Source organism: Nocardia pseudovaccinii NBRC 100343 (assembly GCF_001613225.1).
Lineage (GTDB): Bacteria > Actinomycetota > Actinomycetes > Mycobacteriales > Mycobacteriaceae > Nocardia > Nocardia pseudovaccinii.
In genome coordinates this window covers 57,672-113,352 of the sequence record NZ_BDBY01000096.1, presented here as the reverse complement: position 1 = coordinate 113,352, position 55,681 = coordinate 57,672, and the positions used below count along the sequence as shown (strand labels likewise).

Sequence of the window (55,681 nt, the reverse complement as noted above, 5' to 3'; positions counted from 1 at the left end):
CGATCACCGAATACACATCGTTCGGTGTGGTCGGATCCGGACATTCGGACAGCCCGGGCAACTCCACGATCTCGGTGCCGAACAGTTGCAGCAGCTCTCGCACCTCTGCGACCTTGATCCGATTGGTCACCGCGCGCAGGCCGACGCCGTGTATCGCGCCGATAATGCGCAGCGCCTTGGCGGTATTGCCGCTCGATGCCTCGATGAGTGTCTGCCCGCTCGCGCGGATCTCGTCGAGATCGTCGCGGATCATGCCCCAGGCCACCCGGTCCTTGACCGAGCCGAAGGGATTGTGCGACTCCAGTTTCGCGTACAGCTCGACATTGGCCAGGCCGTGTACGGCCGGATCCAGCCGCAGCAGTGGCGTATTGCCGATCAGCTCGGTGATGTGGTCGTAGCGCATTACGGCGCTCCGGAGGGTCGGCGCGGCAGCGGACGACGCGGGCTGCGCGGGGGAGTGCGGCGCGGTGGTGGCAGACCGACGGGTATGAGCGGTTCGTAATCGGTATCGCGATAGACCTGAAAACTGCCCGCGCGATGCACGACAGCGAGCTTCGCTGGCAGTGCGTGCATCGACGCCGAGGCCGCGGACAGGTCCATGTGATAGGCGCCGGTATTCGGGAACACCACCAGATCGCCCTGACGTGGGCACTCGGGCAGCCACACCTTGTGATTGGTGATCAGGTCGCGCTCCAGGCACAGGCGTCCGGCGAAATACACACCGACCGGCCCGGATTCGACCACCGGACGCAAGGTCGGCATGGTGTCGGCGGCGCTGCGCAGCGGCGTCACGCCATCGCCAGGGATGGTGTTGCGGACAGGAGCGCTGCTCGGCATATGCGCGATACTCGGCAGGATCACCGGATCGACCATGACCTCCTGATCCGCTGGGGTCACCTGATCCCGGCTCAGATCCAGATTCACCAGCACCGTGCCATCTGCGAGTTCCTTGACGAACTCCACCCGTGACACTGTCACCCCCGCATGATCGACCAGAGCCTTACCCGGCTCCAACCAAATATCGAGCATATTGTCCCCGGCCACCTGGGCCACGGTGCGGCCACCGTGCCGCTCCAGCGGCGCGCCGAGCAGATCATTCAACATCGCCGTCGCGGGCACCGTGTTCGCGTACTTGTGGAAGACCGGAATCCCGTGCACCGCACCGTCATCCACGTGATAGCCGAACGTATTGTTCGACCAGCTCATCGATTCGCCACGACCGAGCAGCGATTCGCGCAGCGCCCGCACATACCCGTCGAAGCGGTCCGCGTCGGCGGTGAACACCTGTCGGAAGCCGCCGCCGATATTCAGCACCGATGGGCCGAGTCCGCGGTCGTAGGCGCGCTCGACCAGCTCGAGGCAAGCGTCGATGGCCCGGATGCGTTCCGCGGCGTCACCGGAGTCGATATGAAAGGCGAAGCCGAGGAACGCGATTCGCCGACGATTGGCCGACAGTAGATCCAGGGCTTGGTCCACATGGGCCAGCGGCACACCGAACCGGCTCACCGCCGTCTCGTCGAAACCGGAAACCCGCAGCAGGACCGGAACTCGCGCGCGGTCACCGGCCAATTCGGTGATCCGCCGCAGCTCCCACAAATTGTCGACATTGATGGTGACGCCGCAGTCGATCAGATCACGCAGGAACGCTTCACCTTTCGGCCCGGTCACCTCGATCCGCATCGGGCCGAATCCGGCCCCGATGGCACTGGCCAACTCCTGCGCAGAAGCGACATCGATGGCGATACCGGCATGTTCGGCGGTCCGCACCAAAGCGCGGGATTGATTCACCTTGTGCGCGTAGCAGATTCGGTAGCGTGCGCCCCTGCTGTCGAGCACGGCGCGCAACCGTTTCAGGTTCTCCGCGTAGACCTGCGGGAACACCAGGTGGGTCGGGGATCCGAAGCGAATCAGCGTCTCCTCGACGGCATCGCGGGTATCGAGATAGGCGCGCACCAGCGGATGGATCTTCGCGGGTAGCGCCGGTAGCGGTGCCGTCATACGGCGGTTTCCGTGGGCTGGGACCGCGGGGACGCCAGTGCGGTGCGCGCCGGTTTCTCGGCCACCGGGTTGTAGCCGCCGTCGCGGATCGACTCGAAGGCGCGGGCCCGATTGCGCGGACTGCGGAATTCGGCGACCACCCGTTTACTGGGCAGATCGATCTCGATCACCTTGATGCCCATCGTCTCCAGCACCCCGGTGATCGTGCGGACACAGTGCTGACAGCTCATATCCGGCACATAGAAGATCCGATCCTCGGCGCTGGCAGGCGCGTCGGCGGTCAGTTCGTCCGGCTCCGCACCGACCTCGGTGATCCGGATCCACTCGGCGAGCTGTTCGAAGATCTCGACGAATTTGTCCACCACCAGCGGCAACAGGTTGTAGTGCCCGCCGCCGAGGTGATGGGGCATGGCGGCCAGGCAAGAGGGACGGGTATTAGCGGGCAGCAGCGCGTACTGGCGGGAGATGAGATCGAGATCGTCATGATATTTCGCGATGGCCGCCTCGACGCTCAGTCCCTCGACCCGGGTCGCTCGCCGCATCACGGTGTGCGCGTCACCGATGGTGGCGTCCTTCATCGCGCGCAATGTCGCCACCGTGTCGGCGGTGTAGCGCACCGTGCCATCCGGTTGGGCGGCGAGCGTCACCGGGATCATGCCGCGCCGGTAGGTGGAGGCCTGCAGTTCCCAGAACCAGCGGGTGGCGACTGCTGAGAAGATGCCGGAATCGTGTATGCCCCTGGCGAATTCGGCCGCACTGCGATATTGCGTCTGACGCGCCAGCAGTGCGTGCTGGGCCAGTGCGCGTCCGGTGGCCTCGATGCCGACGCGGAAGATTTCGATCGGATCGTGATCGGTGGTGGTCCCGTCGAGCACTGCGTGTTCGCGCGGGCCGAGGTCGTCGACCCGTTGTGTCAGTGCGGAATTCGCGGCCAGGGCGCTCCACAGTACCAGCACGGTTTCGCGCATGGCGATGGGCACCAGCGGGCCGAGGCCGTCGGCGCGGAAGTGCCCGGTATTGGGGACGCCGTCGCTATCGGTCCAGGCGATGCGGTGCGTCGCGCTGGTGACCTGGGCGGGCTGGCACGGCCGCATGAACTGCTGCAGGTACAGCCGCTGCGAATAGGTGAGGTGACTGTCGGGCTCGGGACGCAGTGCGGCGCAGGTGTATTCGATATGTCGACTCGGCGGGATCGCGATCGCAGTGGCGAACAATCCGGGTTGGGCCAGGCCCGCCAGCACCCGGGACGCCGCCCGCCGGTCATAGCGCGGGGTGTCGTCCATTCTCATGTGACCTCCTCGGCAATCGTCTTGACGCAGGTCGCGAACCGGTCGATCTCCTCGACGGTGTTGTAGATATGCGTGCTGACCCGTACCGAGTCCGTGGCGTCGTCGCCAGCCCGGGGTGAGCAGTGTAAGCCGGTGCGGACCAGAAAACCCAACTCGCTCAATACGAATCCGAGATCGGTCGCGGAAATGCCCGCGAGCGTGAAGGACACGATGCCGTAGCCGATCGCGCACGGTGCGTGCGCCGGACCGGGCAGGAATTCCAGCCCGGGTACCGGCCGCAGATTGTCGATGAGCCGCAGCGTCAATTCGCGATTGTGCGCGGCGATCACACCGGGATCCAGCGATTCCAGCACCTCGAGTGCGCTGCCGAGAGCCAGGATGCCCGGAATGTTCTGGGTGCCGCCCTCGAGTAGTTCCGGCATGCCGGTCGAGGTCAATCCGGCGTCGGTGAGGTCGACACCGGTATTGCCACCAGGCAGGAACGGCAGCAGCTGATCGTGAACTCTGCGGTGGCAGTAGAGGATTCCGGTGCCAGGTGCGCCGAACATCTTGTGCGCGGCGAAGATCGCGAAGTCGGCGCCGAGTTCGGTCACGTCCAGCGGCATGTGCCCACCGCTCTGACTGCAGTCGAAGCACAGCAGAATCCGGGGATCGAGTTTGCCGCGCAACTCCTCGAGCGTGGTGAGTCCGCCGAAGACGTGGTGCAGATGGCTGGTGGTGATCAGCCGGGTGCGCGGCCCGACCTTGTCCAAGATGTCGGTGGTATCGGCTTCGCCGAGTTCGGTCACGCGGTAGGGAACCAGTTCGATGCGCCGCCCGAAGCGCGCGAGCACTTGGCGCAGATGGTGCCACGGATGCACATTCGAGGCGTGATCGCTTGGGTTGTAGAGGATTTCGTCACCGTCATCGAGTTCGGCCAGCCCCCAGGACAATGCGACGGCATTGAGCGCCGCGGTCGCGCCGCCGGTGAAGACCACCTCCGCGGGCGATTCGGCGCCGATGAAGGTCGCCATGCGATCCCGGACCCGGGCCAGGCGCGTGGTGAGATCGGTGGCCCACGGATAGGTTCCGCGACCGGCGTTGGCGGTACGCGAGGTGTGATAGCGGTGGATGGTCTCGATGACCGGCAGCGGCTTCTGCGTGGTGGCCGCGCTGTCGAGATAGATCTCCGTGGATTCGGCCAGCGCCGGAAAGAGTTCGCGCACGGTCGCGAGGGGCGGCGGCACCGGAATCCGCGGTGCGGACCGGGTGGTGGCCGGTCGGGCTGGGTGCGTCCCGGACGCAGGTGACCGCAAGGTGCCGCTCCCTCCGAGAACCGCGCTGGACGCCACCAACGATACGCACTTTCGGTGACGACTTCGAAGGATTCTCGTAGCCAACGGCTTTCGACAAGTCGCAGCTACCAAGGGCCCTGTCGCGGATATCCGCGGCAGTTCAGTACTGCCCCTGCACGTACTCGACCAGATGCTGACGTTCGGTGGCCAGTTCGGAGATCGCGCTCTTGACCACATCGCCGATGCTGACGATGCCGATCAGGCGGCCGTCACGGACCACGGGCAGGTGCCGGACGCGGTGCTCGGTCATGGTGCCGCGCAGTCCGTCGACCAGATCGTCGGGTGCGCAGGTTCGCACATCGACGGTCATGATCTCCGCGACGGGCGTATCGAGCAGCGCGGCGCCGCGCGCGTGCAGACTGCGCACCACATCGCGCTCGGAGACAATGCCGACGATCCGGCTGCCGTCCGGCGATACCACCACCGCCCCGATATTGTGCTCCGCGAGCGTGCCGAGCAGGGTCCGTACCGTGGTCTCGGGCGCGACGGTCGCCACGTCGCTGCCCTTCCTGTGCAAGATCTCCGCTATTCGCATAATCCACCATCCAGAGGTCGCGGCACTACTAGGATGACGCCTTTGTGATCTCGTGACCAGCACAAATCCGCATCAGGCTGCAATCTACAGCCGTCTGGCGACGCTGCGGTCCAGATCGCGCGCGAGCAGGGCGATGGCGGCCTGTGAAATGCCTGCCGAGGTGGCCAGATCGATCGAGGTCAGCTGAGCGATGCGGCGTAGCCGGTAATCGACGGTATTCGGGTGGACATAGAGCTGGCGCGCCGTGAGCTGGCGATTCATATCGTTGCCCAGGTAGGCGCGCATGGTGTCGAACAGTTCGGGATGGGCGTCGAGCGGATCGAGAATGGTCGCGATGCGTCGAGTGGCCGGGCCGCCCCGGGTGAGCTGGTACTCCACGGCGAGGTCCGCCATCTGGTACAGGCCGGGATTGCGTCCACCGACCCGCACCAGATTGAGTAGTTCATGGGCCTGATCGGCGGCGTCGGGTATCTGATCGGTCTCGCTGGTGACCAGCGTGGCGGTGAGCGCGACCTCGGCGGATTCGGCGAGCAGTCGCAATGTTTCGGCGGTCAGGACCGGTGCGTCGTCCTCGATCGGGACCAGTAGCGTGCCGCCCTTGGTGCTCAGCAGCGCGAGCACCCGGGATTTGAAGGCGGTGGCCAGTTCCGATTGCAGGCGGCGCAGTTTCCTGCGGGCGGCGACATGGCTGTCGACGCGTGGATCGCGCTCGTCCGGATGTTCGGGAATCGATAGCGCGACCACCTGGTACGAGTCGGCGATCGGGATGCCGGCCTGGCGGGCGAGCGCGGAACTGCCGCGACCGCTCAGCAGCGCCGAAGCCAGCGTCTGCGTCGCGGTCTGGTGTTCGCGCGCGACGAGATGCTGTTCCTCGACGTAGGCGTCCGAAACCGCCGCGGTGATCGCCTCCAGGAGTTCGAGCATGAGGTCGGTGGCGACCAGCAGTTCATCGATATCGTCGGCCTTGGCGCGCGCTGTCACCAACCCGAACGCGATGCGCAGCCCCTCGTGGTAGGCGCGCAGGATGGTGCCGAGCGGCACCGCCTCGCGGGCCCATTGCGCCGCCGCCTCCCTGACCTCGCCGAGCTGTTCCTCGCCGGGAACCGCGCGCTTGTCGAACATTTCGGCGGCCAATGCCAGGCAGCTGCGGGTCAGCTTGGTGACATCGCCGCGTAGCTGCTCGCCGGGCAGCGTGCGACACGGCGCCATACAGGTCGCGAAGTAACCGACCATGCGCGAGGCGACGCGGTCGGTATTGAGTAGGGGAATCGACGCGGGCTGGCCGCCGATCTCTAGGACAGGGTCCGTCGGGTCGACGGACAGATCCAGCGCGGAGAAAGTCATACGCGTCGCTCCAGTGCCACATCGGACGTGATAGATCTGCGCCCGAATCGTTGCATCACTATACGAAATGGTTATGAACCAGGGAAGACTACGCGAAATCTATTGCGGCGCGGCAACGTTGTGCATTGTCCACATGCGGGCCATGTGCCGTGGTGGGAAGCTCCAGCGCCCGGCGAGAACTATCGAAAATCCGTGACCAGCCGTCTTAACGTCGGCCTCGGGGTCGGCGACTGCGTGCGATCGGCCCGCGTCGTCGCGCCGCGCGTCCAGACGCGACAGTGCACGACGTCACCCTCCACGACGGCCGCGATCCGGACATGCCCGATCGGCTGACGACGATGTACTCGCCGCGCACGGTATCCATTGCGCTGCAAGCACTCGACCCGGCCGCACCTCCGAACCTGTTGTGCGCCTTGGACCCCCGGTTCATGGGCTGGGCAGCGGAATCTAGGCCGCGCCTTGCTGATTCCGCAGGTCGGAATCGATTACTACTGCGCCGCTGCGGATTTCGCGTTCGATCGCGATGGCGGCATAGTGCTGTCCGCTGGCGTGCAGTTCGGCGATGCGCCGCTGCAATGCTTCGGTGCCGTAGGCCGCGGCGATATCGGCGATCCCGAGTCGACCGGCAGCGCGTGGTGGATTCATGCGAATGCCCCCTGTGGCTCTGGCGCCGAGAGATCCCGGTGGCGACAGCGGCACGGGCTCTCGGGTGCGAAACTCCCTTGTCGCGCATGAGTTTAGAGCGGCGTGTCGTACAGATGCAAGTACATCTGTACGAACATCACTGCGTGCGAAGCGATTTGGGGCCGTGTCGGTGGAGCCGTTGGGGTCGAACGTTATTCGTCGTCGAGTCCGGCGGAGAGGTAGGCCGCGGCGGCAAGCCATTGGCGGCACTGCGGGCCGTGCACCTCGTGCAGGTGCAGGATCTCGCGGGCCTGCCGATAGGTGAGGCCGCGCGGTTCGACACCGCAATCGAGAGGCGCGTACTCCGGCGCCGAGCATTGCCGCAGGGTGTCGATCCCGGATCCGCCGGCGATCGTGGCCCCGCGCGGAGTTCGGAATGGCGTACTCATCTCGACCGCCCCTCGCGTCTGCGGATGGGGAGGTGGATGTGGTGACGCCGGCGCGAACTCCCTGCGTACCTCCCCGATTCTGGTTCCGAGTTTAGGCCGTCGGCACTTACAGATGCAAGTACATTTGCACGAACGACCAACAGAAATATGAACGGCGGTCGTCGACCGAGTGACCGATGACCGCCGTTGTGCCGCTTGCGCTTCAGGGCTTGCGCGCGACCGCGCCGAAGGCGGAGATCGGCCGGACCTCGCCGACCTCGGCGGCATCGGTGCGCCACTGGGTGATCGATACGAATCCGGGCTCGACAAGTTCCAAACCGTCGAATACGGCACGGATTTCGGCCTGGGGTCGGGGAACATAGGGTACGCCGCCGGTGCCGGTGTAGTTCTCACACAGCGTCACGTACTCCTTGCTGTCGTCGGTGCCGTCCCACATGACCAGGAAGCTGCCCGACGGCACCGCGGCGAGCACCGTGCGCACGATGCGCAGCAGCTCGTCGTAGGACTTGGCGTGGCCGAGGACGCCCATGAACATCACGCCGATCGGCTCATTGAAATTGAGCACGTTGCGGGCGTCGGCGATGATCTGCTCCGGATCGTGGTAATCGCAATCGACGTAAGTGGTTACGCCCTCGGGGGTCGTGCTGGTGAGCAGCGCCCGCGCCATGGTGAGGACCAGTGGATCGTTGTCGACATAGACGACCTTCGAGTCCGGCGCGACGCCCTGGGCGACTTCGTGGGTGTTCTGCATGGTCGGCAGGCCGGTGCCGATATCGAGGAACTGGCGGATGCCCTCCTCGCCCGCCAGGTAACGCACCGCGCGAAGGAGGAACTGGCGCGACTGCACGGCCATGGTGGTGATGTCCGGATCCACCTCGACCCCGGCATCACCGGCGATACGGTCGATTTCGTAATAATCCTTACCGCCCATCCAGTAGTTCCAGATGCGCGCGGAATGCGGGATGTCGGTCCGGATGAGCGGGGTTTGATCGTCGGACATGGGGGTGGACTCCTCGGCGAGCTGATAAACGGTGAACCGGACTGCTCAGGCGGCGGGTGTCGCGATTGGCTGGCACGGCCGATGTGCACTGTGACAGTACAAGATTCGCATCGACTCGACCTGCGGGATCGAGTAGTCGATCACGCATTTCGGGCGCGTCGCGCGCGGCCGCGTACAGCACTCGCGTAACGCGTTGAACAGGGGTCACGAAGGGGACCGGCAGGTCTGAATTCTTTTGTGCCGCATAGGGGAGCTTCGTGCTATCTTGCAGATGTAGGTGCAAATGCAAGAACGTTTGAGCGCACATCTGCAAAGCCGCTCGAGCGTACATCTCACACTGGAAGCAGCCGAGGAGTGGGGAAGATGTTCGACACCGGTACACCCAAGATCAAAGGCGCGTGGCGCAAGAGCTCGTTCAGCGGTCCGTCGGGCGGTAACTGCGTCGAGGTCGCCGAGGCGTCGGATGGTTCGATCGCCGTTCGCAATTCACGCGACCCGGAAGGTGGCATCCTGTTCTACACTCGACCGGAGATCGACGCGTTCGTGCGCGGCGCGAAGGCCGGGGAGTTCGACGACCTGACTAGCTGAGCGGTAACATAGGCGATCGGTGCGGTGTGTTTTCAAACGGGGTATTTGTGACACACTGTGGTCAAACCCGAGTATCGGAGATGACTTGATGATCGCAGAACCCGATGACGACGGTCGTGTGCAATCGGTTGTAGTGGAACGTGGTCCGACCGTATTGCGGATCGCGCTGGGCGGGCAGTTGCGTGACCTGCGGGTGAAGAATGGCATCACCCGTGAGGCCGCAGGTGACGCCATCCGCGGTTCACACGCCAAGATCAGTCGTCTCGAGTTGGGTCGCACCGGATTCAAGGAACGCGATATCCGCGACCTGCTGACCCTCTACGGCGTCAACGACGCCGAGGAGCGAGAGCGTTTCCTGGATCTGGCCAGGCAGGCGAACGAACCAGGCTGGTGGCACCGCTACAGCGATCTGCTGCCGTCCTGGTTCGGCACCTATCTCGGCTTGGAGCAGGCTGCGACCAAGATCCGCACCTACGAGGCGCACTTGGTGCCCGGGTTGCTGCAGACGCCCGAATATGCCAGGGCCGTAATGTCACTCGGGTACGAGGACGCCGATATGGACCGCCGCGTGCAGGTCCGTATCCGTCGGCAGGAGGTGCTGCGCCGAGCCGAACCGCCGATCATCTGGGCGATCATCGACGAGGCCGCGCTGCATCGGCCGGTCGGCGGGTCGCGGGTGCACCGCGAGCAGATGGAACACCTCATCGAACTGGCGGAACTCCCGAATGTCACGGTGCAGGTCCTGCCGTACTCGGCGGGCGAACACGCCGCTGCGGGTAGTTCGTTCAGCATCTTGCGTTTCGCCGAGACCGAGCTGCCCGACATCGTCTATCTCGAACATCTGACCAGTGCGCTGTATCTGGATCGGAAACAGGATCTGGCGCTGTACCTCTCGGTCATGGATCGCCTGAGTGTGCAAGCCGAGGCGCCAGGCGAGTCGCTGAAGATCCTCGCCGAATACGCCAAGAACGCCTGAATATCGCTATCGACCCGGCTTGTCCGGGTCGATAGTGCCTGTTTCGGCTGCGAACGCGTCCACTGCGGCGAGATCGAAATCGCCGTGGTCGCTGCCGAGTCCGCGGGCGACCAGTGCGGCGACCGCATTACCGAAGATCGCGGCGGCACGCAGATTCCGGCCCAGTGCGATCGCACGGATGAAACCGGCGGAGAAGGCATCACCGCACCCTGTGGTGTCGACGACGTCGACGGCGAACGCGGGAATGTCCTGATAGTTGTCGGGGCCGACGAGTAGGGTGCCGTCGGCGCCCCGCGTAACCGCCAGGATGCAAGCGCCCGCGTCCTTCAGCACCTCGCAACCGGCCACCAGGTCGGTGGTGCCGGTGAAGCCGAGCACCTGTTCGTCATTCGGGAGGAAGTAGTCGGTATGCGGGAGGACTTCGGCGATGGCGTCGAGGCTACCGAGTGCGCCGGGCGCGATCAGATCGACGGAGGTGCTGACGCCATTGTCCTTGGCGTGCCGCAGGATTCGCGCCGCATGTGCCGCACCGATCAGTTCCGGACCACCGAGGTGCAGATGGTCGGCGGCGGCGATCGCGGCCCAATCGACATCATCGAGGGTGTAGAACGGGTTGGCGCCCAACAGATGCAGGCTGGGACGCTCGCCATTGGGACGGACCGGCAGCACCGACGACGAGGTAGGTCGATCTTCCTTGCGCACAACCAGTTTCGTATCGATACCGGCCTTTGCGAGCAGCCCGAGCAGGATATCGCCGGAGGTGTCCGTGCCGATCGCACCCGCGGTCCGCACGCTCGCGCCGAGTTTGGCCAGTGTCAGCGCCGTACCCGCAGCCGTGCCCGCCGCGGTGACGCGGATGTCCTCGACCAGCGCGGTCTGCTGCCCGTCCGGTATGGCGGCGACGGGTCTGACGAGGATATCCAAAACATGTGCTCCCAAAGCGATTACGTTCATTCGGTGTCCTTCTTCAGCGGTTTGCGGGTGCCGTATCCGGTGCGCAGTGCCACCTCGACGACCGCGGCTTGCTGCTGTTCGGTGAGTTCGCGCGGCCTGCCGATCGTCATCGCGTCCAGATACAGCGCGCAGGCCCATTCCAGCAGCAGTGCGGATTCGACGGCCTGGTCCAGCGATGCGCCGATGGTGACCGCGCCGTGATTGGCCAGCAACGCGGACTGCTTGCCCCGCAACGCCGTTCGCACCGAATCCGCGAGTTCGACGGTGCCGAAGGGATGGAACGGGGCGACCCTAGTCGCACCGCCGAGCAGCAGCTGCTGGTAATGGATGACCGGCAGTTCGTCGAGCACACAGGCGATGGCCGTCGCCTTGGGCGCATGGGTGTGCACCACCGCCTGCGTGGCGTAGGTGCGATAGATATCGAGATGCAAACCCAATTCGGAGGTGGGCGCGTAGCGTCCCGCGACCACCTGACCCGCCAGGTCGACCACCGTGACATCGTCGGCGATGACCTCCGCCAGCACCGCGCCGGTGGCCGTGACGGCGACCAGATCACCGCAGCGCAGGCTCACATTGCCCGCGGTGCCGATCAGCAGCCCCTGTGCGGCCAAGCGCTGACAGGCCGCCGCTACCTCAGCGCGTTCGGTTGGTGCGATGGTGGTCATCCGGATACTCTACCCAAACCTGAATATGATTCACATTACGTTCGGAGGTAATCCTTGCCCATCCGTGCACTACCCGAGGCGGGCCTGCGTCGCGTGCCGATTCAGACGCGCAGCCGGGAGCGGTTGACGCGGGTGCTCGAGGTGGCCGATCGCCTGATCGCCACGGAGGGCGTCGAGGCGCTGACCATGATCAGAGTGGCTGCGGAGGCACGGATTTCGGTCGGCTCGCTGTACCAGTACCTCCCGGATCGCGAGGCCGTCATCGAAACCCTCGCCGCCGCGTATATCGAGCAATTGGAGGCCAAGGCCGCCCTGCTGCTCGAGCTCGCGCGCGCCGAGCACTGGGACGATCCGATCGGCGTCCTGGTGGACGCGTTCGCCCAGGTCTACCGGGACGAGCCCGGTTTCCGTGCGCTGTGGTTCGGCAAGGACTTCAACGAGGCCGCCCGGGCCGCCGATCGCGAGCACAAACGCCGGATGGCGGTGACGCTGCGGGAGGTCATGCTTGCCCAGGGCGCCGTCGCCGATATCGAAGGACTCGATATCGCCTGCCGCGCTGCCCATCTCATGGGCGATGCCGTCCTACAGGAGGCGTTCCGATCCGATCCCGACGGCGACCCGAATCTGTTGCGCGAGGCCAAGGTCGCACTGCGGGCCTATACGGCGCAGTGGGCATCGCCGACCGAGGCGTAACGCAATTCGGTTGCGCTGCTACATCATTGGATGCAGTGGTCGGTCCTCGCCGGTCACTGCTTGATGAAGCTGGAGGCGATGCGCCAGAAGGTCGCCGGTTGCAGGGTTTCGATGTCCCAATCGTCGGCCATCGCGTGCGCGGTGGTGACGATCCGGTCGATATCGAAATCATGTCGAGTGGCCGCACCGGTTGACTCGACGGCATCGATGACGAAAGCGACTGCGGTTTCTCGCGAGTACGCGGTACTGCGCTGTCCGCTTCGGGTCGACGGTGTGCTCATAGTTGTTATACCGTTCGCTGGCTGGTCGGCCAGTGCGGCTTCGGCGATTCCGAGCCGGCCGCCGTGAAGTGGTTGGTCCATTCGAACGCCCCTGACGTCTGGCGGCAGCAAACCCCTGGCGACATCGGCCCTTGGTTCACCCACGCGGCCTCCCCTGGTTGTCCCCTGTAATGCCTTGCGGGACTGAGTTTAGGTCGGTGTGCCTTTCATTTGCAAGCACATCTGCACGATCGATTGTGCCTTCGCAGTTGGGTTTTCGCACCTGCTAATCATCCGCGAACCGGCGCGGATGCGGGGGCTAATTCGGCGCGATCATTTCGCATTGATCACGACATCGGTGCTGTAGTGAACCTGAGTGCCCGGCTCCACATATCGGTCGGCGGCGCAGCGCCAGGCCAGGAAATGCTCGGTGAAACGATGCGCTTCGGCGGCCTCCTCATCGATATAGACCTGGTAGAGGAAAAACCGATGCGGATCAACCCGGTCGGCGCACACATCGAATCGCAGGCAACCGGGTTCCTCGCGCACCGATGCGGCGGCACTACGACTGACCACATCGAGGAATTCGCCACGGGATCCGGGTCGCAGCTTCAGGGAAGTGATACGGCTGAACACGGTTATGTTCTCCAATCTAGCGGCGAAAAATATCAATCGGTAAGTGCGGCACCGCCTTCGGCGACCGACTGGCTACCGATATCCGAGACCGCGCGTGTTACCGAAATGTCGCCTGCGACGAGCTCCAAAGTGCTGTGCGTGGTCTGTGACGCGTGCAGAATTTCGGCGAGGACGGCGGCGACGTCGGCCCGCGCGATGCTGCCGAAGGGCAGTGGCGGCGTGCTCAGCAAGACTCGGTCGGTCGCGGCGGTATCGAGCAGCCGACCGGGGCGCAGGATCGTCCAATCGAGATCGCGGGCGCGCAGATCGTCCTCGGCCTGGGTCTTGGCGTCGATATAGGCGGCCCAGACCTCATCGGTGCCCGGGGCGGGCGGCTTACCCGCACCCATCGTGGAGATCTGCACGAACCGCCGGACACCGGCCGCCTCGGCGGCATCGGCCAACAGCACCGAACCGCCCATGTCCACTGTGTACTTGCGGGCCGACCCGCTGCCCGCCCCGGCGCCCGCGGCGAAAATCACCGCATCGGAGCCCTTCACGACGGCGGCGAGCTCGGCCACCGTACTGTGCTCGAGATCGAAGACGACCGGTCGTGCGCCGGTGGCCGCGACCTCGTCCGCATGGTCGGCATTGCGGATCAGGCTCTCGACCTCGTCGCCGCGCTCGCTGAGTATTTCGCCGAGCAGTAGTGCGATCTTTCCGTGTCCGCCTGCGATGACGACTCGCATATGGGGGTCCTTTCAGGCCGTAGCGATTGCTTCCAGATCGCCCGAAATGGTCAGCGTTCGGGTCCTCCGGGATTACACGACGCCTGGACGGTGGCCTGATAGCCCACGGCCGGACGCCAGGGTTCCAGATTCCAGCTCTCCTTGTTGGGCTGCACCATGCGAGCCCAGACCCAGTGACAGACGAACTGGTCGCGCATACCGGGCGTATCGGCGTCGGGGGAGTACGTGAGCACCTCCCGCCACGCCCGTTCCTCGGTATCGGGGAAGGCTTCGCGCCGCCCGGCCTCGGTGGGGTAGACCCTCAGGCGAGCACCGTCGACGCCCTCGGTCCAGCTGGTGTGGTCGATGAGCGGCATACCGGCGTAGGGATCGACGCTGGGCAGCGCGGCAAGGGCAGTGGTGGATGCGGCCGCGGCGGTGGGGGTCGTCGTGGTCGTGGCTACGGCCGACGGTGTCTCCTCGGAGCCGCACGCCGCGACCGCCGGGACCAGCGCACCGCAGCACAGCAGCACCGCACCCCATCGTGCCCATTCGGTATTCCGCTGGGTCAACGTCGATCCTCCCGCATGATGTCCACCATCCGAGGGTAGTCATCGTGCGGCGGTGCAACAGCCATACCGAGATGTGGCCGCCCAGTGTTTACGGCAGTGACGGTTTACGGCAGTGAAGCCGCGGCCACGGTCAGTGCCACAGCGAGCGGCACGGCAGTCGGCGCAGTCCCGGTCGCACCTTGCTGTCCACTGTCACGGTGAGCCCAGCGTTGAGCGCGGCCGAAGTGAATTCGCAGGCCTCGGTCCGGGTAGCGGCGTACTCGAGCACGAGTGCGTCCTCGGCGGTCGGACCGTCGAAGTAGACGGTGACCCGGCGCGTCGGTGGATCCTGGATATCCATCGGATACACCGAGTCTCGCTCGGGGGAATCCGTTCCAGATTTCACAGTGCCGTCCATGCCACCGTCTCCTTCCGACCCGACTTGCCGCGTCGACAGTTGTGACGGTAAGTCGCCCACCATGGCGCGGAACATGGTCCGGCCGATGAGCTGGACATGTCACAGACACGACACCTCGCGATCGGAGACAGTCACGAAGGCGCCGGACCGCCGACCACGGTTCGAGCGCCCGAGAGTTGTGATTTCTCAAAACATTTCGCTTGCCCTTTGCCTTCGCGACAATCAGCGTCGACTATGTTCCCAACGTTGGACCAAACTCTCTCCCGGAGGCAATACGTCGATGAGACAGGCCCTGCGTAGACCGATTCGCGCAGTCGGCGCCGTGATTCGAGCGACCGGCAAACAGTCGCTGGCCATGACGATCGGTCTGCTGATGGTGCTGACGGCGGCGGCAGGCGCCGCCCACGCCACACCTCTGTATCCCGCCCCTGATCCCGACCCCTTTTACGCGACCCCGCCCGATTTGGCGGATAAGAAACCCGGTGATGTGATCGCGACGCGGGTGATGCCCCCGCTGGCGATCTTCCCGGATACCACCGTCACCGTCGTGCGCTTCCGTTCCACCAGCTCCGAAGGTCAGCCGATCGCGGCGACCACCACGGTGCTCACTCCGAAGGCACACGCTCCCGACGGCCCCTTGCTCTCCTATCAGCACATCATCAATGGCCTCGGCGCCGAGTGCTCGGTATCGCGGGTGCTCTACACCGGCGATCCGAACCTCATCGTCCGAGAGGCGCCGGGCTGGAATGTGCTGCTCTCGCGCGGCTGGAGTGTCGCGCTGCCGGACCACCTCGGTCCGAATTTCGCATACGGCGCGGCCAAATTGGGCGGCATGATCACCCTTGACGGCATCCGGGCGGTGAAGCAGGTCGCCGAATTGCAGGTGCGCAAGAGCCCGGTCTCGATGATCGGATACTCCGGCGGCGGCATGGCTACCGCATGGGCGGCCGCGCTGGCGCCGAAGTACGCGCCGGACGTGGAGATCGCCGGGGCCGCGATGGGCGGTGTGCCGATGAATCTGGTGACCATGCTGGAGACCCTCGGCCTCAACTCGCATCCGGTCTTCGGGCTCGCCCTGGCGGCCGGACTCGGCCTGGAGCGGGAGTATCCCGACCGCTTCCCGCTCAGTGACCAACTCAACGAGCGCGGCCTCGCCGCACGGACCGCGATCGCCAATAGCTGCACCAATGACATCCTGGCCGCGGGCGCGGGGCGCGGGGCACTGGACTTCGCGAAGTCGACCTCGATGATCAACGATGCCACCGCACGCGCGGTGGTCGAGGAGAACAGCCTCGAACTCTACGACGGCGTGCCGAAAACGCCGATCTTCGAATGGCATTCGCCGATCGACGGACTCATTCCCGTCGATGCGGTGGTGAATACCGATAAGCGCTGGTGCGCGGCCGGGGCGCGGGTGCAGTCCGAGCAGATCCCGGTACCCGACCATCTCACCGCGGCGGTCCTGGGCATTCCGGCGGCGCTGAACTGGTTGGACGCGCGATTCCGAGGGGAGGTAGCGCCGAGCAACTGTTGAGAATTCGGTGACAGAGCCGGATCCGCATTGCCGGACAAGCGGATTCGGCTCGGATTGTTGCGATTCGGCGACGTGACACACACAACTCGGGCACGGCGGGGTATCCGCGCGAGTTCCCTCGGTTAGCCTGACTTTCTGGCCTCGGCACTCAGGGGCATTTCGGGGGTCGAAGGCACCAAAAAACCCGGGCGCCAGGGAAACCCGACGTCGCACCCTGGGGCGTGTGCCAATGAAGTGCCTGCGTGTCATCGTTTTCGTGCTGTTGCTTGTGTGTCCGGTCGCGATGGGGGAGGCGTCGGCCGAACCGCCGCCCGCTGTTCCCGGCCTGCCCGCGTTGCCGATTCCGGCCGATGCCAGTTCGATACTGCCGGATCTGCAGCAGTGGATCGATAGCGTCATCCCGCCGCCACCGATCGCTGTCGGGCCACATTTCTCCGGTCCCATGCAGGAGGCAACCACCCTGTCCCCGGCGCTGGCCGCCCTGCGCCAGGCTACGGCGCCGAGCGCCATCGGTGATCCGGCCTTCGATGCGTGGCCGGTGAATCTCAGCGATTACGCGCCCGGCGAGCTGGTGGAGGTGCGCGATGTCAGCGCGACGGCCGCGCCGCTGGTGTTGGTGCCGATTCGGCAGGCGCTGCTGCTGAAATACCGCACCACCGATTCGCGTGACGCGGCCTCGTATGCCACCGCGACATTGATCATTCCGGCCACCGCATGGCCCGGTCCGGGCAGCCGACCGGTCGTGGTGAACAACCTCCCGATCGATGCGCTGGGCCGGGACTGCACCCCCGGCTACACCTTCTCGCACGGGTGGTCACGCAATACCAGTATCACCGACTTCCTGCCGCCGACAACCCAATTGGCCGCACTGCGCGGATACGCGGTGCTGATTCCGGATCACGAGGGACCGTGGATGGCCTATGCGGAGCCGTACGTCGCCGGACATGCTGTGCTCGATGCCATCCGAGCGGTGCGTGGATTGCGCCCCGGCGAATTCGGCGATAGCCGATTCGGTATGACCGGATACTCCGGCGGTGCCATCGCCACCAAGGGTGCGGTGAAGCTGATCGACAGCTACGCCCCGGAATTGGCCGGATCGATCGTCGGTGCCGCGCTCGGCGGTGTACCCGCCGACTACGAAATCCTCGGGCGCAGCATGAACGGCAACCTCGCCTCGGGGGTCTTCCTGGCCGCGACCTTCGGCGTCGGCCGGGAGCGTCCGGAGATCCTGGCCAGCATGAACAACCTGGCGCAGTGGGCGGCAACGTCACCGCTGAAAGACCTGTGCGGCAGCGTATTCGGCGCGGTCGGGTTGTTGATGCTGCCGATCGATATCGCCGCCAAGATTCCGGATCCGCTGCACTCCGAGGTCGCCACCGAGATCTATGACGTGACGCGCATGACGGGCATGAAGTCCGCGACACCGCTCTACATCTACAACGGTGAGCAGGAATTCTGGATTCCGGCCGAGGGTGCGCGCAACCTCTACCAGGAGCAGTGCGGCCTCGGTGTCTCGGCGGTGTATCGCAGTGTCCTCGGTGAACACATCATCGCAGGCGGGCTCGGCTATCCGGACGCAATGATCTGGCTGGATCAGCGCCTGCAGGGGATGCCAGCGCCCGATGAATGTTGAGAGAATTATGGCGGTCAGCTATTAGTGTTGCAACTGGTACCCGGGGTGCGATTTATGACACGTGACGGTTTTGAGTGGATCTGAACAAGCTAGCGCGATGGTGGGGCGCCACTATCGGATGTCCGACCATTACGAGGTCGGGCGGGAGAAGATCCGCGAATTCGCCCGGGCGGTTCGCGGCGTCCATCCCGCACACTATTACGAGGAGGCGGCGTGGGAACTCGGCTACGACGGGCTCGTCGCACCACCCACCTTCTCCTCGGTCATCTGGCTGCTGCTCCAGCGCAAGATGTTCGATTCGGTGCTGACCGGCTACGACATCAGCCAGGTGCTGCACACCGAGCAGAGCATCCGGGCGCACCGGCCGCTCGTCGCCGGTGATCAACTGCGCTGCGATACCTGTGTCGAATCGTTCCGGCAGTTCGGCGACATGGACTTCATGGTCATCCGGAGTCTGCTCACCAACCAGTACAAGGAATTGCTGCAGACCGCGCACACCACAGTGGTGGCCCACACCGGCGCCGACGTCGCCACCGAACTGCTCACTGCGGTCGACGGCGTCATCATGAGCGGCGAGTCGCTGAGCCAACGGCAGGGCGCGACCCGGCGACCGGAGCACGCGTTGGACGGCGGTGTCGTCGAATGCTTCGACGAAATGTTGCCGGAGGGGAGTGTGGACGAGCCACCGGTGCGGGTGCCGTGCGGCATCGAGTTCGACGAGGTTCGGGTCGGTGCCGAACTGCCCGCCCGCGTCGTACCGCTCTCGCGCGGTGATCTGGTGAATTACGCTGGGGTATCGGGTGATTCGAATCCGATCCATTTCAGCGAGCATGTCGCGGTCGCCGCGGGACTGCCCGGTGTGGTCTCGCACGGCCTGCTGACCATGGGCCTCGGCGCGAGCTATCTCACCGACTGGCTCGGCGATCCGGCCGCGATCACCGAATACGGTGTGCGCTTCGCCGGATTCGCCCCGGTCTCGGCGACCCGGCAGGGCGAGATCGAATTCCGCGGGCGGGTCAAGTCATTGGATCCGGATCGCCGTGCGGCGACCATCGCGCTCACCGCGATCTGCGACGGTCGCAAGCTGTTCGGCCGGGCCAGTGCGGAGGTGCTGCTGCGCTGAACCGAAGATATTGGGGAGTGTCCTTGCAGATGTACGAATACTTGTGGAAATAGGGCATTTTGGTTCTAGAGAGTCGCGGCTATTTCATGGCAGACTCATCGAATGCGTGCTTCGGAAGTGCGACATTCATTTTCCGGCAAGAACCCTGCTGCCGACGGTGGACCGACCGTGCTGCGGATGATGCTCGGCAGCCGGATGCGACGGTTGCGCGAGTCCTGTGACATCTCCCGCGAAGATGCGGGCGAGGCGATCCGCGGTTCGCATTCCAAGATCAGCCGACTCGAATTGGGACGCACCGGTTTCCGGGAACGCGATCTACTCGATCTGCTCACGCTCTACGGGGTCACCGACCCGGATGAGCGCGAGGAGTTCAGGGAGCTCGCGCGCCAGGCCAATGCCTCGGGCTGGTGGCATCGCGACAGCGATTGGTTGCCGAAGTGGTTCGACACCTATCTCGGACTAGAGCAGGCCGCCAAGCTGATCCGCGGCTATGAGCCGAGGGCGGTACCGGAACTGCTGCAGACCGCGGACTATGCGCGGGCATTGCTGGCCATGGCGCATCCGGCCGAATCGGCGGAGGGGATCGCACGACGGGTCGCGCTGCGGTTGCGCCGTCAAGAGATCTTGCGTCGGCCGCATCCGCCGCAGCTGTGGCTGATCGTCGAGGAGGCCGCGCTGCGCCGACCGATCGGCGGGTCGACGGTATGGCGGGCCCAGCTCGAACATTTGCTGCGCATAGCCGAGGAGCCGCACGTCACGGTGCAGGTGCTGCCCGATCATGTCGGCGGTCCGGCGTTGGCCGACGGTGCATTCACCATGTTGCGCTTCACCGAAGCCGATCTCCCCGACATCGTCTATCTGCAGCAACTCACCAGTGCGCTGTATCTGGACAAGACCGCCGACCTCGACGCGTATCGCGCGGTGGCCAATCAACTATCGGTGCATGCCGCGCCGCCCGAGTACACCCCCGGATTGCTGCGCGCCCTGTGCGAACGGCACCCGGAGACGCTCGATCACCCGGCCGCGTCCGGCGATTCGCGGTGATGCGCCGAAAACGATAAGCGGGACAATCGAACTCGGCGTGGTGCGCTGCCCTCCCGGGTTCGTCAAGTGCGTACGGTGGGATGCCGGGTCTCATACGATAGGAACCGCACAGGTCCAGTGGACGAAGGTGTTGACAATGACCGACGACGCTGCGCCCCCAACTCGGCTCGACCGGGAAATCGATCAGAGCAAACCGAGTATCGCCAGGGTCTATGACTATCTGCTCGGCGGTAAGGACAACTACCTGGTCGACCAGGAGATCGGTGATCACTTCAAGCTGAACCTGCCCGGTTCGGTGGCGATCGCCTTCACCAGCAGGCAGGCGCTGATCCGCGGGGTGCGTGATATGGCGCGTGCGGGGATGCGGCAGTTCATCGACTTCGGCAGTGGTCTGCCGACCGCCGACAATGTGCATCAGGTCGCGAAACGGCACACCGCCGACGCCCGGGTGGTCTACGTCGACAATGATCCGATCGTGCTCGCGCACGGTCGCGCGCTGCTGGCTACCGATAAGAACACCACGGTGATCCAGGCCGACGCTCGCGATCCCAAATCGATCCGCGATCATCCGGATGTCGCGCGGCTGATCGATTTCGACCAGCCCGTCGGCGTCATCTTCAGTTCGATCCTGCACCACTTCAACGACGACGAGGATCCGGCCGCCGTGGTGCGATTCTGGAACGACCAGATTCCTTCCGGCAGTCACGTATTGATCACGCACTTCCGATCCGGGCACAATCCGGAGACCACCGCGGCCGAACAGAAGCTGCAGGCCACCTTCGGCCGCGGCCGCTGGCGCGATACCGAGGAGATCCGCGATCTGTTCGGCGACCTCGAAATCCTCGAACCCGATATCGTCCCGTCGGCGCAGTGGCGACCGGACGTGGGCGCCGGTGACGCGGCGTCGGTCGGCAGTTCCGGGCGCGAGCTCACCGTCTGGGAGCAGCTCATCGTCACCGCGCTGGCACGCAAGCCCTGATACGAATCACACCGAACTAATGTCCCGATGGGACAATAGGGCGTAGACTGCGGATATGGGTATCGACGACGAGGTCGACCTCGACGGCCGTCGGCTGCGCACGCTCCGCAGTCGCGCGGCAATGTCGCGCGCCGCATTCGACCTGCTCAACGAGCGCGGGTTGGGTTCGGTGGCCGTCGAGGACATCGCGGAGCGCGCCGGGGTCACCCGGCGGACCTTCAGTCGTCATTTTTCCTCCATCGAGGATGCCGTACTCGGTGAAATCGACCAGGACGTGCACCTGTTCAACGAGGCGCTGTGCCGCCGCCCCGTGGGCGAGTCGCCGCTGGTCGCCTACCGCAATGCCCTGCACGACTGGCTGGCCACCGAACACGCCGGTGCGAAGGCGGCGCGCCTGGCGCGGCGCTGGGCGCTGTTCCAGCTCTTCGAGGCGGAACCGACACTGGCCGCGGGCTATCAGCGCATCCGACTCGACGGGCAGCGCGAATCCGTGCGGATCATCGCCGCCAGACTCGATGTCGATCCCGCAGTGGACCGGCGTCCGGAGGCGGCCGTCGCGGCCGGGACCGGACTGCTCATCGCCGCACTACAGGTCTGGGGCGCGGGCTCGGACACCGACGGACTCCCCGATCTCATCGACACATTCTTCGACACCCTTAACGGGCTGACAGCTGAATTCCAGAGCGAGGTGTCATCGTCATGACCGCAGCAACCGGGTCACCCAGTGTTGTCCGCCGCACCTGCCGCCGGGTAGGTCTGGATCGAAATCCGATGCGCCGCCGCGAGGATCGCCTGCAACTGGTGGTCGCCGCGGTGCTCACGCTGTTGTTCCTGATCATCGCCCCGCTGCTGTCGATGGCGGTCGGCGGCCGGATCTACCAGACCGAAGACCGCATCGCGCGGGCCGAAGCGGCGCAGTTACACCAGGTCGACGCGACCGTGCTCGAGGTCGGCAAAGCGCCGCTCTACGCGCCCATCACCCCGGCCCGGGTGCAGTGGCGCGACGCCGACGGTGTCACGCATACCAGCGACTACCAGGCCACCGGAGTGATGAAAGTCGGTGCCACGGTGAAGATTTGGCTCGACGGCTCGGGCAAGGTCACCGAGCCTCCGTCGGACACCCGGGCACTGAGCAAGGCATTGCTGATCACCACCGGCATGGTCTTCGGGATCGCGGTCTGCTTCGGCTGCGGTTACGCACTGCTGCGCCGCGGGCTCGATCGGCGCAGGGCCCGGTTATGGGAGACCGAATGGGCCACGGTGGAACGCATGTGGGGCAACCACGGGACGCGTCCGGATCAGGCCTAGTTTTCAAGTGCGGCGCGCCAACGCGGAGTGGGTAGGGACACTCTCGGTGGGCGCGCCGCGTACCCGGCCGTCGTGCGGCGAACACGGGTCGGGCACGGATGACGTTAGGGCACAGCGGTATCGGCCCGCGTGGCGAGCGAACGAACATCTGACATCACACGACCGATACCCGTTTGTGCTGTGACACAACACAAACGGGCCGACGACTAGACCGGGAAGAGGCTGTGCTTGCGCGGGTTGTGCTTCCTGACCGCGCCCTTCTCACGCAGCAGGCGCAGCGCCCTGCGGATCTCCAGCCGGGTCTGCGACGGTTCGACGACGGCATCGATGTAGCCGCGTTCGGCCGCGGTCCACGGAGTGGCGACGGTGGCGTTGTAGAAGTCGATCATCTGCTGGCGCACGGTGGCGCGCTGGTCGGGCGGGGTCGCCTCCAACTGCCTGCGGCCGATGATGCCGACCATGCTCTCGGCGCCCATGACCGCGATCTGTGCCGTCGGCCAGGCCAGCGCCAGATCCGCGCCCAGCGGTTTGCAGCCCATCACCGCGTAGCCGCCGCCGTAGGCCTTACGTGTCACGATCGAGACGATCGGCACCGTGGCCTCGATGACCGCGCGGAAGAACCGCCCGCCGCGCTTGATGACGCCGTTGCGTTCCTCTTCGAGACCGGGCAGCACACCCGGGGTATCGACGACGAAGATCAGCGGCAGGCCGAATGCGTCGCACAGCCGGATGAAGTATGCCGCCTTATCCGAGCACAGTCCGTCCAGCGCACCGCCGAGTACCTGCGGCTGATTGGCGACAACACCCACACTGCGACCGTCGACCCTGGCGAATCCGGTGATCAGGTTTTGGGCGGTACCAGCGCTGATCTCGTGGAAATCGCCGTCGTCGAAGATGCGCAGCAGCACCTCGTGCATGTCGTAACCGGACCGGTCGGAATCCGGAATGATCGAGTTCAGCTCGAGGTCGTGTGCCGTGGTTTCGGGTTCCAGTCCCGGATTCACCACCGGAGCCTGTTCGAGGCAACTCGACGGCAGGTAGCTCAGATAGCCGCGGACCCAGTCGAAGGCGGCCTGCTCGTCGGCGGCGACATGGTGCACCGTCCCATTGGCCTGCAGGGCGGCGGCGCCACCGAGATCATCGGCGCTGACCACCTCGCCCGTCACGCCCTTGATCACCTCAGGACCGGTGACGAACATGTACGACTTCTCGGTCGCGACCAGCACATCCATATTGACCGGGCCGTATACCGAACCGGCCGCGCATTTGCCGAGCATGACCGCGACCATCGGCACGAAGCCGGACAGATCCTCCTGGCGTCGGCACATCAGCGCGTACCAGGCCAGCGAGGTCACCGCCTCCTGGATGCGGGCGCCGCCGGAATCGTTGATCGACACCACCGGGCAGGCCTTCTCCTGCGCGAATTCCATTGCGGCGGCGACCTTTCGGCCGAACATCTCGCCGACCGAACCGCCGTGCACGGTCTGGTCGTGGGCGATGACGACGACCGGCCGGCCGTCGATGTAGCCACGGCCGGTCACCACACCGTCGCCGTACATGCCGTCGGTGCTGCCCGGCTGTCGCACCAACGCCCCCATTTCCACGAAGGAGCCCTGGTCCAGCAGCATGCGCACGCGCTCGCGCGCACTCGGTATGCCCTTGTTCTTGCGTTTCGCGATGCCGGTCTCGCCAGCGGGTTCCTCGGCGAGCTCCAGGATGTCCCGGAGTTCCTGGAGCTTTTCTCGCGTTCCGCTCATATGGGGTATGCCATCCTTCGAACTAGTCGCCTGTACTGTCCGGGTCCACCGAACGGTACAAGGCGCTCGATGCTATCGGGTGCAGGACCCGCAGCACAGGGACTCAACTTTAGTCATGGGACAGCGCGCCAGTCCGCTGGGTGTGCCGTCCTCGGTGCCGTCGGTGGATCGTCGCCGGGCGTTACAGCCGTCGCACCGAAGTGTCGCACCCGCGTCAGTGTCCCCGTGGAGCACCCGGTCTCGCCGACTATATCCGGTCATCCGAATGACCGGAAATATTGGACCGAGAATCGCTTCGCTGCTTGTGATTTCGCCCAAGGTGGTCGGCACGGTGTGATGACTTTCCTAATTACCGAACCGGGTATGCGATTTCGGTCCGAACTCAACTAGCCTTTCGGAGTCATGGCAGGCAAACAGGCTGGTTCGGGCAGCAAGAGCCTGGAATCGAAACTGGTCGAACATTTGACTTTTCAGGCCCGGCGCGCGCGGCGCGGAGATCTCGGTACTATCACGCGCACCTGTTTGGCGGAGGCCGCGCAAGTGTTGGAACCACAGTTGGCTCCGGCCCCTGAGCAGCCCGCGGTGATCACCGGATCAGCCGCGCGGTGGGCCCGCGAGGGCGTGGCGCTGGAAACTGTGCTGGACGCCTATCACGACGGTGTGCGCGTGGGGCTGGAATTCCTCGCCGAACAGGCAGCGGATGGGGATGCCGATCAGGTGGCGGCCGCGGCCGGATTGATCGTGCGCGTGCTGGAAATGGTGACGACGGCGACGTCAACGGCCTATCTGGACGAACACCGTCAGGTCGCCCGCGAACAGCAGACCGCCGCGCAGACTCTGGTATCGGCGCTGCTCAGCGGGCACGGCGTCGCACGCCTGGCCGGTCGCGCCGGTATCAGCGTCGCCGCGTCCTATCAGGTCGTCGCCCTCGCGATTCCGGCGCATCCGGACGAGCGAAGACGCGGTCTGGGTGCGCCGTCCGCGGCCCGCCGCAAGTTGCGCCGAGTCCAGGCGGCGCTGGCGATGCCGCTCGGTTCCCGGGCACTGTCGCTGCTGTCCGATGAGGGCGGCACGGTCCTGGTACCGATCGACGAGGTATCCGCCATGACACCGCTGGCGCTCACTCCGGAGGTGCTCGAGCTGGTCAGCGAGGCTGCCGAGGTACCGCTGACCGCGGTGGTGGCCTCCGGGGAGACCGCGCGGATTCCCGAATTGGCCGGTTCGGCACAGGAACGGCTCGCCAGGCTTCTCGCCGAAGGCCGGGCGCCGGGGCTCTATCGGCTGGCCGATCTGCCGGGTTGTGACGGTTTCCAGCCAGGTCGTCGGGCTGTCGTCACCTCGCCCAATGATCGACGAATCACCCGTACGGCCTGAGCGAGCCCGCTTATCGTCGATTCAGGGGTGAACAAAGGAGCACGTGTGACGACCGCGTTGACCGATCTCGACATTTTGCGCGAACTGGAGCCCGTCGCCGAACGTCATCTCGACGAGCATCTGCGCAAGGCCAAGGCGTGGCACCCACACGATTATGTGCCGTGGGACGACGGCCGGAATTTCGCCGCCATGGGCGGTATCGACTGGGAGCCGGAACAATCTCTGCTGTCGGAGGTCGCGCGGACCGCCATGGTGACCAATCTGCTCACCGAGGACAATCTGCCCTCCTATCACCGGGAGATCTCGGAGTCGTTCTCACTGGACGGTGTCTGGGGTACCTGGGTCGGGCGCTGGACCGCGGAGGAAAACCGTCACGCGATCGTCATGCGCGATTATCTGGTGGTCACTCGTGCGGTTGATCCGGTGGCCCTGGAGCAGGCCAGAATGGCGCATATGACGATCGGTGTCGCGAAACCGGAGAAGGGACCACAGTTCCTGCGTTCGGTCGCATATGTAACATTGCAGGAGCTGGCGACCAGAATAAGTCACAGAAATACCGGCGCCGCCTGTAATGAGCCCATCGCCGAGCGTATGCTGCAACGGATTGCCGCCGACGAGAACCTGCATATGATCTTCTACCGCAACCTCAGTGCCGCCGCCCTCGACCTCGCACCCGACGAGGCCATGCGTGCGGTCACCGATATCGTCACGCGGTTCCAGATGCCCGGACTCACCCAGCCCAACTTCCGCCGGAATGCGGTGGTACTGGCCAAGAACGGCATCTACGACTTGCCCCAGCATCTGGATGTCGTGCTGCGGCCGGTGTTGCGCGCCTGGAATGTCTTCGAGCGTACCGATCTGTCCGACGACGGTGAGCGCGCCCGCGACGAGCTCGGTGTCTACCTCGAAGAATTGGCCGTCAAGGCAACACGTTTCGAGGAGCAGCGCGATCGGGCCGCGGCCAGACAGGCGGAGCGGGCCGCCGTCGTCCTATGAGATTTCGAGCACCGAGCACCGCGGCGGCGATGGCCCTCATCGCCGCGCTGGCGTCCGTGCCCGCGCTCGCGGATCCGCCCGCCGGGCCGCCCGCCGTCGATCCGGCCATGACGCGGACCGGAACGATCAGCATCGAGACGGTCGGGCCGCGGCACGAACGATTCGCCATCGCCTCGGCCGCCATGCGCCGGGTCATTACAGTGGATGTGTTGCACGGCAGCGGTTCCGGACCGCGTCCACTGCTGTATCTGCTCGATGGCGTCGACGGCGAGGCGGTCTCGGGGTGGCTGACCAAGGGGCGTGCGGCGGAGTTCTTCGCGGATAAACCGGTCGATGTGGTGTTGACCAGCGGCGGCACCGGGAGCATGTACAGCGACTGGATGTGGCGGGACGCAACCCTTGGGGTCAACCGCTGGGAAACCTTTCTCACCGCCGAGCTGCCGCCGATTATCGAGTCGTATCTGAAAACCGATGGGCGGCGGGCGATCGCGGGTGTTTCCATGGGTGCGCAAGCGGCCATGATGCTGGCCCAGCGGAATCCGGGGCGTTACCGTGCCGTCGCGGGAATGAGTGGTTGTTATTCCACCGCAGACGATCTCGGCCGGGCGGTCACCACGATCACCGTCGCGTCGCGCGGTGGCAATGTCGAAAACCTCTGGGGCCCACCCGGCTCGCCGGAGTGGAGTGCGCACGACAGCCTGCTCGGCGCACCCCAGCTGCGCGGCACCTCGATCTACCTGGCCGCGGCGACCGGCCTGCCGACCGATGCCGACCTCGTCGCGGTATCGCGCGCGTCCGACCTCGGCGAAGCCTTGAAGACGGCGGGCGGGGGTCTGGCCCTCGAGGCCGGTGCGCGGTCGTGTACCGAACGCTTCGCGGCACGATTGGCCGAGCTGAATATCCCGGCCACCGTCGACTACGCCCCGGTGGGTATGCACACCTGGCCCGACTTCGAGGCCCAACTGCCGCGCGCTTGGCGCGTGCTGGCACCGGCTCTAGGCCTGCCCGACCCGCACTGATTCACACGGCACTCCTGAGTCGGTACGGCTTGCCTCGGCGTTCGCTCGGTTGTCTGCCCGGGGACCGCGGGCTGTATCCGGAGCAGGTGCTCGATCAGCTCGACTATCTCGCGCGGCTGCGCGGACACCGGCTGCCGCTCCTGATGCAAATCCGACGGCGATTGACGATATGAAGGTGCAGGCCTAACCAGGAAGCGTTGTCGTGGTGGCACAGGCACTGTCGCGCAGGAGCTTCGGTGTGGTGTCGAGTGGAATGTCGTACCAGAGATCGAGTTCCAGTCGGTTCCCGGCACCGATGGTCACCTCGGTCGGTTGACGTTTGATCGCCATGGCGTCGTTACTGACCGGATGTGCGGTGCCCGCCGCGTCGTCGAGTTGATAGTCGGTGGTGCGGGTCGTATGGAATGTGTTGTCGGCGTTGGCAATCGCTACTCGAACGCGCACGAACTGCCCCTTGGGCAGCCATTCGGCATGCGTGCCGAAGATATAGCCGTGCCCGGGCTCGACAACAAGCGCGGTGATCTCCAACTCGGTGCAATCCGCCGGTGTGCGGACGTACTCCGTGGTCGTAACCGTCGTTGCGCTCGGTGTCGGGTCGGCGCAGGCTGCGAGCGGTAGAAGCAAGAGTGGAAGCAACCGGCGCACCCGTTTCATGCTAGAACTCGACCCGCCGTGACGTGCCCGTATTGTGCACAGGAGCCGACGGGAGTACCCAGGAGTGCGGATCAGGTTCGGGGGCCGGTGATTTCGAGTTCTCGGAGGGTGGGGTGGGAAGTCGGGGTTGTGAGTTCCAGGCGGACGTAGCGGGCCGAGAGGGGGCTGGGGAGGGTGCCGGTGGTTGGGTCGGGGGCGATCGGGGTCCAGGTTCGATTGTCGAGGGAGGTGGTGAATGCGGTTGGGGTGGGGGCGGTCCAGTGCGGGAGGATTCGGGCGATGTGGGTTTCCTGGCCCAGATCGACGGTGAGGGTGGCGGTGGGAGTGTTGGGGGACCAGCTGGTGGCGGGGGTGCCGTCTACGGCGGCTTCGGCGTATTTGCCGGGTTCGTCGGAGCTGGTGGTGACCGGTTTGCAGCGGGCCAGGTTGTCGGTGGGGTTGCGGTCGGGGCGGCGGGTCGGGACGGTCAGCTCGCTGTCGAGGCGGTGGGTTTCGGTATCGGTTCGGATCTGTAGCGGTTGGCCGTCGGTGAGGGTGAGTTCGGTTTCGTCGGGGCCGATGGTGGCGTCGAAAGTTCGCCCCTGCCAGTGGATTCCACGGATGGTGAGGCCGTCGGGGAGTTCGGGCGGAAGGGTTGGGGCGATCCGGATTTCGTCGGTGTCGAAGCGCAGGCCGAGTAGGCCGCTGGTGAAGGTCTGCAGGAAGCCGCCCGCCGCGGTGACGAATGTGAAGGCGGGCGCACCGGCGAGCGGGTCCTTGGACCCGACCCTGGCGCCGCGGGCCTCAGCGAACTGGCCGAAGGGGGCGCGGACGAACGGGCGCGCGGCGCGCTCGAGGAAGGTGTCGGTGGCGCAGCCGGGGACGCCGATTGTCGCCGCGTCGATGGCGTGCACCGAATCGGTCATCGCGGGACCGTCGGGATCGGTTCGCTCCGAATAGTATTCGAGCACATTGGCTGCCACATCCGGCGGCATCGGCCAGTCGAGGGGATAGATCAATAGCACGGTGTCGGCCTGTTTGATGGGAGTGCCTGTGTAGCCGTCGAATTGGACGAAGATCCGTTGGTTGCGATCGAACGGCATGCGCAGCCCATCGGCGATCGTCGTCCACTCGGGCCGGTGTGGTTCGCCCAGAATCTGCGCCGCACGGGTGGCATTGCGCAGGGCGAGGGCGGCGACAGCATTGGTGTAGACCGAGTCGTTCACCCCGTTGCTGTACTCGTCGGGACCCGCGACCTTGCGAATCGAGTAGCTGCCGTCGTCGTTGCGCGTCACCCGCGAGGCCCAGAATTCGGCGAGCGCGCGCAGCACGGGCCAGCCGCGTTCGCGCAGATAGCCGGTATCGCCGGTGGCCGCGTAGTACTGCCAGGCCGCCAGGGACGCATCGCCTTGCAGATGGATCTGGGTCAGGCAGTGCGGCGGATCCCAGCTGTGGCATTCGTCGAGATCGCCATGGCTCGCACTGGTCCACGGATAGAAAGCGCCGCGATAGCCGAGCCGCTGGGCGTTGGCCTGGGCGGCGGGCAATGTCCGAAAGCGGTAGTCCACCACCGATCTCGCCAATTCCGGTGCGAACTGCAGCAATCCGGGGAACATCCAGATATCCGCATCCCAGAACACCGCACCGCCATAGTTGTCGCTGCTGAGCCCGACCGGCGAAATGCTGTTGTCCTGTTGTGAGTTCGTACTCGAATACAGCGAATACAGCGCACCGCGCGCCCAGGTCTGCACATCGGGTCGACCGGGCACCTCGATGTCACCGCGCCACCGCGCACGCCAGGCCGCGGATGTTTGCGCGAGCAGGTTCGCCCACCCCGTCCGCACGGCCCGCTGTGCCGACTCGAGCGCGGTCGCCGCCGGATCAGGAGAGGTACGGGTGGTGTCGATCCCGACGAACTTCGTCAACTGATACGTGCCGCCGTCGCGCACCGGAAACCGAACATCCTGGCGTGCACTGAGATCGCGGCCCGGTGGCATCGGCTGAATCGCGTTCGAAGCGATACCCGCACCCGGCCGCAGCACAGAGACGATATCGCCGCCGACATCGGTGCCGTCGGTACGGAAGCCGACCCGAATGGTGTCGTCGTCGCGCGCGCCCACCTCGGACTGGCCGACCCGGCGCGCACCGGCGCCGTCGACGAGATCGGAGACGACCATCTCGCCCGACCAATGCGGCAGCACCGTGAGGTGCACCGCGCCGACATGCTGATCCGCCTGGTCGGTGAGTACGTCGTAGACCAGATCGGTGGCCTTGCCATCGGGCGCGCTCCAGGTCAGCCGGGTCCGCACCAGTCCGCAACGCAGGTGCAGTGTTTGCGTGAAGTTCGAGATCTGAGCAGCGGGTGTGGTCGGCGAGTAGGTGTGCTCGCCGACCCCGACCAGCAATCCGGACCAGTTCGGAATGGCCGCGGCGACCTCGCGATTGTCGGCTACCCCCGGAGTGTGCGCATAAAGACCGGCGACGAAAGCGCCGTCGTATGCGGGCGTGTAGAGCGGCCAGCCCGTTGTCTCATCGGTTGCGGTGTATCCCATGCCGCGCGGTGGCACACGCAATCCGAGATAGCCGTTCCCGACGAACGGATGTGCATCGATCGGCACGTCCACCTGATCGTTCGACGGCGCCCAGCCGGGAGCCGACGCCGATGGGTCATCCGGACACGCACCGCTCGCGACTCGATCGGTGCCACGCACCGCGACCAGCACCGCTGTTGCCGCCAACATGATGACCGCCGCTAGCGCGATACCCAGCAGAATGGTGGTGCGACGGCTCACACGTCGGAAAAACTGGCCGATCCGGGACATTCGCGCCTCCACGCCGAGCTCGACGTTCGTGCCGAGCCGCGATACGCGTCGACGACCGCAGGACCGGCTACCGGGTTACGCAGGTGTGATTTCCATTGTTCCATCCACAGCGATCCGCGCGGTGGAATGCGGCGGGGCCCGGGGTGTTGACACAGATATGACTTCGGGACTCGATGAGGTGCGGTTTTCGATTCTGGATCGCTCACGCGTCCGACGCGGCCAGAGCCATCCGGAGGCACTCCAGGAGACCGTGGAGTTCGCGCGCTCGGCCGAGGATTGGGGCTATCACCGGTTCTGGGTCTCGGAGCACCACAGTGTTCCCGGCGTCGCGGGCTCGGCGCCGACCGTACTGGCCGCGGCTGCCGCAGCGGTGACTTCGCGGATCCGAATCGGGACCGGCGGGGTGATGCTGCCGAACCATCAGCCATTGGTCGTGGCCGAGCAATTCGGTGTCCTGGAATCGCTGTACCCGGGGCGGATCGATATGGGGCTCGGGCGCTCGGTGGGTTTCACCGATGGGGTGCGACGGGCGCTCGGACACGGCAAGAGCGATGCCGACGATTTCGATCAACAGCTCACCGATGTGCTCGAGTACTTCACGCGCGGCAAGTCGGGAGTGCACGCTTGGCCTGCGCAAGGGTTGCGGGTACCCGCCTTCCTACTCGCGACCGGCTCCGGTGCGGAGCGGGCCGCGCGCTTCGGCTTGCCGCTGGTCATCGCCTCGATCGCCGGAACGGACCGCATGGTCGATGCGATCGACCGTTATCGCGCGGAATTCCGTCCGACGCCCTGGGGATCCGAACCGTATGTCGTCGTATCCGGCGCGGTGGTGATCGCCGATTCGACCGAGGAAGCCCATCGACTGTTGCTGCCCGAGGCGTGGTCGAACGCGTATTCCCGGACGCGCGGTGAGTTTCCGGTGCTGATTCCACCCGAGGAGATCGAATCCATGACGATGACCCAGCGGGAACGCCGTATCTTCGACGAGGCGCTGCGCGACCATATCCACGGCACCGAGGACGAGGTCGCGGAGGCGTTGGAAGCCTTGGTCACACGCACCGGCGCGGACGAAATCCTGGTCCACACCAGCACTTACGACCGCGCCGCGCGGCTGGACTCACATCGCAGACTCGCGCGGCTGACCGGACTTCGATCCCGCTCCGGGAAAAGGACTTCCGCCGCGGCGTAGCCGAAAAGCCTGCGGCCGTGCGACCTTGCGTCCACCGCGACCGTGGCCATGCGGCGATGCGGATCGAGTGAGGTTATCCGGCCACGGAATTCGACGGCGCTGGCCTGTAGCGGCGGAATGTGCAGATAGTGCGTGTAATGCGCGAACTGGGCGCGGAATCGGGTGGCAGCCGCCGGATCGCCGAGCCAGCCACCGAGGTATCCGGCGGCCAGGCCGAGTTTGAGCATGCCGGGGGCGACGACGGTCGGCAGACCGGTCGCGTTGGCGGCCTGCTGACTGAACAGCACCGGATTGGTATCACCGGTCACCCCGGCATAATTGACCAGATCACCGCGCGACAGATGTACGACCCGGGTCGGCAACTCGGTACCGACCGAAAGGGATTCGAAATCGATCGTGGTGCGTGGTGTGCGGGGCGAGATCGGTGCCACGATACCGTCGCCGTCGCCCGGAACAACGACGCCGGGCGTACCCAGCGCATCGGGGGCGTGCATGGCGATCCGGCTGACCCGCTCTGCCAGTCCCGCTTCATCGGGCCCGGTGCGCGCCAGTAGAGCCGTCGACCCGGTCTGCACCACCTCGCCGCGCTGATCTGTCAATACGCTCTTGACCGCGAGCACGTCGTAGTCGGCGAAATGCCGGAATGATTCGAAATAGACATCACAGGTGATCCGGTCGCCGACGACCAGCGGCCTGCCGATATCGAGCACTTGGTCCGCGTGCAGAATCCGGTGCGAATCGTAGCCGGTGATGAGAGTATCGAGTATTTCGCGATGGACCCGGAGCAGGATTATCGAGGCGAATGTGGGCGGGGCGATCAAACCGTCGAAGCCGAGCTGCGCGGCCGCCTCCTCATACCAATGTGCGGGGTGGAAATCCTGTACCGCGCGGGCGAATTCACGGATCTTTTCCCGTCCGACCTCGTAGGCGGTGGCGGATCGATATCGGTGGTCGAGTAATGCGCGGGCCTGGTCGGCTGGGGCGGCAGCGGCATCGACGGCGCTCTTGTTCATTTTTGCTCCTGTGTTGCGAAATATGGTGCGTCTCAGGATCTCGGCCCGAACTCCCAAACGAGCGGCGGTACCTTTTCGGGCGTGACCGTGGCGACGACGGGGACTCCGGCATCGCCGAAGAGGGCTGCGGCCCGGTCGATATGGTCGGCGGAGGTCACCACGACGGCGTCGCGCATGCCGATATCGTGCATGATCCGAGCCGAACGTTCGGCATTCTGGGCAGTCGACACCGCCTCGGCCTCGATATGGACGCGCTCGGCCGGGATACCGTGCCCGATAAGCCAATCCGCCATCGCCTGCGCCTCGGTGACTCCGTTTCGCGGATTACCGCCGGTCACGATGATCGGTGACAGCGGAGCCAGCAGGGCCTGCACATACCCCGCGTGCAGTCGACTGATCAACTCCGGTCGCATTCCGCCGTCGGGGAGCAGTCCGTACCCGAGCACCACGATCGCGGTCTGCGGTCCGCGGAACCCGAGCATCCGCGCCGACGGTGCGGGTTCGGTTGGCGGCCAACCGAACAGCATCCCCTGCGGCTGCTCGGCCGAGCCGCCCGCATCCGCGAACGCGGGCGGGCTGTGCAGCAATGCCGTCGCCACCGTCGCGGCGCCGAGCAGGGTCCCCGCGGTCATCCGCGCGATGCCGCGGCCGAAGCGGACGGTGGATTCGATCGGATCGGACATGGCAGCTCCACTCATTAGCCGTCGGGTGGCCGTCGACGGCAGGAAAACGTGGAACCATGGTCGCCCCAAACTTTGCGAATTCCTCGTGATCAGTTGGTGATCTGGAGAATTCACCGAATTCGATCGTGCGGATTGTGCGCGTCACGGCGACACCGGAAAACCGTGATTGTGCCGCACCCCTAACGGCGGCAAAGCCAATTGGTGAGGTATCCAGTTGCCTTGCCGTCCTACGGGTTCGACCGAAATCGGGCTTTAGCGTTGGCGCAGTTTCAGTGCCGTCGACCGACATACCTCGGCGCTGCGACTCGAACGCTGTCGTTCTCCAGGAAGGCATGTCATGAAACGAAGTAGATGCGGTCGGTCGGTCAGCGCCGCGGTGATGATGGGCGTCTCGGTGCTCGCCATGAGTGTGACCGAGGTCGCGGCCAATGCGAATCCCGATCCGGCGCCCACGGAGCAGACTCTGGCCGACTACATCGCCGCGGGCCGCACGGCGGCGCCGGTCGCCGATTCCGGCAGCGCGGGCAGTTCGGGTTCGGCCTGCACCTCGGGCAGCGGTGCGGGATCGGGCAACGGCTCCGGTGATTGCTACGGCGGTTCCGGCAGCAGCTCCGGGTCGTCGGGTGGATACGCCAGTGACACACACGGTTACGGGCCGCCGATGACATCGTGGCTGGCAGCCTTCGGCTACGGCCTGCTGAATCCCGATGTCGCACCGCCCGGCACCAACGACTGGAACTGCAAGCCGACCGCCGAACATCCGCGCCCCGTGATCGCACTGCACGGCACGTGGATGAATGCCTACAACGGATTCGCCTATATGGGCCAGCCGCTGAAGGATGCGGGCTTCTGCGTCTTCACCTTCAACTACGGGCGCTCGAACCTGCTGGAAGGCGGCGGTCTCGGCTCGGTGCTACCCGGTGTGATGGGCACCGGTTACATCCAGGATTCGGCGAAACAGGTCGCAGCCTTCGTCGATCGAGTGCTGGCCGCGACCGGCGCGTCCGAGGTCGATATCGTCGCCCACTCCCAGGGCGGTTCGATGGCCAACTGGTACACCAAGTTCGAGGGTGGCGCCGCCAAGGTGAAGAATCTGATCACCTTCGGCGCCACCCACCACGGCACCAGCCTCGACGGCATCGGCGCATTGGGCCGGGCCATCAATAACTTCGGCATCGATATTCTCGGATTCATCGAGATCTTCGTCGGTCACGCGGGCATCCAGCAGACCATCGGCTCGGATTTCGTGAACCAGCTCAACGCCAACGGCGACACTGTCCCCGGCGTCGACTACACCGTGGTCGGAACTCGCTACGACGAGGTCACCAACCCTTACGACCTGACCTTCCTGAAGTCGGGGCCAGGCGTGACCGTCCACAACATCACCCTGCAGGACGGTTGCGAACAGGACCTCTCCGACCATCTGACGATCATGTACTCGCCGCGCGCCCTGTCGATCGCGCTCAACGCGCTCGACCCGTCCGGCCATCCGAATCTGGAATGCGCCTTCAACCCATGGTTGATCGGCGGTGGCGGCAAGCTGTGACACCCGAGTAGGCATGCCCGCCGAGCCGATTCCGCACGGATCGGCCCGGTGGGCATTCGGATATCCGGACCCGGTATCGGTAAACGTTCAGCGAACTCCAGGACACCCGCCGGAGATGCTGGTTCACTACTAGACGGCAGTGTGATCGGCATCACTTCTGGTGGGATCGGTAGTCCCGCCGGGACCGCAGGCAACCGACGAGTGAACGGAGATACCGATGCCTGTTCGAAGCACACCCTGGCCCGAGGGCACCCCGTGTTGGGTCGACTGCCAGGTCGACGACACGGTGAAGGCGAGCGAGTTCTACGCCGATCTGTTCGGCTGGACCATCGAGAGCGGCGGGGACGAGGCCGGTGGATACCTGATGGGAATGAAGGGCGGGCAGGCTGTTGCGGGGATCGGCCCTAAGCCGCAGGCCGGAATGCCCTCGGTATGGACGACCTATCTCGCCGCCGATAATGCCGACGCCATCGCCGAGAAGGTGGGCGCGGCGGGCGGTCAGGTGGTCATGCCACCCTTCGACGTGCTCGACGCCGGGCGCATGTTCGTCGGGGTCGATGCCGTCGGCGCGGCATTCGGCATCTGGCAGGCCCGTGCGCACAACGGCGCCGCCGTCCACAACGAACACGGCGCGTACTGCTGGAACGAACTGCACACCCGGCAACTCGACACCGCGAAGAAGTTCTACGCCGATGTCTTCGGTTTCACCTACGCCGATGTCGGCGACGGCAAGAACATGATCTACGCGATGTTCACCCCGCGCGGCGGCGAACAGTCCGCAGGCGGCATGAACGACGACACCGTGATGCCCGGCGAACCCATGCCGAGCTACTGGCTGACCTGGTTCCAGTTCGACGACGTCGACGCCGGGTTGGCGCGGGCCGGTGAACTCGGCGCGACGGTGCTGATGCCCGCCTCCGACTCGCCCGCAGGCCGGATGGCGATGGTCTCGGCGCCACAGGGCGAGGTATTCGGAATCATCGACACCAACGTGCGGGTGGGGGAGATGCCGCAGTAAACGACCGTCGCCGAACGACTAGCGAAATATTTGGGCGTCGCGCTTGGTGTATGAGGCGATCGGTGTGGTTTCCATGCGCTCGATGCCGTCCAGTGTGGTGATCCGCTCGGTGAGGTAGGCATACAGCTCTGCCGAGTTGCGGAAGACCGCGATCGCGATCAGATTGTGCTCGCCGGTGGTGGCGCCGATGAATGCTGCCTCGAAGTCGGAAGCCAAGGCTGTCGCCACAGTCTGGAGCTGATGCGGAACTACGCTCATCCAGATCACGCAGGAGACGGTGAAACCGAATGCGGCGGGGTCGATTTCGACGCTGAACCGAAGTATCCCGGCGCGTCGAAGCTCGTCGAGTCGACGCCGGATCGCTGTCTCGGACCAGCCGATGCGGCGGGCGAGGTCGGGGTAGGAGGTACGGCCGTCGAGCGATAGGGCGGCGAGTAGCCGGTGGTCGAGCTCGGTCAGCGATAGCGACTGCGTCGCGTCGGTGTCCGGTGGTCGCAGCGCCTCGATTTGCGCGGTGGTCAGCGCGGAGGTACGGCCGCGCAGCGGCGCTGCATGAAGTGGTGCAGGAGCCGGTGTGCGGAGATATCGAGGACATCGCCATGTCGGGCGAGTCCGGCCAGCGGTGCCGGGCCGTCGTCGGGAATGCGGAAGATGCACACGATTTCGGTACCGCTGTCCACCACTGTCACCCAGGCGGTGTCCGGTCGCTGGGCGAGGGCGCGCGCCAGTGTGCCGGCGGCACTGGCTCGCACCGTGATTCGGACGATCCACTCGGCGGTAGCGATCGGCCCCGGGGCCGCGACGCCGGTGACGCGAACGAGTCCGCTGGTGCGCAGACGGCCGTATCGACGGGCCACGGTGCGCGAGGAAACCTCCAGTACCTGGGCGATTGTGCTGTATGCGGCGCGTCCGTCGATCTGTAGTGCGTGCAGCAGTTGCAGGTCGAGATCGTCGAGGGTGTCCGAATCCACCCGATCAGGGTAGATAGATGTCCGAAAACGGCGTCGACCGCCCGATAAGCGGTCTTCGACGCTGTGGTCCAGCAGGCTCGTTCGCATGAACGACGACATGGGCCAGCAGTACATCGGAGCCATCCACCACACCGGTCTCAAGGGCAGTGACTTCGATGCGATGACGAGTAGATACCGGTCCTTCGGATTCACCTTGACGCCGCGGTCGCGGCACCTGATGAGTCAGCGGCCGGGTGAACCTGCGATTCTGGGGTGCACCGCCAACGAATGCGCGGTGTTCGGCGGTTCGTACATCGAATTGTTCGGCATCGTCGATGCCGCCGCGCCGGACCCGTGGCACGCGAAGCGGCTTCCGGAGGGATTCCGGATTCTCAACCTGGAGACCGACGACGCCGCTGCGGTCAGCACGCGGCTCGTCGACGCCGGGCTCCCCGCTTCCGGTGTGCTCGAGCTGGAACGTGACGTGGACACCGAGGACGGCGTGCGGACCATGCGCGCCCGCACGGTGCACATCGACCCGCGCAGCACGTCCGAGGGTCTGCTCGGCATCTCCCAGCATCTGACCCGCGAATATGTGCACCAGCCACGGTATCTCGACCATCCGAACGGGGCGCGCGGGATCGCGGCGGTGACGATCGTGGCCGCCGACACCGAGTTCGACGAGATCGTCGACCGCTACCGCCGCATCGTCGGGGTCGATCCGACCACCGAGGATTCGTTGACGGTGTTGGCGCACAAAGAGGTTCGACTGGAATTCATTCGGGCGTCGGACGCCGACCAGGTGCTGCCCGGTGAGCCGGTTCCCGCGCCGTCGTACTTCGCGGCGATGACCATCCGGGTCGATGATGTCGAGCACGCGCGTCGGATTGTGGAAAGCACTGGTACGCCGACTCGCACCACCGCGACGGGTTTCTTTGTGTCCGCGCGCGACGCATACGGTGCCGGACTGACATTCGTCGCGCCATGATCGTCGAGACTGCCACGGGGAAGGTCAGGGGGAGTGCCGACGGTGCGGTAACCGCATTCCGCGGTATTCCGTTCGCGACTGCCGAGCGGTTCGGTGCGCCGCGCGCTCCGGAGCCGTGGCCGGGCATCCGCGACAGCGTCGAGATCGGCCCGGCCGCACCGCAGTTGGCGTCGCGGCTGGAGCGCGTCATGGGTCGGTTCACGGTCGCCCAGGCCGAAGACTGTCTGTCGCTGAACGTTTGGGCACCGGCCGGGTCCGGTCATCCGGTGCTGGTTTTCCTGCACGGTGGCGGTTTCACCAGCGGCTCGGGCGGGTTGGCGTGGTACGACGGTGCGGAGCTGGCCGAGCACGGCGACATCGTGGTCGTGACGATCAACTATCGACTCGGTGTTCTCGGATATCTGTGCCTGCCCGGGGTGAGCGAAGGCAATCTCGGATTGCTCGACCAAATGGCCGCACTGGAGTGGGTGCGGGACAATATCGCCGCGTTCGGCGGGAATCCGGCGCAGGTCACCGTCGCCGGGCAATCCGGCGGGGCGCTCTCGATACTCGCGATGGCGACCGGAACCGCCGGACTTTTCCGGCGTGCGATCCTGCAGAGTACCCCTGCCGGTATACCGCCCGCGTCACCCGAGGACGCGGCCGTCGCCGGGCGAATGCTGTTGCGCGAGTTGGGTCTTGCGCCGGATGAGCAGCGGCGATTGTTCGATGTTCCGGTGGCCGAGCTGCTCTCGGCGCAGTATGCGGTCGCGGTGTGCGTCGGTGGTGCGGCGCCGCCCTATCAACTGGTCGCCGACGGTGTTCTCGTCAGCGGCGACTTGGTGCGATCGGCCTCTGCTGCGGGTATCGAGGTCCTGCTGGGAACGACAAAGGACGAGGCGGCGGCGATGGTCGACGACGCAGCCGACACCGTGACCCACCAACTGTTCCGTGCTCCTACCTTACGTTTGGCGGAAACCCTTGCGGTGCAGGGAAATACCGCATGGCTCTACCGGTTCGACTGGCATCCGGCAACCAGCCCCTTCGGCGCGTGTCACTGCCTGGAACTGCCGTTCCTGCTCGGGAATGCGGCCGCGTGGGCGCACGCACCGATGCTCATGGGCGAGCGGCCGCAGGCCCTGGTCGAGGACATGCGCGAGCGCTGGATCGGCTTCATCCGCCACGGCGACCCCGGTTGGTCCCGCGCTACTGAACACCACATAAACACCTGACAAGTTCCTGCCGAAGGACACGACATGATCGCCCTGCAATGGCATCGCCCACTGATGCTGCTCGCCACCGCGATGGCACTGCTTGTTCTCTTCTCGATCGGGGGCCTGATCGTCGACGATCGGGTCCTCACCGGACTGCCGATCTGGGCCAAGGCGGTGAAATTCGCGCTCTCGGTGCTGATCTACGCGGTCACCTGGGCCTGGCTGATCGCCCAGCTCACCCGCTGGCGGCGGGTCGCCTGGTGGGCGGGCACGGTGGCGGCCGTCGGCCTCGGTGTGGAACTGGCCGTCATTGTGACCCAGATCGTGCGCGGCACCACCAGCCACTTCAACTTCACAACTCCGCTCGATGCGGCGCTGTGGGACACCATGGGGCTGTCCATAATCGTGGTCTGGGTCGCGACTCTGGTCGTATCGCTGGTTCTGTTCCGCAACCCGACGCCGGATCCCGCACGCAACGCCGCGATCCGCTACGGCGCCGCACTGTCGCTGATCGGCGCGGCGCTGGGGATGCTCATGGTGATGCCGACTCCGGCCCAACGCGAGACCGGCAGCGCCATCCAGGGCGCGCACACCGTCGGCCTCCCCGACGGTGGACCGGGCCTGCCGATTCTGGGCTGGAGCACCGCCGGTGGTGATCTACGTATCCCGCATTTTGTCGGAATGCATGCGGTGCAACTGCTTCCGCTGGTCGTCATGGCCCTGGAATTCGGTGCCCGCCGAATCCCTGCTTTGCAATCGGCCCGATCCAGAGCAGCGCTCGTGACTGTCACGGCAGCAACCTTCGGCAGTCTGCTCGCCGTGTTGACCTGGCAGGCGCTGCGTGGACAATCCGTGGTGCATCCGGACGCACCGACGCTGCTGGCACTGGCCTTGATCGCCAGTGCTGCAACCGGATCTGCCGCGATGATCATTCTGCGCCGACCGCGGTCCACGCATCCGTCACCCGATCCGCTGACCGCGATCGGAGCGACTCGATGACCCGTGCACTATTCGATCTCACCTTCTGGTCGGCCGCGCCCTTCTGGGCACTGATGATCCTGGCGCCGCGCTGGCACCGAACGCCAACCATCGTCGCCTCACCGCTGATCTGCGCGCCGCCGCTGCTGATCTACGCGACGCTGGTGCTACCGGAGTTCGGACCGTTCCTGTCCGCTCTTGCCAGCCCGAATCTGCCTGGGCTGCAAACAATTCTCGCCAGCAGTACGGGTGCGGCCGCGGCGTGGGCGCACTTCGTCGGATTCGATCTGTTTCTCGGCCGCTGGATCTACTTCGACAGCCGCGAACGCGGCATCCATCCCGCGCCGATCAGCGCATTGCTGGTGTTCACGATCTTGTTTGCGCCGCTCGGCGTACTCGGCTACCTGATCATCCGATTCCTCCCGGCATACCGGCCGATTCCAAACCAACCCACCCATGCGGAGACATAAATGGAAATCCTGATCTTTCTCCTGATCGTGCTGTTCGGGCTGCGCCTGTCGGGTGTACTGGGGGCCACTCGATTCACCGGTTGGCCGACGTGCGCGGCGTATGCGCTCGCGGCGATGCTGGTGCTCACCGGCACAACGCATTTCCTTCCCGACAGCCTCGCGAGCGGACCGGCTCCCACCCACGGTGATCTGCTGCCGATGGTGCCGCCATTCGTGCCGTTCCCGAGTTTCATGGTGTACCTGACCGGTGTGCTGGAACTGCTCGGCGCGCTCGGTCTCGTCCTCACCGGAATCCGACGACCCGCCGGGATCGGCTTGGCCGCACTGTTCGTCACCCTGCTGCCCGCCAACATCCACGCCGCCGTATCCGACATCCCGTTCAACGGTGCGCCCGCATCCCCGCTGTGGATTCGGATACCCGAACAGGTGCTCTACATCGCGGTGGCGCTGTGGGCTGCCGGGCTGTACAGCCGCAGCCGTGCCGAACTCGTCGACGTGGCAAGGCAACGCTGACCGGTTTTTCACACTGAACGATGGGTCTTTGTGCTGGCCAGGGCACTATCGGATGCCGAGAATCGTGGGTTGTGTCGTATCCCTAGGGGTGCCGGAGGCATTCGTGAGGTGTCCAGATCCGGCCGATGTCTGCGGAACATCGTTCTTCTCCAGTTCTAACGTTGGCGCAGTTTCCATGCCGTTGACGAGTACGAACCGTGCGAGTCGACGAACGCCAGGGTTCTGGAGGAAGTGAATGATGAAACGAAGTTCCGCCGGACGAACGGCTGCGCCGATTGCCGATTCGGGCCGAGCGATGGGTGAAATACGTTGCCGCCGTTGGGTGTACGCGTTCGCTGCGCTTGCTGCGGTGTTCACTGTAGTTGTGGTGCCGTCGGTCGCGAACGCCGATGCGTCGTCGTCGATCACCGGGTCGTGGGCCGAGGACGATCGGACGGTGCAGCTGCGGGTGTATTCCGCTGCGATGCAGCAGGACATCATGGTGAAGGTGTTGCGTCCGGCGGATCGGTCGACGCCGCGGCCGACGGTGTATCTGCTTAACGGTGGTGGGGGTGGGCAGGACAGTGCGACCTGGCAGAAGAACACCGATGTGCTGAGGTTCCTCGCCGACAAGGATGTGAATGTGGTGCAGCCGGTGGGTGGGAAGTGGAGCTACTACACCGATTGGCGTGCGCCGGATCCGAAACTCGGTCTGTACAAATGGAAGACGTTCCTGACCGAGGAGTTGCCGCCGCTGATCGATGCCGAACTCGGAACTACGGGCGTCAATGCGATCGCGGGGTTGTCCACCTCGGGCACATCGGTTTTGCAGTTGCCGATCGCGAAACCGGGTCTGTATAAGGCGGTTGCGGCCTACAGCGGTTGCGCCCAGATCAGTGATCCGATCGGGCAGCAGTTCGTGAAGCTCGCGGTGGAGGGCTGGGGTGGGGGCGACACGGTGAATATGTATGGACCGCCGAATGATCCGATGTGGGCGGCCAACGACCCATACTTGCATGCCGACCAGTTGCGCGGCATCCACCTGTTCATCTCGACGGGGACCGGTGTGCCTGGCATGTATGACCGCTACAACGGCAGTCACATGCAGCCCGGGCCGCGCGGGTTCTTCAACCAGCTGGTGATCGGCGGTGTGATCGAATCCGCGGTGAACTGGTGCACCCAGAACCTGCGCACCGAACTGGATCAGCTGGGGATCCCCGCTACTTACGATTTCCAGCCGACGGGCACCCATTCGTGGGGGTACTGGCAAGAGGCGCTGAAGGATTCGTGGCCTGTGCTGGCCGAGGGGCTCGGCATTCCCTCCTGACAGGCAAGGCCTGCCGAACGATCTCCGGCAGGCCTTCTCTATCAGGTGCGTGCATCCGTGTCAGGTGCGGTACGTGCGCGCGACCAAGGCGGAGCGCAGATACCACAGCCCGGACGGCTGTGACGGATCGAAGCCGGTGAGTTGTCCGATGCGCTTGAGCCGGTAGTCGACGGTATTGGTGTGCACGTGCAGCACCCGGGCGGTGCGCTGGCGGTTGAGGTTATTGCCGATGTGGCGCTGCAGAGTCTCCAGCAGTTCGGGGTGTTCGTCCAGCGGATCCAGCAGCGAACCGAGGTATTCGCGGCCCGGTCCCGGCCGGGTGAGCTGGTATTCGAGGGCGAGTTCGTCGAAGCGGTAGAGCCCGGCCACCGCCTGCAGCCGCTGCACCATGTCGAGGAGTTCGTGCGCCTGGTCGGCGGCGTTCGGAATCTGTTCCGGCGCGGCGACGACCATGGTCGCCGCAATGCCGACCTGCGCGGCGTGCGAGAGCCTGGCGACCACCGCGTCGAGCTTGTCGTTGTCGAATTGGGCCGAGGGGATCAGCACGGTGCCGCCGTCCACACTCAGCAGCGACAGTGCGCTCGCGCCGCATTGCGTGGCGAGTTCGGCCTGCAGCCTACGCAACTTGCGGCGGGCTACCACTTGGGCGTCGAGCATCGGATTGTGCTCGTCGCGATGCGGTGGAATGGCAACGGCGAGAACGTCGTACGACTCCGCGATGGCGATACCGCATTCGCGCGCCATGGTCGAAGTGCTGTGCCCGCCGAGCAGCGCGGAGGTGAGGGTGTGCACGGCGGTGTGGTGCTCGCTGACGACGGCGCGCAGCTCGCGGATGTAGGCCACCGAGATCGCCGAGGTCAGCTTGTCGAGCAGTTCGACAACCATCTTGGCGCCGTCGACGAGATTGTCGTAGTCCTTGATCGTCGCACTGGAAACCACCAGCTCGAGGCCCATCTGGAAGCCCTCGTGGATGGAATGCAGGATGGTGTCGATCGGCACGCCCTCACGGGCCCAGCCCGCGGCATGGTCCTCGAGCCGCTGCACCTTCTCCGGGATGTCCTTGCCGTCGAGCATGCTGACCGCGATCTCGAGGCAGACACGGGTGCTGGCGGTGAAGTCACCGGTGATGGCTTCCCCTGGCATCGTCGCGCACGGGATGACGTTGTCCACGAAGTGGCCGACCATCTGCCGGGACAGTGCGCGGACGTCCTTGAGCGGGGACGACATCGGCTTGCCCGAAAGGGTCAGGGTCGGCCTGGTCGAGTGGTCGACGGACATTGGCGACTCCTTTTTGGCCACGGGTGTAGCTGTGTGGAGCATTCACAGTAACTGCCCGGGGTGGCATGTGGACCGGTTCGCTTGGTTCTGTGAGAGTGCGCTACTCGGTTGGTCGGGCGCTTGTGACCGGTCACAGCGCTTCAGAGGAGCTACCGGCGGGTAATGAGAGCCGTCACATCCGCCGCTGGGACCAGAAGTTAGCCGAGAGTTCGGGCAGTGCGCACGCCCGGCCACATGACGTAAAAATGCCGTTACGCGACTTTGCGTTCGACGTGGAATGTGTTACCGCTCGATGCAAAACAAAAGTACCGATAGGTCGGTTCGGAAACTCTGCTGTCCGCTCAGTGAACCGGGTATGAACAGCGAATTTATTGACAAATGATCCCGCGCAGTCGCCGATGGCCGAATTGACGAATTGTCTTTGACCACGATTCATGGAATGAATTGTCTCAGACGCCGCTTCGTCACGCCCCCTTTCTGGTGGGTGCGGCCGAGTTCCGTGCATACGGGCGGACTGCATTAGCGAAATAGTTGCTGAAAGTTTGATCCGACTCTGAGTCGAGGCTATTCACATTGCCAGCCGTAAATCATCGGTGTACAGATGTGTGCATGCACCGCTGTGATTGCCAACAGTTGTGCGCATGGACGAGATATTGGACGTGAAAGTCCTGATTGCCGTATCGGAGGGCAAGTGATCGCAGTCTCGGCTGACGCCGGATTCCGCACTGAGCAGCCAAGATTCATGGCTTTCGCGACGGAGTCGATGTTCTGTACCCGCGTCGCGCGAGCAGCGGACGCGGCAGGTTCGAGCGCGTGGGAGGACGTGCGATGACCGGGTTGAACGATGTCGGTACACGGGTGTGCGAACTCTTCTCGCGGGGATTACAGGTGCCGTCGATCGATGTGAATACGCCGTTGCTGGATTATGGCTTGGACTCGGTCCGCTCAGCGGAACTCGTCATAGAACTCGAGCGAACGTTCGGGATCGAGATCTCCGATGCGGAGGCTGCCACACTGTACACCGCGCGCGACGTAATCGACTGTGTGGTCGCGAAGTCCACCGCCGACCGGCGCTCTGGTATTGGGGCGTAGATCGTGTCGGCAGGTGTTCTGTTTTCGGAACAAATAAATTCCTCCGCCATTGTTTCCGAAGACGAATTATTCGATGATTTCGCCCGGCACAACCGTCCAGGACTGGCTCGGCTGCTACGGGCGTGCCACCTGGATGTCGTGTATGCGGGTGCCGAAAGTGACTATCTGATCCGGCCGGATGGCAGCCGGGTATTGGATCTTGTCGGCGGTTTCGGTGCGGCGCTGTTCGGGCACAACCATCCGGCGCTGGTGCGGGTGGCGACGGCTCGGCTGAATCAGCAGACGCCGTTCGTCTCCCAGGGCAGTGTCCGGCCCGCGGCCGCGCGACTCGCTCGAAGGCTTTCCGAAGCGGTGGCCGCCGGGAGCGGTCGTGAGTACGTGGTGACGTTCGGGTCCACCGGCGCCGATGCGGTGGAGGCGGCGGTCCGGCACGCGGCGGTGGCGCACGCCCGCGCCCTCGGCGATCTCGAGACCGAACTGCGGCGCACCCTGCGCCGGGTTCGACGCGACGGCCTGCACGATGTCCGGCCGATTGCCATGGGCGACAACGGTTCCGACGACGACAGCGGCTCGGTCGCGGAGATGCTCACCGAATCGCTGCGCGAGATCGACGAATTGCGGCGGCGCGGACCGGTTTTCGTCTCGCTGACCGGCGCCTTCCACGGCAAGACCGTCGGCGCGTTCGCCCTGACCGAGCACGCCGACACGCCCGCGGACTTGGTGGTGCCCGGTCCGGAGCGGCGCAGGCTCGACACCTGGGAACCGGACGCGGTGACGAATGCGTTCGCCGATGAACTGCGTCGGGTATGCAGGATCACCTTAGACGGCATGGGTCGGCCGGTGCGGTCATGGACCAGGATTTCGCCGATCGCCGCGGTATTCGCCGAGCCGATCCAAGGTGAGGGCGGGGTCCGCGATGTTCCGGCCGCGACTCTGCGGGCGTTGCGGGAGTTGGCCGATCGGCACACGGCGGCCCTGGTATTCGACGAGATCCAGTCGGGCATGGGCCGTACCGGAACCTTCCTGGCCTCATCGCCGTCGCAGGTGAGCGCGGACTACTACCTGCTCTCGAAATCGCTGGGCGGCGGGCTGGTGAAGATCTCGGCCCTGCTGGTGGACCGGCAACGCTCGATCGCCGACTTCGGCCGCTACCACACCTCGACATTCGCCGATGACGATCTGTCCTGCGCGGTCGCCGACGCCGCACTGGACCTGCTGCGGGACAACCAGCTCCGCATCTGCGATACCGGTGCGCGGCTGCGTTCCCGGCTCGACGCGGTGGCACGGCGGTGGCCCAAGGAGATCCTCGCCGTACGGGGCCGCGGGCTGCTGCAGGGTATCGAACTATCGCCACCGGAACCGGCATCCGCGCTGCTGCGCGAAATATGCGATCCGGAGCTGTTCGGATACGTGGTGGCGGGGTATCTGCTGCACGTCCACCGGATCCGGATGCTGCCAACGCTTTCCGCGCCGACCACACTGCGCATCCAGCCCTCGGCCTTCCTCGCCGACGCGGACCTGGACCGACTGACGGCGGCGCTCGACGATCTCGCCGCACTGCTGCACCGCGGCGACTACGTCCGGCTGCTCGCGCACTTGGCCGCGCCGGTCACCACGAATTGGCCGGTGCCGGAACGCCGATCACCATCGCGGCGGCGCACCCATGAGGTCGCCCGCGATTGGAATGCCCCGACCAGGGTGGTATTCCTGGCAAATCTGCCCGATGCCGCGGATCTGCGCAGATTCGCACCGGAGCTGGCCGAATGGTCCGACGGCCAATTCGCCGCACTGTTCGAACGGCTGCGCGGGGTGGCCGAACCCTTCGAACTGACCAGACAGCTCGTCACGTCGCCGACCGGCGCCACGGTCGAGGTATGCCTGATCGCGGTGCCGATTTCGGCCGAGCAGATCATCGAATGCCAGCGCGCCGGACATCGCGCCTGGCTGCGCGATCTGGTGCTGGAGGCGGTGGAGCAGGCGATCGCTTTGGGCGCCAGCGTAATCGGGCTCGGCGGGTACACGTCCATCGTCACCGATGCCTCGCGCGATGTCGTGGAGGACACCGTCAAGGTGACCTCCGGCAATTCGCTCACCGCGGCCTGCGCCTACGAGGTGGTTCGTACCGAACTCGCCCGCCTCGAACCGGGCCATCGCCGGATCGGCATCCTGGGGGCGCTCGGAAATATCGGTGCGGTGATGGCGGAACTGCTTGCACCGCTCGCGGATTCGGTTGCGCTGGTCGGGCGCACCGGCTCGGCGTCCCGGCTCGAGCGGGTGGCCGCGGGCCTGCCCGGTGCGGTGACGGTCAGTGAGGATCTGACCGCCCTGCGTACCTGTCGCATCGTCCTCACCGCCACGAATTCGGCAGTGCCAGTGATCACCGCCGACGTGCTGGCCGACGACCATCCGGTGCTCGTGGTCGATCTCGCGGTCCCCGGCGATGTGGATCCCGCGGTGTCCCAGCAACCGAATATCACCCTGGTCTCGGGTGGGCGCATGGCGTTGCCGCTCGGCCAGACACCCCCGTTTCCCGAAACCGGGCTGCCCGCCGGGGTCGTCTACGCGTGTATGGCCGAAACCGTTCTGCTCGGTTTCGAACCGCGCACGGCGAGTCCGTCCTACGGCGGCCTGACCGCGGCAGGCGTGCGCGCCGCCCGCGATCTGGCCGCTCGTCACGACGTGCGCCCGGTTCTGCTTCCGACAGGAGCTCCAATCGTGTTCGAATCTCCCACCGCAGCAACCCCTGCCCCGATGTTCCTCGGCGCGGCCGATTTCGCGGCGGACCGCGCCGGTGGCAAGGCGGGCACCCTGCACGAATTGATCGTGGCCGGATTCGAGGTGCCGCCCGGATTCGTCGTAACGGCCGATCTCGACCTGGCCGAGATGTCCGACGAGGATCTGACCGGCTGGGTACGGGCGCTGGGCGGCTTCCCGGTCGCCGCGCGTTCGAGTGGTGTGCTCGAAGACCTCGACGACGCGAGTTTTGCCGGTCAGTACGAGTCCTACCTCGATATCACCGATGTCGCGGCCTTGCGCGAACGTATCGAGCAGTGCCGAGAATCGGTGTACAACGAGCGAGTTCGCACCTACCTGGCCCGGCGCGGCTATCAAGAAGCCGGTGCATCGGTCGCCGTTCTGGTGCAGCGCATGGTCGATGCGCGTTGTGCCGGTGTCGGTTTCAGCCTCGACGCGCTCACCGGCATCGAGGACCACGCCGTCGTCGAAGCCTGCCGGGGACTTGGCGAACGGCTCGTCTCCGGACATGTCACACCGACGAGGTACACGCTGCGACTGTTCGACGGCACCGTGGTCGAGCGGGATGCGGGCGATGAGGATGTCGAGCTGAATGCCACCGCCACAGCCGAACTCGCCGCCCTCATGCTGGCAGTGCAAGCGCACCGGCACCGCCCGCAGGACATCGAATGGGCCATCGATGGCGACGGGAAACTGTGGCTGCTACAGGCGCGGGCCATTACCGCGATCAGCTGGCGCACCGATATCGACCAGTTCTCCGACGCGGATCTGCGTGACGGCGGCGTCTCGGCGCGGGTCTGCACGCCGATGATGTTCTCGTTGTACGACAACGCCTTCCAGTACTCGATGCAGCGGTTCTTCGAACGGTTGAAGCTCACCGAACCCGGCGCGGAACCGGACTGGATGGCCATGTACTACGGCCGCGCCTACTGGAATGTCAGCGCGGTGAAGAAGTGCTTCTTCCGCATTCCCGGCTTCGACGAGCAGCATTTCGACGACGACCTCGGTGTGCTCAACGACTACGGGTCCGACGGTCCGCATCGCACCCCGACGAATGCGAAGACCATTGCCAGGGCGCTGCCCGCGGCGCTGGCCGTGCAGAAGAGCTACCAGGATCAACTGGCGGCGGTCGATGCGTTCGCGGCGCAGTGGCCCGCGAAATACGCGGTGTGGCGCGAGCGTGTACGCGAACTGCCGCACACCGATGAGGCCACCTTCGTCGCGGATCTGGCGGACTGCCTGCTCACCTTCCACGCCGCCACCGAGCGCACCTACTTCACCACCATCTATAACAACTCCAGCGTCCAGACCGACTTCAAGCAACTGCTCGACAAGGTGGACGCCGCGACCGACGGGACGACCTCGGCCATCGATCTGATGGGCGGGCTCGCCGATATCAGCCATATGCAGCTGCAGCGCGGCATCGTCGAATTGCACCGGGTGGCAGGCGATCACGGCCTGGACAGTTCCGAATGGACGAAGGCACTCGATGCCTTCCTCGACGAGCAAGGATTCCACGCCGACGCGGAACTGGATCTCACCAGCCCGCGCTGGTCGGAGGCGCCCGAGCGGGTGCGCTCGATGATCGCGGTCATGCTCGAACACGGCACCGCGCCCGCGGATCCCGATGTGACGCTGGTGGATCAGCGCAAACGCTACGAAAACGAACTCGCCGCGGTGCGCGTGCGGGTGCGGGCCAAGCCGCTGGCGCGGGTGAAACACGCCAAGGCATTGGATAAGCAGATCGAGCGGATGCGCCGGTACCTCGTTGCGCGCGAACGCATGCGGGAGTTTTCCTCGCAGTGCTATGCCATTGTGCGCGCGTATGTCGTGGAGGCCGGGGTGCGCCTGGCTGCGGCGGGCACGCTCGAGCAGGCCGATGATGTGTTCCAGTTGTCGATCCACGAGCTGTGTGATCTCGCGGCCGGGCGGGTGGATATCTCGACGCTCGCACCGCAGATCGCTTATCGCCGTGCGGTTTACGCGGGCTACCGGGATCTGGTGCCACCGCATGAGCTGGGTGGTGGTGTCACCGTGGGCGCGGTTCGCGAGATCGGCGACGGCGATCTGACCGGGCTGGGTTGCAGTCCAGGTATTGCGGAGGGCACCGCTCGGGTGATCACTTCACTGGCCGACATCGACCAGCTGCGCGAGGGCGACATCCTCGTGACTCGATTCACCGATCCAGGGTGGACGCCCGCGCTCGGGCTGGTTTCCGCCGTGGTGACCGAGGTGGGCGGGATGCTCTCGCACGCGGCCGTCATCGGACGCGAATACGGCATACCGGCGGTGCTGAATGTCGCGGGTGCGACGACCGCGGTCCGCTCGGGTCAGCGGATCCGGGTCGATGGCGGGGCGGGTGTCATCAGCGTGCTGGAGAACGCGGTCTCGTCCGAGCCGGTTGCGTCGCCGTCCGGTTCCGGCAACAGGCACGGACTCGATGTCGTCGCAGATCCCGAGCGGTCGCGGGAACGTCTGCGCCTGGTCCCTGAGGAGTGCCTGGTCCCTGAGGAGTGCCTGGTCCCTGACGAGCGCCCGGTCCCCGACAAGCGGCGGGTCCCCGACGAGCTGCCGATCAGTGAGCCGGATGAGCCCGCCTTGCCGAAACCTGCAGTGCCATTGCGCCCCGCCGAACCCAAGCAACCGCCCCCGGAGCACCCAAGCCCGGCGGCCGCCAGAACGGATGAACCACTGACCGCACGCAAACGCCTGATCTGCATCGCCGGTGCCGACGGATCGGGTAAGACCACCCAGGTGGCCCGCATCGCCGCGGAATTCGAGGCGCAGGGCCAAAGCGTTGCCGCCGTGACCATTTGGGACGCATTCCTGGATCCGAAGGTCTCCTCGAAGCTGCCGTGGCGCAGTCCGTCCGAGATCTACGGCTACCTGAAACTGCTGTCCCCGCTGAGTCGCGCGCACTTCCTGTTCCACGCCATGCAGCTGTCCTTCGACCTCGCCGCCGAACGCGGCCCGGACATCCTGCTGGCAAATGCATACTGGTACAAATACTTCGCCACCGAGGTCGCACACGGCGGCGATCCGGCGGTGCTGCGCAAGCTGGCTTCGGGTTTCCCGGAACCCGATCGCACCTTCTACCTAGCCGTCAGTCCGCAGGATGCGTTGGGGCGCAAGCAGTTGCGCAGCGACTACGAGAGCGGCTACGGCGACGAGGAGACCTTCCTGGCCTTCCAGCGGCGCAGTCACGATGCGCTGGAGGCTCTGTCGGAGGAGTTCGGCTGGATCCGCTTGGACGGCACCGACACACCAGCCGACATCACGAAGGCTGTGCTCGCCCAACTGCGGGAGGACGACCGGTGACCCGTCGCGTCGCGATTGTCGGCATCGACGGTGCGGGCAAGTCCTCGGTCATGGCACGGCTGCGCGAATTGGCGCCGGGCACTGGTTCTTTCGCCTCGATGACCTGCCCGGACTTCCACAACACCCGCAATGTGCCGCTGACGGACCTATCCCAGCAGCTCAAGGCATTCAGCGTCGGATGCGATGGAATCGGCAGCCTGGAAATGAAGGCCACCGCGATGTATCTGCAGATGACGCTGTTCGGTCCGGTGGAGCGGCACTTCCTGAGCACCTGGTCACCGGATGTGCTGGTATTCGAACGGCATCCGCTGATCGAATTGCTGGTGTACGGCCCGTTGTATGTCGCGCTGGCCCGCCCGGAATGGAACGGTCACGATCGCGCCGAGGAGATCGCGGCCGTGCTGGAGCGCCACCGTCCGGGCACCTTCGACGACATCCTCGCTTGGCAACGGTCGGAATCCACGCGTCTGGGCAGTTCCCCGGATATCTGGGAGCTGCTGTCGGAGATCGCGGATCTGGTGCGCCGGGATGTGACCGAATCCGTCCCCGGCTTCGCCGACCGCTTTCGCACGACACTGCCCGACGCGGTGCTCTGGCTGGACGCACCGCCGGAACAGGCCGCGGCACGGTGTGCGGAACGTTCGGGGAGCGGGCCGAAGGAGGCCCATGAAACAGCAGAGCGGCTCGCAGCCCTGCGTGACGGATATCTACAGGTGCGCGACACCCTCGCGGCGGCCTTCCCCGAAGTGGGATTCCACCGCATCGATACCGGCGACGGCGTCGATCTCGAGGAGTCGGTCCGCGCCTGCGTGACGGAAGGGAAGTTACTCGGGTGAGTACACAGGCAGGTACCCCGGCGACCGAGATCGAGGCGCGGGTGCGCGCCATTGTCGGTGAGGTGCTGTGGGTTTCGGCGGACGAGATCGACGCGTCCGCGCAATTGATCGACTACGGACTGGATTCGCCGACCGCGATCGAGCTGACCATTCAGCTGGAGCAGTCATTCGGCATCGTCATACCGGAAGACGCTGCGGCACAGTTGAATACGGTCGGCGAGATCGTGCGGTACGTGCGGGGTGAGCAGTGACTGAATTGGTTCCCCAGCATCCGACGATCGTGCATGCGCTACTGGCCGACGCCGAGCGTGGTGCATCGGCACCGTCCACGATTTTCGTTCCGGAGCGCGGCGATGCCGATGGTGAAATCGCCTGGCGACACGACGATCTCGCGGCCGCTGCGGGACGCACCGCGGCCGCGCTGGCCGCGGAGGGGGTCGAGCCGGGAGATCGGGTGATGCTGTGTCTGCCCACCTCTCCGGAGTTCGTCACGGCGTTCTTCGGTGCGCTGGTACTCGGCGCGGTGCCGACCGCGGTGGCGACGCCGGGCGGGTTCGGTTCGGCGGATATCTTCCGCGACAAATTCACTCGGCTGCTCGGCTATCTGGAACCCGCGGCGGTCGTCGCGACGCGGTCGGTGCTCGCAGGGGGAGCACTGCCGGACACCGTGGCCGCCATCGATGGCGATGTGCTGCACGCCTGGGCCTGTTCGCCGGACGCGCCGACGCTGGCGCCCAGACTTCCCGAACCGGGAGATCTGGCATTCATCCAGGCGACCTCCGGTTCGACGGGAACACCGAAAGGTGTGCAGATCACCCACGCGAATCTGGCCGCCAACTGCGAACAGATCGCACAGGCTGCCGCGATGGGCGCGGGCGACACCTGGGTCGGCTGGCTGCCGCTGCACCACGATATGGGGCTGATCGGCGGATTCCTGACGCCGGTATTCCGTGGCATCGACGCGGTGCTCATGCCGCCGAGCCGATTCCTGCGCAGTCCGGGGGATTGGCTGCGTACGGTCAGCCGGTATCGCGGAACATTCACGGCGGCACCGAATTTCGCATACGGATACGCTGCCGCCCGGGTTACCGACGCCGAACTCGACGGCATCGATCTGTCGAGCTGGCGGTTCCTGTTCTGCGGCGCGGAGCCGATCCATCCGCCGACCGTGCAGAGTTTCGTCGACCGGTTCGCGGCCTGGGGACTGCCGAAGGATGCGTTGGTGCCCTGCTACGGCATGGCCGAGGCATCCCTCGCGGTCACCGTGAATCGCCCGCACGCGCCGATCGCCTACGACTCGGTGTCGCGCCGGGCGCTCACCGAAAATGGTGTGGCCCTGGACATTCCGGAAGGCGACCTCGATGTGATGCACATCGTCGACTGCGGCGCACCGCTGCCCGGTACCGAGGTACGCATCGTCGACGAGGACGGCGCGGTGTGCGGTTCGGACGTGGTCGGCCGCATCCAATTCCGCGGCCCATCGATGACCATCGGTTACTTCCGGCTGCCCGAAGAGACCGCGGCCGCCACTCGGGACGGCTGGTGGGACACCGGCGATATCGGCTACCTGCGCGACGGCAGGCTGCGCATCACCGGCAGGCATAAGGACCTGATCATCATCCGCGGCGCGAACTACCTGCCCACCGATTTCGAGCTCGCCGCACAGGAAGTCGCGGGTGTGCGCCTCGGTGGTGTCGCGGCCGTCGGTCATGCCGATACCCGAGGGCTCTCGGAGGAACTGCATCTCATTGTCGAATCCGGTGCGGAGGCGACCGAACACGATGCGTTGCGCCGAGCGGTGCGGGTCGCGGTGAGCAAGCGCACCGGTGTGCTGCCCGCCGGGGTCCGGGTGGTGCCGCCGCGCAGCATTCCGAAGACCACCAGCGGCAAGGTGCAGCGCGCCGAGGCCAGGCGGCTTTTCCTGGCCCAGGACGATCTGGTCGGTGCCGGAGGCGCGGCATGAGTGTGCAGCCGAAGTTCCACGGCCGCAGGCTCGGCGGTCCTGCGCTGCGACATCCACTGGGTGCGTATCCGGATTACCGCGCCGACCCGCTCGCGCTGTTCTACGAGCAGGCCGTCGCTCATGGCGGGAGCGTCCGGCTGCGGCTGGTGCATCAGCAGATGCATCTGCTCGTCGACCCGGAGCACATCAATCAGGTGCTGGTCACCGATGCGGCCAAGTACGAGAAGGGGATCAGCTATCAGAGCCTGAACTACTTGCTCGGCCCCGGACTCCTGACCAGCGGCGGCGAACTCTGGAAACGTCAGCGCGCCTTGATCAAACCCGCATTCTCCCGCCGTCACGTCGACACCGAGATTCCGCTCATGGTCGAATGCGGACAGCGGATGCTCGATCGCCTCGATGCCTACGCCGCGACGGGCACGGCCTTCGACCTGGTTCCCGAGGTGATGGGTTTCGCGGCCGATGTGGTGTGCCGCGCGGTCATGGGCTCCGATATCGACGGTGTCCTGCCCCAGATCGAAGACGATGTGCGCGAGGGTGTTTCGTGGGTGATGCGGCATATGGCCGCGCCCATCCAAGTCCCGCCGAATGTGCCGACCCCGGCCAATCGCCGCTTCCAGGGGGTTCGCGAACGACTACATCGCGTGGTGGACAGCGTCATCCAGCGTCATCGAGACGCCGATGCCGAAGCGACGTCCCTGCTGGCCCGATTGCTCGCGGCCCGCGATGATGCCGGGCACGCCATGGATGACGCGCAACTGCGTCACGAGGTGCTCACCTTCCTGCTGGCCGGACACGAGACCACCGGCGGCGCGATGGCGTGGACCATCTACGAACTGGCCCACAACCCGGCCGTGCTCGCGCGGGTACGCGACGAGATCGACATCGCACTCGCGCTGACCGATGGTCTCGACCGGGCCCTGCCCGCACTGGAGCTGACCGGGCGCGCGATCGACGAGGCCATGCGTCTGCACCCACCCGCGTGGGCATTCAGCCGCACCGCCGTCGAACCGGACTCTTTCGACCGCTTCGATCTGCAACCGGGCGCGATCGTGGTGATCAGCCCGTTCGTGAACCATCGCTTCCCCGAATTCTGGGATTCACCACTGACGTTCGATCCGGAGCGGTTCACCAAGGAGCAGACCAAGGCGCGCCCGCCGTACCGCTACTTCCCGTTCGGCTGGGGCGCGCATCTGTGCGTCGGCCAGCACATGGCGCTGATGGAGGTGCGGGTGGGCATCGCAATGCTGTTGGCGCGCTACGACATCGAACTCGTCAACGGGATGCGGGTGCGGGAGAACCCGGAGATCTCCAATACCCCCGATCCGGTACTCGTGCGGCTCACCCGGC

At 65.5% G+C, this 55,681-nt stretch carries 52 protein-coding genes (1 of these 52 running past the window's edge); 28 read left to right on the top strand and 24 right to left on the bottom strand.

Annotated features, from left to right (window positions below):
- From NP3_RS10825 to NP3_RS10785, 9 genes are all read right to left on the bottom strand, one after another.
- Window positions 1–403: pyridoxal-phosphate dependent enzyme (locus NP3_RS10825; RefSeq protein WP_157124248.1), on the bottom strand; the 403-nt coding region annotated here is incomplete at its 3' end.
- Window positions 403–1,998, bottom strand: coding sequence for a type III PLP-dependent enzyme domain-containing protein (locus NP3_RS10820; RefSeq protein ID WP_084508429.1), 1,596 nt, complete (start codon window positions 1,996–1,998; stop codon window positions 403–405). The genes NP3_RS10825 and NP3_RS10820, both read right to left, overlap by 1 nt.
- Window positions 1,995–3,287, bottom strand: a complete 1,293-nt coding sequence (locus tag NP3_RS10815; protein ID WP_063040242.1) for a heavy-metal-associated domain-containing protein — start codon at window positions 3,285–3,287, stop codon at window positions 1,995–1,997. The genes NP3_RS10820 and NP3_RS10815 overlap by 4 nt, the downstream gene beginning before the upstream one ends.
- Complete coding sequence (locus tag NP3_RS10810; RefSeq protein WP_245720885.1) at window positions 3,284–4,513, bottom strand: aminotransferase class V-fold PLP-dependent enzyme; 1,230 nt, start codon at window positions 4,511–4,513, stop codon at window positions 3,284–3,286. The genes NP3_RS10815 and NP3_RS10810 overlap by 4 nt, the downstream gene beginning before the upstream one ends.
- 208 nt (window positions 4,514–4,721) lie before the next feature.
- Window positions 4,722–5,156: a CBS domain-containing protein gene (locus tag NP3_RS10805; protein ID WP_063040240.1), complete on the bottom strand. Its 435-nt coding sequence runs from the start codon at window positions 5,154–5,156 to the stop codon at window positions 4,722–4,724.
- Window positions 5,157–5,240: 84 nt separating this feature from the next.
- Window positions 5,241–6,500, bottom strand: a complete 1,260-nt coding sequence (locus NP3_RS10800; protein ID WP_063040239.1) for a PucR family transcriptional regulator — start codon at window positions 6,498–6,500, stop codon at window positions 5,241–5,243.
- Between the two features lie 447 nt (window positions 6,501–6,947).
- Window positions 6,948–7,145 carry a hypothetical protein gene (locus NP3_RS10795; RefSeq protein WP_063040237.1) on the bottom strand — a complete coding sequence of 66 codons (198 nt, stop codon included), beginning with the start codon at window positions 7,143–7,145 and terminating at the stop codon, window positions 6,948–6,950.
- Window positions 7,146–7,336: 191 nt separating this feature from the next.
- Window positions 7,337–7,573, bottom strand: a complete 237-nt coding sequence (locus tag NP3_RS10790; RefSeq protein WP_063040235.1) for a hypothetical protein — start codon at window positions 7,571–7,573, stop codon at window positions 7,337–7,339.
- Window positions 7,574–7,775: 202 nt separating this feature from the next.
- The gene (locus tag NP3_RS10785; protein ID WP_063040233.1) at window positions 7,776–8,573 is read right to left on the bottom strand and encodes an SAM-dependent methyltransferase; all 798 of its coding nucleotides are present in this window, start codon (window positions 8,571–8,573) and stop codon (window positions 7,776–7,778) included.
- Window positions 8,574–8,936: 363 nt separating this feature from the next.
- On the opposite strand from NP3_RS10785, the gene NP3_RS10780 reads away from it, so the two are divergent.
- The gene (locus NP3_RS10780) at window positions 8,937–9,161 is read left to right on the top strand and encodes a DUF397 domain-containing protein (RefSeq protein WP_085998535.1); all 225 of its coding nucleotides are present in this window, start codon (window positions 8,937–8,939) and stop codon (window positions 9,159–9,161) included.
- A gap of 88 nt (window positions 9,162–9,249) precedes the next feature.
- A complete protein-coding gene (locus NP3_RS10775; RefSeq protein WP_063040232.1) occupies window positions 9,250–10,137 on the top strand; it encodes a Sco1979 family transcriptional regulator in 888 nt (295 codons plus the stop codon).
- A gap of 6 nt (window positions 10,138–10,143) precedes the next feature.
- Here the strand turns inward: NP3_RS10775 and NP3_RS10770 are convergent, their stop codons facing one another.
- A complete protein-coding gene (locus tag NP3_RS10770) occupies window positions 10,144–11,091 on the bottom strand; it encodes a carbohydrate kinase family protein (RefSeq protein WP_063040231.1) in 948 nt (315 codons plus the stop codon).
- Window positions 11,088–11,756, bottom strand: a complete 669-nt coding sequence (locus tag NP3_RS10765; RefSeq protein ID WP_063040230.1) for a class II aldolase/adducin family protein — start codon at window positions 11,754–11,756, stop codon at window positions 11,088–11,090. Before NP3_RS10765 ends, NP3_RS10770 begins: the two co-directional genes overlap by 4 nt.
- Before the next feature lie 54 nt (window positions 11,757–11,810).
- Here NP3_RS10765 and NP3_RS10760 point away from each other — a divergent pair, with 54 nt between their 5' ends.
- Window positions 11,811–12,449 carry a TetR/AcrR family transcriptional regulator gene (locus NP3_RS10760; protein WP_063040229.1) on the top strand — a complete coding sequence of 213 codons (639 nt, stop codon included), beginning with the start codon at window positions 11,811–11,813 and terminating at the stop codon, window positions 12,447–12,449.
- Between the two features lie 53 nt (window positions 12,450–12,502).
- Here the strand turns inward: NP3_RS10760 and NP3_RS10755 are convergent, their stop codons facing one another.
- The 5 genes from NP3_RS10755 to NP3_RS10735 all read right to left on the bottom strand — a co-directional run bounded on the left by NP3_RS10755 (window position 12,503) and on the right by NP3_RS10735 (window position 15,021).
- Window positions 12,503–12,730: a hypothetical protein gene (locus tag NP3_RS10755; RefSeq protein WP_063040265.1), complete on the bottom strand. Its 228-nt coding sequence runs from the start codon at window positions 12,728–12,730 to the stop codon at window positions 12,503–12,505.
- Window positions 12,731–13,042: 312 nt separating this feature from the next.
- Window positions 13,043–13,345, bottom strand: a complete 303-nt coding sequence (locus NP3_RS10750) for a putative quinol monooxygenase (protein ID WP_040700936.1) — start codon at window positions 13,343–13,345, stop codon at window positions 13,043–13,045.
- Window positions 13,346–13,377: 32 nt separating this feature from the next.
- Window positions 13,378–14,073 (bottom strand): SDR family oxidoreductase, encoded by a 696-nt coding sequence (locus tag NP3_RS10745; protein ID WP_063040228.1) that lies wholly within the window; start codon window positions 14,071–14,073, stop codon window positions 13,378–13,380.
- A 50-nt stretch (window positions 14,074–14,123) separates the two neighbouring features.
- Window positions 14,124–14,624 carry a DUF2599 domain-containing protein gene (locus NP3_RS10740; protein WP_063040226.1) on the bottom strand — a complete coding sequence of 167 codons (501 nt, stop codon included), beginning with the start codon at window positions 14,622–14,624 and terminating at the stop codon, window positions 14,124–14,126.
- Window positions 14,625–14,754: 130 nt separating this feature from the next.
- Entirely contained in the window at window positions 14,755–15,021 is a 267-nt protein-coding gene (locus NP3_RS10735) for a hypothetical protein (protein ID WP_245720884.1), read from the bottom strand.
- Between the two features lie 355 nt (window positions 15,022–15,376).
- On the opposite strand from NP3_RS10735, the gene NP3_RS10730 reads away from it, so the two are divergent.
- The 7 genes from NP3_RS10730 (at window position 15,377) to NP3_RS10700 (ending at window position 22,642) form a co-directional block, all read left to right on the top strand.
- Window positions 15,377–16,555 (top strand): lipase family protein, encoded by a 1,179-nt coding sequence (locus NP3_RS10730; RefSeq protein ID WP_063040261.1) that lies wholly within the window; start codon window positions 15,377–15,379, stop codon window positions 16,553–16,555.
- A gap of 229 nt (window positions 16,556–16,784) precedes the next feature.
- Window positions 16,785–18,188 (top strand): lipase family protein, encoded by a 1,404-nt coding sequence (locus NP3_RS10725; RefSeq protein ID WP_063040224.1) that lies wholly within the window; start codon window positions 16,785–16,787, stop codon window positions 18,186–18,188.
- 97 nt (window positions 18,189–18,285) lie between these two features.
- Complete coding sequence (locus NP3_RS10720; RefSeq protein WP_063040222.1) at window positions 18,286–19,311, top strand: fused (3R)-hydroxyacyl-ACP dehydratase subunits HadA/HadB; 1,026 nt, start codon at window positions 18,286–18,288, stop codon at window positions 19,309–19,311.
- 102 nt (window positions 19,312–19,413) lie between these two features.
- Window positions 19,414–20,355, top strand: a complete 942-nt coding sequence (locus NP3_RS10715; protein WP_063040220.1) for a Sco1979 family transcriptional regulator — start codon at window positions 19,414–19,416, stop codon at window positions 20,353–20,355.
- A gap of 136 nt (window positions 20,356–20,491) precedes the next feature.
- Window positions 20,492–21,334: an SAM-dependent methyltransferase gene (locus NP3_RS10710; RefSeq protein WP_063040218.1), complete on the top strand. Its 843-nt coding sequence runs from the start codon at window positions 20,492–20,494 to the stop codon at window positions 21,332–21,334.
- Window positions 21,335–21,389: 55 nt separating this feature from the next.
- A complete protein-coding gene (locus tag NP3_RS10705; RefSeq protein WP_063040216.1) occupies window positions 21,390–22,037 on the top strand; it encodes a TetR/AcrR family transcriptional regulator in 648 nt (215 codons plus the stop codon).
- Window positions 22,034–22,642 (top strand): Rv1733c family protein, encoded by a 609-nt coding sequence (locus NP3_RS10700; RefSeq protein WP_157124247.1) that lies wholly within the window; start codon window positions 22,034–22,036, stop codon window positions 22,640–22,642. Before NP3_RS10705 ends, NP3_RS10700 begins: the two co-directional genes overlap by 4 nt.
- 206 nt (window positions 22,643–22,848) lie before the next feature.
- On the opposite strand, the gene NP3_RS10695 is transcribed toward NP3_RS10700, so the two are convergent.
- Window positions 22,849–24,399, bottom strand: coding sequence for an acyl-CoA carboxylase subunit beta (locus tag NP3_RS10695; protein WP_063040213.1), 1,551 nt, complete (start codon window positions 24,397–24,399; stop codon window positions 22,849–22,851).
- Between the two features lie 402 nt (window positions 24,400–24,801).
- Between NP3_RS10695 and NP3_RS10690 the strand changes: the two genes are divergently transcribed.
- Genes NP3_RS10690 through NP3_RS10680 form a run of 3 tightly spaced genes read left to right on the top strand, consistent with a single transcriptional unit; the run spans window position 24,802 to window position 27,788 of the window.
- Window positions 24,802–25,773, top strand: a complete 972-nt coding sequence (locus tag NP3_RS10690; protein WP_063040211.1) for an RsbRD N-terminal domain-containing protein — start codon at window positions 24,802–24,804, stop codon at window positions 25,771–25,773.
- Window positions 25,774–25,818: 45 nt separating this feature from the next.
- Window positions 25,819–26,769, top strand: coding sequence for an acyl-ACP desaturase (locus NP3_RS10685; protein WP_063040209.1), 951 nt, complete (start codon window positions 25,819–25,821; stop codon window positions 26,767–26,769).
- Entirely contained in the window at window positions 26,766–27,788 is a 1,023-nt protein-coding gene (locus NP3_RS10680; RefSeq protein WP_063040207.1) for an alpha/beta hydrolase, read from the top strand. Before NP3_RS10685 ends, NP3_RS10680 begins: the two co-directional genes overlap by 4 nt.
- 183 nt (window positions 27,789–27,971) lie before the next feature.
- Here the strand turns inward: NP3_RS10680 and NP3_RS10675 are convergent, their stop codons facing one another.
- Both NP3_RS10675 and NP3_RS10670 read right to left on the bottom strand, forming a co-directional pair.
- The gene (locus NP3_RS10675; protein WP_063040205.1) at window positions 27,972–28,442 is read right to left on the bottom strand and encodes a hypothetical protein; all 471 of its coding nucleotides are present in this window, start codon (window positions 28,440–28,442) and stop codon (window positions 27,972–27,974) included.
- Window positions 28,443–28,513: 71 nt separating this feature from the next.
- Window positions 28,514–31,243, bottom strand: coding sequence for a discoidin domain-containing protein (locus NP3_RS10670; protein ID WP_245720883.1), 2,730 nt, complete (start codon window positions 31,241–31,243; stop codon window positions 28,514–28,516).
- 157 nt (window positions 31,244–31,400) lie between these two features.
- Between NP3_RS10670 and NP3_RS10665 the strand changes: the two genes are divergently transcribed.
- A complete protein-coding gene (locus NP3_RS10665; protein WP_063040203.1) occupies window positions 31,401–32,432 on the top strand; it encodes an LLM class flavin-dependent oxidoreductase in 1,032 nt (343 codons plus the stop codon).
- Here the strand turns inward: NP3_RS10665 and NP3_RS10660 are convergent.
- Both NP3_RS10660 and NP3_RS10655 read right to left on the bottom strand, forming a co-directional pair.
- Window positions 32,336–33,445: a fused (3R)-hydroxyacyl-ACP dehydratase subunits HadA/HadB gene (locus NP3_RS10660; protein WP_063040201.1), complete on the bottom strand. Its 1,110-nt coding sequence runs from the start codon at window positions 33,443–33,445 to the stop codon at window positions 32,336–32,338. The genes NP3_RS10665 and NP3_RS10660 overlap by 97 nt on opposite strands.
- 32 nt (window positions 33,446–33,477) lie before the next feature.
- Window positions 33,478–34,128, bottom strand: coding sequence for a YdcF family protein (locus tag NP3_RS10655; RefSeq protein ID WP_063040199.1), 651 nt, complete (start codon window positions 34,126–34,128; stop codon window positions 33,478–33,480).
- 337 nt (window positions 34,129–34,465) lie between these two features.
- On the opposite strand from NP3_RS10655, the gene NP3_RS10650 reads away from it, so the two are divergent.
- Together NP3_RS10650 and NP3_RS10645 are read left to right on the top strand one after the other, a co-directional pair.
- The gene (locus NP3_RS10650) at window positions 34,466–35,674 is read left to right on the top strand and encodes an esterase/lipase family protein (RefSeq protein ID WP_063040197.1); all 1,209 of its coding nucleotides are present in this window, start codon (window positions 34,466–34,468) and stop codon (window positions 35,672–35,674) included.
- A gap of 217 nt (window positions 35,675–35,891) precedes the next feature.
- Entirely contained in the window at window positions 35,892–36,692 is an 801-nt protein-coding gene (locus NP3_RS10645; RefSeq protein ID WP_063040195.1) for a VOC family protein, read from the top strand.
- 18 nt (window positions 36,693–36,710) lie between these two features.
- Here the strand turns inward: NP3_RS10645 and NP3_RS51875 are convergent, their stop codons facing one another.
- The gene (locus NP3_RS51875) at window positions 36,711–37,151 is read right to left on the bottom strand and encodes an Lrp/AsnC family transcriptional regulator (protein ID WP_507762163.1); all 441 of its coding nucleotides are present in this window, start codon (window positions 37,149–37,151) and stop codon (window positions 36,711–36,713) included.
- A 59-nt stretch (window positions 37,152–37,210) separates the two neighbouring features.
- Complete coding sequence (locus NP3_RS49805) at window positions 37,211–37,663, bottom strand: Lrp/AsnC family transcriptional regulator (protein ID WP_218024839.1); 453 nt, start codon at window positions 37,661–37,663, stop codon at window positions 37,211–37,213.
- Between the two features lie 85 nt (window positions 37,664–37,748).
- Here NP3_RS49805 and NP3_RS10635 point away from each other — a divergent pair, with 85 nt between their 5' ends.
- The 6 genes from NP3_RS10635 (at window position 37,749) to NP3_RS10610 (ending at window position 43,090) form a co-directional block, all read left to right on the top strand.
- A complete protein-coding gene (locus tag NP3_RS10635; RefSeq protein ID WP_245720882.1) occupies window positions 37,749–38,630 on the top strand; it encodes a VOC family protein in 882 nt (293 codons plus the stop codon).
- Window positions 38,627–39,841, top strand: coding sequence for a carboxylesterase/lipase family protein (locus NP3_RS10630; protein ID WP_063040193.1), 1,215 nt, complete (start codon window positions 38,627–38,629; stop codon window positions 39,839–39,841). The genes NP3_RS10635 and NP3_RS10630 overlap by 4 nt, the downstream gene beginning before the upstream one ends.
- A gap of 24 nt (window positions 39,842–39,865) precedes the next feature.
- Entirely contained in the window at window positions 39,866–40,822 is a 957-nt protein-coding gene (locus tag NP3_RS10625) for a hypothetical protein (protein ID WP_063040191.1), read from the top strand.
- Window positions 40,819–41,271, top strand: coding sequence for an ABA4-like family protein (locus NP3_RS10620; RefSeq protein ID WP_063040189.1), 453 nt, complete (start codon window positions 40,819–40,821; stop codon window positions 41,269–41,271). Before NP3_RS10625 ends, NP3_RS10620 begins: the two co-directional genes overlap by 4 nt.
- Complete coding sequence (locus NP3_RS10615) at window positions 41,272–41,784, top strand: DoxX family protein (protein ID WP_063040187.1); 513 nt, start codon at window positions 41,272–41,274, stop codon at window positions 41,782–41,784.
- 295 nt (window positions 41,785–42,079) lie between these two features.
- Complete coding sequence (locus NP3_RS10610; RefSeq protein WP_063040255.1) at window positions 42,080–43,090, top strand: alpha/beta hydrolase; 1,011 nt, start codon at window positions 42,080–42,082, stop codon at window positions 43,088–43,090.
- 60 nt (window positions 43,091–43,150) lie between these two features.
- On the opposite strand, the gene NP3_RS10605 is transcribed toward NP3_RS10610, so the two are convergent.
- The gene (locus tag NP3_RS10605; protein ID WP_063040184.1) at window positions 43,151–44,368 is read right to left on the bottom strand and encodes a PucR family transcriptional regulator; all 1,218 of its coding nucleotides are present in this window, start codon (window positions 44,366–44,368) and stop codon (window positions 43,151–43,153) included.
- Window positions 44,369–45,196: 828 nt separating this feature from the next.
- Here NP3_RS10605 and NP3_RS10600 point away from each other — a divergent pair.
- The 6 genes in view from NP3_RS10600 to NP3_RS10575 are tightly spaced (at most 3 nt apart) and all read left to right on the top strand, a layout consistent with a single transcriptional unit that may run on beyond the window.
- Complete coding sequence (locus NP3_RS10600) at window positions 45,197–45,460, top strand: acyl carrier protein (protein ID WP_063040182.1); 264 nt, start codon at window positions 45,197–45,199, stop codon at window positions 45,458–45,460.
- A gap of 3 nt (window positions 45,461–45,463) precedes the next feature.
- Window positions 45,464–51,532 carry an aminotransferase class III-fold pyridoxal phosphate-dependent enzyme gene (locus NP3_RS10595; RefSeq protein ID WP_063040180.1) on the top strand — a complete coding sequence of 2,023 codons (6,069 nt, stop codon included), beginning with the start codon at window positions 45,464–45,466 and terminating at the stop codon, window positions 51,530–51,532.
- Complete coding sequence (locus tag NP3_RS49025) at window positions 51,529–52,368, top strand: nucleoside/nucleotide kinase family protein (RefSeq protein ID WP_063040178.1); 840 nt, start codon at window positions 51,529–51,531, stop codon at window positions 52,366–52,368. The genes NP3_RS10595 and NP3_RS49025 overlap by 4 nt, the downstream gene beginning before the upstream one ends.
- Window positions 52,365–52,619, top strand: coding sequence for an acyl carrier protein (locus tag NP3_RS46615; RefSeq protein WP_063040176.1), 255 nt, complete (start codon window positions 52,365–52,367; stop codon window positions 52,617–52,619). Before NP3_RS49025 ends, NP3_RS46615 begins: the two co-directional genes overlap by 4 nt.
- Window positions 52,616–54,331 carry a fatty acyl-AMP ligase gene (locus tag NP3_RS10580; RefSeq protein ID WP_063040174.1) on the top strand — a complete coding sequence of 572 codons (1,716 nt, stop codon included), beginning with the start codon at window positions 52,616–52,618 and terminating at the stop codon, window positions 54,329–54,331. The genes NP3_RS46615 and NP3_RS10580 overlap by 4 nt, the downstream gene beginning before the upstream one ends.
- On the top strand, window positions 54,328–55,681 hold the 5' portion of the coding sequence (locus NP3_RS10575; RefSeq protein WP_063040172.1) for a cytochrome P450. The gene runs 50 nt beyond the window's last position; only the first 1,354 of its 1,404 coding nucleotides appear in the window; it begins with the start codon at window positions 54,328–54,330; the stop codon falls past the right edge of the window. Before NP3_RS10580 ends, NP3_RS10575 begins: the two co-directional genes overlap by 4 nt.

Excerpts from the sequence above, each read along its gene's own strand:
- NP3_RS10610 (WP_063040255.1), top strand. The coding sequence starts at position 42,080 with ATGGGTGAAATACGTTGCCGCCGTTGGGTGTACGCGTTCGCTGCGCTT.
- NP3_RS10635 (WP_245720882.1), top strand. The coding sequence starts at position 37,749 with ATGAACGACGACATGGGCCAGCAGTACATCGGAGCCATCCACCACACC.
- NP3_RS10720 (WP_063040222.1), top strand. The coding sequence starts at position 18,286 with ATGGTGGGGCGCCACTATCGGATGTCCGACCATTACGAGGTCGGGCGG.
- NP3_RS10710 (WP_063040218.1), top strand. The coding sequence starts at position 20,492 with ATGACCGACGACGCTGCGCCCCCAACTCGGCTCGACCGGGAAATCGAT.
- NP3_RS10615 (WP_063040187.1), top strand. The coding sequence starts at position 41,272 with ATGGAAATCCTGATCTTTCTCCTGATCGTGCTGTTCGGGCTGCGCCTG.
- NP3_RS10645 (WP_063040195.1), top strand. The coding sequence starts at position 35,892 with ATGCCTGTTCGAAGCACACCCTGGCCCGAGGGCACCCCGTGTTGGGTC.
- NP3_RS10800 (WP_063040239.1), bottom strand. The coding sequence starts at position 6,500 with ATGACTTTCTCCGCGCTGGATCTGTCCGTCGACCCGACGGACCCTGTC.
- NP3_RS10765 (WP_063040230.1), bottom strand. The coding sequence starts at position 11,756 with ATGACCACCATCGCACCAACCGAACGCGCTGAGGTAGCGGCGGCCTGT.
- NP3_RS10730 (WP_063040261.1), top strand. The coding sequence starts at position 15,377 with ATGACGATCGGTCTGCTGATGGTGCTGACGGCGGCGGCAGGCGCCGCC.
- NP3_RS10655 (WP_063040199.1), bottom strand. The coding sequence starts at position 34,128 with ATGTCCGATCCGATCGAATCCACCGTCCGCTTCGGCCGCGGCATCGCG.
- NP3_RS10665 (WP_063040203.1), top strand. The coding sequence starts at position 31,401 with ATGACTTCGGGACTCGATGAGGTGCGGTTTTCGATTCTGGATCGCTCA.
- NP3_RS10755 (WP_063040265.1), bottom strand. The coding sequence starts at position 12,730 with ATGAGCACACCGTCGACCCGAAGCGGACAGCGCAGTACCGCGTACTCG.
- NP3_RS10715 (WP_063040220.1), top strand. The coding sequence starts at position 19,414 with ATGCGTGCTTCGGAAGTGCGACATTCATTTTCCGGCAAGAACCCTGCT.
- NP3_RS10680 (WP_063040207.1), top strand. The coding sequence starts at position 26,766 with ATGAGATTTCGAGCACCGAGCACCGCGGCGGCGATGGCCCTCATCGCC.
- NP3_RS10735 (WP_245720884.1), bottom strand. The coding sequence starts at position 15,021 with ATGGACGGCACTGTGAAATCTGGAACGGATTCCCCCGAGCGAGACTCG.
- NP3_RS10815 (WP_063040242.1), bottom strand. The coding sequence starts at position 3,287 with ATGAGAATGGACGACACCCCGCGCTATGACCGGCGGGCGGCGTCCCGG.
- NP3_RS10795 (WP_063040237.1), bottom strand. The coding sequence starts at position 7,145 with ATGAATCCACCACGCGCTGCCGGTCGACTCGGGATCGCCGATATCGCC.
- NP3_RS10620 (WP_063040189.1), top strand. The coding sequence starts at position 40,819 with ATGACCCGTGCACTATTCGATCTCACCTTCTGGTCGGCCGCGCCCTTC.
- NP3_RS10650 (WP_063040197.1), top strand. The coding sequence starts at position 34,466 with ATGAAACGAAGTAGATGCGGTCGGTCGGTCAGCGCCGCGGTGATGATG.
- NP3_RS10725 (WP_063040224.1), top strand. The coding sequence starts at position 16,785 with ATGAAGTGCCTGCGTGTCATCGTTTTCGTGCTGTTGCTTGTGTGTCCG.
- NP3_RS10700 (WP_157124247.1), top strand. The coding sequence starts at position 22,034 with ATGACCGCAGCAACCGGGTCACCCAGTGTTGTCCGCCGCACCTGCCGC.
- NP3_RS10605 (WP_063040184.1), bottom strand. The coding sequence starts at position 44,368 with ATGTCCGTCGACCACTCGACCAGGCCGACCCTGACCCTTTCGGGCAAG.
- NP3_RS10660 (WP_063040201.1), bottom strand. The coding sequence starts at position 33,445 with ATGAACAAGAGCGCCGTCGATGCCGCTGCCGCCCCAGCCGACCAGGCC.
- NP3_RS10600 (WP_063040182.1), top strand. The coding sequence starts at position 45,197 with ATGACCGGGTTGAACGATGTCGGTACACGGGTGTGCGAACTCTTCTCG.
- NP3_RS10705 (WP_063040216.1), top strand. The coding sequence starts at position 21,390 with ATGGGTATCGACGACGAGGTCGACCTCGACGGCCGTCGGCTGCGCACG.
- NP3_RS10785 (WP_063040233.1), bottom strand. The coding sequence starts at position 8,573 with ATGTCCGACGATCAAACCCCGCTCATCCGGACCGACATCCCGCATTCC.
- NP3_RS10775 (WP_063040232.1), top strand. The coding sequence starts at position 9,250 with ATGATCGCAGAACCCGATGACGACGGTCGTGTGCAATCGGTTGTAGTG.
- NP3_RS10690 (WP_063040211.1), top strand. The coding sequence starts at position 24,802 with ATGGCAGGCAAACAGGCTGGTTCGGGCAGCAAGAGCCTGGAATCGAAA.
- NP3_RS10625 (WP_063040191.1), top strand. The coding sequence starts at position 39,866 with ATGATCGCCCTGCAATGGCATCGCCCACTGATGCTGCTCGCCACCGCG.
- NP3_RS10745 (WP_063040228.1), bottom strand. The coding sequence starts at position 14,073 with ATGCGAGTCGTCATCGCAGGCGGACACGGAAAGATCGCACTACTGCTC.
- NP3_RS10695 (WP_063040213.1), bottom strand. The coding sequence starts at position 24,399 with ATGAGCGGAACGCGAGAAAAGCTCCAGGAACTCCGGGACATCCTGGAG.
- NP3_RS10770 (WP_063040231.1), bottom strand. The coding sequence starts at position 11,091 with ATGAACGTAATCGCTTTGGGAGCACATGTTTTGGATATCCTCGTCAGA.
- NP3_RS10630 (WP_063040193.1), top strand. The coding sequence starts at position 38,627 with ATGATCGTCGAGACTGCCACGGGGAAGGTCAGGGGGAGTGCCGACGGT.
- NP3_RS10805 (WP_063040240.1), bottom strand. The coding sequence starts at position 5,156 with ATGCGAATAGCGGAGATCTTGCACAGGAAGGGCAGCGACGTGGCGACC.
- NP3_RS10820 (WP_084508429.1), bottom strand. The coding sequence starts at position 1,998 with ATGACGGCACCGCTACCGGCGCTACCCGCGAAGATCCATCCGCTGGTG.
- NP3_RS10675 (WP_063040205.1), bottom strand. The coding sequence starts at position 28,442 with ATGAAACGGGTGCGCCGGTTGCTTCCACTCTTGCTTCTACCGCTCGCA.
- NP3_RS10790 (WP_063040235.1), bottom strand. The coding sequence starts at position 7,573 with ATGAGTACGCCATTCCGAACTCCGCGCGGGGCCACGATCGCCGGCGGA.
- NP3_RS10780 (WP_085998535.1), top strand. The coding sequence starts at position 8,937 with ATGTTCGACACCGGTACACCCAAGATCAAAGGCGCGTGGCGCAAGAGC.
- NP3_RS10670 (WP_245720883.1), bottom strand. The coding sequence starts at position 31,243 with ATGTCCCGGATCGGCCAGTTTTTCCGACGTGTGAGCCGTCGCACCACC.